Genomic DNA, 55,844 nt, shown 5'->3' on the forward strand with positions numbered 1-55,844 from the left:
GATCTGCAGTTCAAGCTGCAGATCTCGGGCCCGAACTGCGACACACACCAGCGACACACCCGGCGGAGCCCGCACCCACCTCCCGGACGAACCGGGCATTACGCTCGCGGCATGGCGAGAGGTGAGAGGTTCCTGGGGGACCCGGCCGCGGCGGGCTTTCGGGAGGCACGCAAGGTCGGCCGGCGGGGTTTCGGCAGCCTGTTCCTCGCGTTGGTGGTCGTCGGGATCGGGTCGCTCGTCGTGTACGGCCAGACCGACGGCTTCGCGCGCGGCACCACGTTCGCCGTCGTCTGGACCGTCGTCGCGGGTGCGATCGTCCTCGTCCGGGTCGTCGCCCTCGCGCGGTCGTGGAGCCTGTGGGCCCGCGCCGAGCGCGGCGAGCCGGCCCTCAGCTTCGAGGGGCAGGCCGTGGCGCATCAGCGCACGGTGTCGGGTCGTCTGATGCGGACGGTCGTGGTGCGGCAGCACGGGATCGCGCGTTACGTGCACCTGCTGTTCGCCGAGGACGCGGCGGCGGTCCGGATCCGCGCCGGCCGCGTGACGCTCGACCTCTTCGGCGGGGCGCAGATCCAGGGTCCGGCGCGGCTGACCGCTCCGGGCGGCGTCGCCGTGTGGGCATTCACCTCCAAGGCGGGGAAGACCGTGGACCTGCCGGCGCTCGCTCCGCGTGCGCCGCGGGCCACCGACGGCGACCCGAGCGCCGCGGCGGGCGTCACCACGTGGGTGCCGGCGGGCCTGGCGCTCCACGACGACCGACGGGACGACGACGGCTGGTCCGGCGGCGACTCGTCGACGAGCGACCTCGGCGACGGTTGGTCCGGCGGCAGCTCGTGGGGCAGCGACCCCAGCTGGTCGGGGTCGTCCGGGTCATCGGGTTCGTCTGGCTCGGACGGTGGCAGCTCCTCGGGCGGCGACGGCTGGAGCGGGGACTCGAGCAGCGGTGGCGGTGGTGGTGGCGACTGACGCGTCGTCGGCCGTAGGGGAGCCCGCGGTCAGGTCCAGAGCCCGCGCTCGAGCAGCACCTCGCGCAGGAGGTCCGCCCGGTCGGTCACGATCCCGTCGACGCCGACGTCGATCAGCCGGCGCATCTCGCCGGGGTCGTTGATCGTCCACACGTGCACCTTCTTCCCGGCGCGGTGCGCCTGGGCGACCGTGACGTCGTCGACCACCACGAGGCGGCCGAGCCCTGCCGGGAGCACCTGCGCGACGGGGACCTGCAGCGCGTCGACGCGGCGCAGCGCCCAGCGTGCCGCGGGCGCGAGCCGGGCGCGGGCGGCCGCGAGGAAGAGCGCGACCTCGGAGGAACCCGCCGACGTGGCGACCGGCCGGGACAGGCGCGCCAGCGTGGCGACCCGGCGCGCGGGCGAGAACGACGTGATGCACACCCGGTCCCAGGACGCGGTGCGCTCGACGGCGTCGGCGACGGGGGCGATGCCCGAGCGCGCCTTGACGTCGATGTTGACGTTGATGCCGGGCCAGTTGCCGAGCACGTCCTCGAGCAGCGGGACGGGCTCGGTGCCGCCGATCCGGGCCTGGCGGACGACGGACCACGGCAGCTCGGACACCAGCCCGGACGCGTCGGTCGTGCGGTCGAGGGACTCGTCGTGGAGGGCGACCGCGACGCCGTCGGACGTGCCGTGCGCGTCCGTCTCGACGTACTGGTAGCCCAGCTCGACGGCGGCCGCGAAAGCCGCGAGCGAGTTCTCCAGGTTCTCGTTGCCGTGCGAGAACCCGCGGTGGGCGAGCGCCGCGAAGCGGTCGTCGAAGTAGGTCACAGCTTCTCGTCCAGCCAGCCGAGCACGCCGTCCAGGTACGCGGTGCGCGGTCCGTCAGCGGACAGGGCGAGGTCGTGCACGCCGCCGTCGACGGACAGGAGGGTGACGTCACGCCCGAGGCCGGGCGCGCGGGCCGCGATCTGGACGACGTCCAGGATCGTGTCCTGCGTGTCCAGGTCCGGGTTCGCCGGGTTGTCGGGGCCTGACCGAGCCGAGTACGCCACGAGCACCGGACGGGCGATCGCGAGCCCGCGCCGGACCTCTGCGTGCGCCCGGCGCGCGGCCCGCATCCAGCCGAGCCGCGCGGGGACACCACCGGGGCGCTTGAGCGTGGTGTCGAACTCCCAGCGCCCGCCGTTGGCCTTGAGCTGCCCGGTCGCGTAGTAGGACGGCGAGTGCGACATGATGCCGAGGGGCCAGACCCGGCCCAGCACCTCCACCAGCCATGTCCCGATGGTCCGCTGCCAGGCAGGGGCGGCCAGCTCGAGGAACGGCCCGTCGAGGACCAGGGCGTCGGGACCGTCGCCGTCGGCGCGATGGTCGTGGGCCCAGAGGGACGAGGTGAGCCCGCCCGTCGAGTGCGCGTGCACGACCAGCGGCAGGCCGGGCTCCAGCCGGCGGACCGCGCGGGCCGCGGCGTCGACGTCCTCGGCTTGCTGCCGCAGGTTGGTCACGAAGTGGGGCGTCTGGCCCTCGCGGAGGGACCGGCCGGCGTTGCGGAGGTCCACCGCGTAGAAGGCGTACCCGGCGTCGGCGAAGGCGCGCGCGAGGTGGTCGTGGAAGAAGTAGTCGTTGTACCCGTGGACGTGGAGCACGGCTCCCTTGGTCACGGACGCGTTGCCCGACGGCGGTCGCTCGCCTCCCTGCGCCGCCTCGCCCGGGCGGTAGCGCACCAGGGTGGCGGGGCCGAGGTCGGCCTCCTCGAACGGGTCCCCGAGCAGGTGATCGGTGTACCAGACGAGGTCACCGGGGGAGGTGCCCGGTCCGGCGCCGGGCACGGGCGAGGGCGTGGAGCTCACCTGCGGATCGTAGACGGTCCGGTGCCGGATGGGCCGGGTTGGCGCGTCGCCGGGGTCTTCGGGGCTGGATCAACCCGGCCTGAGCAGGTCGCGGCGAAGGCGGCCTACGGGTTGTGGGGAACCCTCCGCCTTCGCCAGCAGGCGCAAGACACGCCTCTCCCCGCCAATCCGGTGACTGCGCAAGAGCCGCGGGGCTTCGAAGGCAGCGATGCGCTGCCCCGCATCCCAGGGGCGTCTGTCGCACGCGTAGGCAAGCGGGAGAAGGACGCCGCAAGTGGCGAAACCTCCCGCAACGAAGAACGGCGTGGACGGGTCAGCCGCAGCGAACTCGATGCTGAGCAGGATCGTGAGAGTCCAGGTTCCAAGGAAGGCGGCCAGAAATAGCGCATGAGTGAGCAGGGACCACCGATATCTGCGCTGGGCGTCCTGAACGAGGGGCTCGATCCGCGACGCGACGTCGTTGGCCTGAGGCTCACTCGCCGCTGGGTCGAGCACAAGCACGAAGCGGCGGACCGGCCGCGGGTCCGGCGCATAGCCGAGCGCCGCCAGCGTGCCGAGCGACAAGAACCATGCCCACGCGAGCAACCGGCCTGGGTGCGGGGCACACCAGACGCTTTGCACGTGGTGAGGGTGATCGACGCTGATCTGCGGCAGGGCGCGCTTCACAAGCCAGCAGCGAGCGACGCCAAGAAGGGCAGTGCGAACGGACCGATCATCGCGAGCACGATGAGCGCGGCGACCGTGCCAATGACCCACCGGTCTCGTAGCCGGGCACTGACCGAGCGCTTCGCTGCCATGCCGCGAGTGTAGGGCGCTCCGGGCCGCCCTCGTCGGCGCCTCCGCCTACGAGCGCATCCCGGGCGAGAACGCCGCACCCCTCACGGCGACAGCCGGGCCGCCACGTCGGGGGAGTGGATCCCGGCCGGGCGGTATCCGACCAGGTCGGCCAGGCCGGCGAGGTCGGCCAGCAGCCAGACGATGGCGAGCCACATCTCGGTGCCCTGGAGGCCGGGCTCGGCGTCGGGCAGCGCGGACGCGGACGGGTGCGGAGCGCGGAAGCCGAGCCCCTGGCCGTCGACCCAGCGGCCGAGCGCGTCGGACAGGAGCCGGTGGGCGAGCCGGGTGACCTCCTCGCCGCGGTGGCCGGTCTGCTTCCGGCACAGCCACAGCGGGTGCGCGACGTCGAGGACGTTGCAGGCGTTCTGCCGGTCGGGGGCGAAGTACCGGAGGTCGGCCGCGTGCGCGAGCACCGTGTCGATCGTGCGCTCCGGGTACGGCACGGGCAGGCCGAACTGCGCGTACGTGCCGCGTGTGAGCCGGTAGAAGCCGTTGACCGGCTGAAGCCAGCCGTCAGCAGGGCTGGGCCTGCCCCATACGCCGGTCGCCGGGTCGTGCTGTGTGGCGAGCCAGCCGAGGAGCGCCTCGGTAGCCCCGGGCTGCCCTCGGCGCCCCTGCCGAAGGTTCCACAGGACCGCGGTGCCCAGCATGTCGACGTCGCTGCCGGCCGGCCATGCCTCGGTCGCCCACGGCAACGACTCGAGCAGCCCGACCACGGTCGCCGCGTCCGCCTCCTCGACCACCCGGACCGGGGCCGGGAACCTGCTGCCCAGCAGGTCGAGCGCGTACCCGACGCAGAGCACGTGGTAGGAGGACTCCCCCCACAGGATCCGGTCGAAGGTGCTCGGAGGCCCGTCGATGTCGTCGTACACGGGGCGTTGGCTGCCGTCGGCACGGAGGGGAGCCACGAGGCCCGTCTCCGGGTCCTGCCAGCCGCGCAGCCGCTCGACCTGCTCGGCGGCGGGCAGCTGAGTGGGCGCGGTCCCGGTGAGGTAGTGGGCGATCTCGACAGCATCGCACTGCGCGCGCACCGTGACGGGCCGGCCCGGGCGATCCGTGAACAGGCCCAGGTCAGGGTCGAAGCTGCGCTCGAGGACCTCGCCGGCCTGCTCGCGCGCCCGGTCCACGAACGCGACAAGCCGGTCGCCCAGGTCGCGCTTGTCCGCCGAGCTCGCGACAGACGCCGGGTCGGCGCCCGGCGCAAGCCACGGGACCCGCCACTTGATCACCCTCGCCGGGTTCCCGCCGACGACGGCGCCGGCCGGCACGTCCTTCGTGACCACGGCGCCGGCCGCGAGGACCGCCTTGTTGCCCACCGTCACGCCGTCGAGCACCACGACGTGCGAGCCGACCCACACGTCGTCGCCGATCGTGATGCCGCGGCTCGTCTGCGGCTGGCGGAACACCTCGACGTCGGGCGCGATGCTGTGGTTGAAACCGAGGATCGAGGTGTGTGCCCCGATGCGCACCGAGTCCCCGAGCGTCACCCGGCCCCGCACGACGGTGAACGCGTTGACCGTGCAGTCCCGGCCTGCACGCAGCTCGCCTGACGTGTACACGTGCGCGGCGAGGTAGGTGCGGTCGCCGAGCTCCAGGACGTCGTTCTGCACGGCGGCGAGCTCGGAGACGAAACAGTCCTCGCCGAGGGTCGACGCCGCGAGCGAGGCGCGCAGCGAGGCCTGTCGCGCGCGCTGCCGGTCGTGCGCCGCGGCGTCTGCGGCACGCCAGAAGTCCCAGGGCGAGTAGTCGAAGCGGTGGCTGTCGGCGGTGACGGCCGATGATGTCATGCGAAGCTCCCCTCGGTCGGCCGTCGCAGCGTAACAACGTCACCCGTCGGTCACGCCCGGCGGGATGTCCTTCGACGTGGAGGCCGCGCGAGCCCTCTTCGTCCGCCTGGCTCCAGGAGTCCAAGGGCGATGAGTTTCGCAGTGGTTCCCGGTCTGTCCAGCACGCGATCGATCACTCGAGGAGCGCATCGTGACCGCTACCTACACATTCGATGTCTTTTCCAGCCTCGACGGCTTTGGTTCCCACAGCGGCAACTGGGGCGGCTACTGGGGTAAGCAAGGCCCCGAGCTCCTCGACCACCGCCTCGCTCAGTACGGCGCGGCGCAGCGGATGGTCTTCGGGGCCAACACGTATCGGGCGTTCGCGCGGATGCTGGCCTCGAGCACCGAGGAGTCCGAGGTGCGCGACCCATGGGTCACCCGGATGAGGAACCTGCCGGCAACGGTGGTGTCGGCCACGCTCGAAGGACCCCTCGACTGGCCGGACGCGACCCTCGTGAGCGGCGACGCCGTCGATGTCGTCGGGCGGCTCAAGGAGGAGTCCGAGGTGCCGTTGCGCTCGCACGGCAGCCTGTCGACGAACCGGGCGCTGATGGCCGCCGGTCTGGTCGACCGCGTCCAGGTGACGATCTTCCCGGTGATCACCGGTCAGACCGGGGAGGACCCGATCTTCCACGGTGCGGCCGACTTCGACCTCGAGCTGATCGAGCACCGGACGCTCGACGGCCACACCCAAGAGCTCGTCTACCGGCCCACGCTCCATGCCGGGACCAGCAAGACCTACCCTGGCGTCCTGGGCCTCGCCCCGTGAGGATGGGGGCCATGAATCCGCCCCTGCCTGACCATCTCGTCCGCGTCCTCGAGCAGCCGAGTCCGGCGGTCATGGCGACCGTCACGCCGGATGGAACGCCCGTGTCCGTGGCCACCTGGTACCTGTGGGACTCGGGAAGGATCCTGCTCAACCTCGACGGATCCCGCGCACGGCTGCGTCACCTGCGCGAGGACCCGCGCGTCTCGCTCACAGTGCTCGACGGCGACTCCTGGTACCGCCACATCAGCCTGCAGGGCACCGTGACGGTCACACCCGACGAGGGCCTTGCCGGGATCGACCGGTTGTCGCGCCACTACACCGGTGGTCCTTACCGGAACCGCGAGCGTGAGCGATTCGACGCGTGGATGGAGGTCACGGCGTACCACGCCTGGGGGTACTGACCTCGCCGGTGTCGGTGCGCGGTCCCAGAAGGTCGCCTTCGAGCACGTGGTTGCGCATCATGCGGTTGCTCCAACGGTGCGTAACCGCGTGATCGAAGCGGACTCACCGCCTGAGGGGCCACTGAATCCACGACCGGGACCGGTGCACACCCGGACCCGGGCCCGCCGGCCGACCTCGACACACGTCCGCGACGCCGGAAGACTGCTGGGCGACGTCGCCCGCGCACCAAGGAGGCCGCTGTGCCGATCCACCCCGACCTCGCCCGCCGCTTCGCGCCCCTGCACGCGATCGACCCGGACGCCGCCGACGACCCCGTCGCGCTCGCGCTCCTCGACGAGTACAAGGCGTCGCTCGCCGCGCCGTGGGAGCCGCCCGCCGTCGACGTCCGGGACGAGACGGTGCCGGGACCGCACGGCGACGTGCCGGTGCGGGTCTACCGCCCGAGCGGTGCGACGGGTCCGCTGCCCGGACTGGTGTGGCTGCACGGCGGCGCGTGGGTGGCGGGCGACCTTGACATGCCCGAGGCGCACGTCGTCGCCGCGGAGATCGCAGCCGCGGCGTCGGCCGTCGTCGTCTCCGTCGACTACCGCCTGGCGAGCGCCACGGTGAAGTACCCCGTGCCCGTCGACGACACCTGCGCCGTGTGGGACCACGTCGCCGCGGGGCGGGTCGCCGGACTGGACACGGCCCGCGTCGCCCTGGGCGGGGCGAGCGCGGGCGGGAACATCGCGCTCGGCGCGACCATGCGGCTCCGCGGGGCCGGCGGCGCCGGGCCGGCTGCGCTGCTGCTGGCCTACCCCGTGGCTCACGTCCCGCTGCCCGCCCCCGACGACGCGCTCGCGGAGGTGCTGCGGCAGGTCCCGGAGGTGCTCCGCTTCACGCAGGCGAGGTCGCTGCGCGTGCTGCAGGCGTACCTCGGCCGGATCGACGACATCCCGGTCGAGGTGTCGCCGGGTCACGGGCGGCTGGCCGGTCTGCCGCCCACCTGGCTGGGGCTGAGCGAGATCGACACGCTGCGTCCCTCGGGCGACCTGTTCGCCGACCAGCTGCGAGCCGTGGGAGTGCCCGTCGAGGTGTACACGGCGGCGGGCATGCTCCACGGGCACCTCAACCTGGTGCCACGCCCTGAGCTCCCGGAGGTGCGGCGCACGCTCGACTTCCTGATCGACGGCCTCCGTGCGGCGGTCGGCGAGCCGGTCGCGGCAGAAGCGGGGTGAGGCGGTCGGCGCGCCGCTGCCCCTACAGCACCGGGTCGGTCGGCTGGACGAGGCAGAAGACGTGGCCGGCGGGGTCGGCGTACACACGGAACCGGTCGTCCGGGTGGCCCTCGTCCTCGGGGGTTCCGGTCACCGGCGTCGCACCCTGCGCGAGAGCGTGGTCGTGGGCCGCGGCGAGGTCCTCGACGGCGACGTCGACGTGGGCGCGCGAATCTTCGCGCCACGGGGTGACCGGCGCGGTGGAGCGCTGGAACGCGAGCTTCGGCCCCCCGTGCGGGGCGAGCAGGCGCAGCCAGTCGTCACCTTCCGGGTCGTCGACCTCGTGGCCTGCCTCGTACTCCCAGCCGAGCAGACGCCGGTAGAACTCGGCCAGGACGCGCGGCTCGGGACAGTCCAGAACTACCTCGTAGAACCGCAGCGACGCCATGCCCGAGATCGTACGACGTCGGCCGCTTGCTGATCGGCGCGTGAGGTCGCCCCGGCCGGAGGCTCCACTCCGGCCGGGGCGACACCCCGTCCCAGCTCACGGGTGCAGCCGCGCCCCCTTGGTCACCTTGTCGACGATCCGGCGCTCGCCGGCGATCCCCAGGCCGACCAGGTCGAGCTTCTCGGTGGCGACGGAGGCCACGGCGGCCCGGTTGTCGACGTCGTTCCCCGTCGCGAACAGGTCGGCCGTGTAGAGGCCGATACGCAGGCCACGGTCGGCGGCCCGACGTCGTACCGTCGCGAGCTGCTCGCCCGACGCGACCATCACCATGACGGGCGTGCCGAGCATCGGCAGGTACACGGCGCCGTCGCCGTCCTCGTAGGGCTCGCCCACGAGCTCCGGGTAGGCGGCGGTGATGCCGCTGACCACGAACGCCGTGACGTTGTTCTCCTGCCAGGCGAGCAGGTCGTCACGCAGCAGGACGACGATCTTGGGCTGTTCGATCTCCATGCCCCGAGCCTCGCGGGTTGCCGTGCCCCCGGTCTTGTACGTTCTTGACATGCCGACGGGATCCAGCGCGCAGGCGGGAGACGTCGCCACGCCCGCGGACGAGGTGCGCGCCTGGCGCCCGGCCGTCCCGGGCGTGGCCGAGGTGCTGCACGCCCGCTGGCACGAGCACTCCTACCCGCTGCACACGCACGACACGTGGACCGTCCTCGTGCTCGACGAGGGCATGGTCGGCTACGCCCTGGACCGGCACGAGCACGCGGCGCTCACGTCGGGCGTGACGGTGCTGCCCCCGCACGTCGCCCACGACGGCCGGTCGGTGACGCACGGCGGCTTCCGCAAGCGCGTCGTCTACCTGGAGGCCGGCGTGCTGGGGGAGTGGCTCGTGGGCCGGGCCGTCGACGGCCCGTTGCTGCGCGACCCGGGCCTCCGGTCGGGCGTCCAGCGGCTGGACCGCGCGCTCGTCGCGGGGGAGCAGCTCGCCGCCGAGTCCGGCCTGGCCCTGGTCGCAGAACGGATCGCCTGGCACCTGACCGGCCGCCCGGAGATGGACGACGGCGGGCGCGGGCCCACCGTGGCGCGACGGGCGCGCGACCTGCTCGACGCCGACCCCACCGCGGAGGTCCGCCTCGCCGACGTGGCCGGCGTGCTCGGCGTGACGACGGCGCACCTCGTGCGTGCGTTCACGCGGGAGTTCGGTCTCCCGCCGCACCGCTACCTCGTGGGGCGTCGGCTCGACCTCGCCCGGCGTCGGCTCCTCGCCGGAGAGCCTGCCGGCCAGGTCGCCGCGGCGACCGGGTTCCACGACCAGTCGCACCTGACCCGGCACTTCCGCCGCCTCCTGCGCACGACGCCGGGCCGGTACCAGGGCGCAGCCGGGCGCCGTAACCCGTCCTGACCCCTTGAGGTCGCAGTTCGGACATGTGTACGATGTCGGATGTGGGGGCCGGTCAGGTCGCCCGAAAGGGTCCGCGACCGGAGGGGGCGGGGACTGGACGGTCCCGAGGTCACCTCGGGGCAAGAAGTGGATACCCAGCCCGCCGCCCCCTCAACACACTCGATGCGCCCAGAGCGCGCCAAGAGTCACGACGGCACCGGAGCCGGGCCCGCCGGGTCGGCGGTGACCTCCCGCACCCAGCTCGCCCCGTCCCGCCGGAAGCCGACGCGCTCCAGGTACGCGGACTCGCCCCGAGCCGCCCGCGGCACCACGATCCGGTCGAAGCCCTTCGCGGCGAAGACCCCGCTGCGGCGGTGCACGAACTCGCCCGGCGTGAAGTCCCGGAACCGCTTCGTCACCCAGTCGAGCAGGACGACGCCGAGACCGCCGCCGGCGTCACCGATCTCGACGACACCGACGGTCTCGTCGCCGCGCTGCACGAGGAACGCCGACCGGCGCTCGCGGGGCGGCGGCTGGGCAACGAACCCGGGGGCGAAGCGCTCGATGTCCGCGGCGTGCGTGCGCAGCACGTGGAGCAGGTACGCGTCGTCGGGTGCGACCTCGACCACCTCGTAGACGGCGGCGTCGTGACGCTCGCGCTGGAGCCGCCACAACCAGTAGACGTTGATGACCGCGATCGCCGCGTTCATCGCGACGAACGGCCAGATGCCCACGATCGCGTTGTAGGCGGTCGCGATGATCGACCCGGCCAGGTTGAGCCAGCGGAAGCGCAGGACGCGCGCCTGCGTGAGGGAGAAAACGACCAGGGCGGAGCCGACCCAGCCGATGATCTCGAGCCATGGAACCATGGCCCGACCTTAGCCACGTCAGGCGGGGTCTTGCTGCGCCGAGGCCCTGTCCTGGCGCCAGGCGTGCACCCCGGCGACCACCGACGCGGCGATCACCACCGCGGCCACCCCGTACGCGACCGGCCGGACGGCCGGGTTCGAGGCGGCGAGGTAGCCGATCACCGTGATGAGGACGCCCCAGCTCAGGGCGCCGAACACGTTCGCCGTGAGGAACCGCAGGTACGCCATCCCGGCGATCCCGGCGACCGGCGGGACGAACACCCTGGCCCACGGCACGTACCGCCCGATGACGACCGACCACCACCCGAACAGCTCGTAGAACCGCTCCGTGCGCACGACGGCGGACTGCACCCACCGGCCGCCCCGGCGCGTCAGGTACGGCCTGCCGTACCGGCGGCCCAGCACGAAGCCGACCTGGTCGCCCGCCACGGCGGCCAGACCCACCCCGATCGCCAGCACCCAGATGTTGATCTGGTCGGTCGTCCCCGCGACGAGCCCGGCGCCGAACAGCAGCGAGTCTCCGGTGAGGAACGGGACGACCACGCCGACGAACAGGGCCGTCCCGGCGAAGACCAGACCCCAGACGACCAGGTAGAACGCGACGGGTCCGAGGACGTCGAGCCAACCGACGACGTCGTCGCTCACCGAGGCCGGGACAGGGGACAGATGGGTCACCCCGCAATCCTCGCAGGCGGCCGCGGGTGGTCCGTGCCGCGCAAGCGGATCTGCTGATCTCGAAGGGCGTCGCGGCTTCCAGGAGGGTGTCGTCAGGCGTCGGCACGTCTCACAGGTCCGTCGCTCCGTCGAGCGACTCGCGGAGCAGGTCGGCGTGCCCGGCGTGCCGCGAGTACTCCTCGACCATGTGCACGAGGATCCACCGCACCGACACCGGCTCGCCGTGCCGCTCGCGCACCGCTGTCGTGTCCAGCCCGCCGTCGGCCAGCGCCGCGTCGAGGTTCCGGTCGGCCGCGGTGACGGACGCGACGAACAGGGCGTCGAGGTCCTCGGGTGCGTCGTGCTGGGCGCTGGTCCACTCCCAGTCGCCGTCGGTGTCCCACGGGGCGCTCGCCCAGGGCTCCGCAGGGTCCTGGCCGTGGAGGATCTCCCCGAACCAGAACTGCTCGACCCACGCCAGGTGCTTGAGCAGCCCGCCGAGCGTCATGGTGGACGGCGGCAGCGTCGTCCGCAGCTCCTCAGCGGTGAGGCCGGCGCACTGGCGGCGCAGCGTCGCGCGGTAGAAGTCGACGAAGGACCGCAGCGTCGTGACCTCGTCGGCGGTGTACGGCGGGTCGGTGCGCGCGATCGTGTCCATGGCCGCCACCGTACCCAGCGGCGAGTGGCCGGAGCACCGGAATTAGCCCGGGGCGGTCGATCCACGGATTGCTGAGTTCATCAGAACATGTATCGTCCCGTACGTGCCCCAGACCGTCACCCTCACCCACGCCGAGGCGCTCGCCCGGCTGGGTCACGCCCTGTCGGACCAGACCCGCACGCGGATCCTGCTGGCGCTGCGCGAGGCGCCGGCACACCCCTCGGACCTGGCCGACGCCGTCGGCGTCTCCCGGCAGGTGATGTCGAACCAGCTCGCGTGCCTGCGGGGCTGCGGCCTGGTCGAGTCCGTGCCGGACGGACGGCGGGTGTGGTACCGGCTGGCCGACCCGCGGCTGGCCTCCGCGCTCGGTGACCTGCTCGGGCTCGTCCTGGCCGTCGACCCGGGATGCTGCGGTCCGGACTGCACGTGCGCCGGCCCCGTCCAGGGGCAGGCGGCATGAGCACCGCGAGCCCCCTCCCGATGGAGGTCGACGCGCTGACCCGCCGCGGGTTGCGCCTCGCCCGGTTCACCGTGGCCTACAACGTCGTCGAGGGCGCGGTCGCGATCGGCGCCGGCCTGGCGGCGGGGCTGGTGTCGGTGGTCGGCTTCGGCGTCGACTCGGCGATCGAGTCCGTCTCGGCCGTGCTCGTCGGGGCGCGCCTGGCCGCGCGCCTCCGGAACGGCGAGCCGGACGCGGTCAGGGAACGGCGGGCGCTGCGGTTCGTCGCGCTCACCTTCTTCGCGCTCGCGGCGTACGTCACCGTGGAAGGCGTGTGGTCGCTGGTCACGGGCGACGTGGCCGACTCCTCACCCCTGAGCATCGCCGTGCTGGCTACCTCGCTCGTCGTGATGCCGCTGCTCGCCGCGGCCAAGCAGCGGGTCGGGCGAGCGCTCGGGAACGACCCGCTGATCCTGGCCGACGCCGCCGAGACCCGCATCTGCGTGCTCCTGTCGGTATCGACGCTCCTCGGCGTCGGACTGTTCCAGCTCACCGGCGCGGCCTGGCTCGATCCCCTTGCGGGGTTCGTCATCGCGGCCTTCGCGATCCACGAGGGCCGCGAGGCGTGGGAGGGCGAGCTCGTCGAGGAGGGGTGAGCACGGACCCCTCGCCAGGGGCCCCGGGCTCCGAAAGACTGGGGCGGTGAACTCTGCGAGTGCACGCAAGCACGAGGACCCCACCGCCAGGCAGCGGCGGGTCTGGGACAAGGCCGCCCCCACCTACGACAAGCAGATGACCTGGTTCGAGAGGACACAGCTCGGCGACGGGCGCGAGTGGCTCGGCGCCCGCGCCCGCGGGCGGGTCCTGGAGGTCGCGATCGGGACCGGCCGGAGCCTGCCGCACTACCCGGGCGACGTCACGATCACAGGGATCGAGCTGAGCCCGGAGATGCTCGCCAGGGCGCGGCGGACCGCCGCCGACCTCGGCCGCACCGCCGACCTGCGCGAGGGGGACGCCGAGCACCTGCCGTTCCCCGACGCCTCGTTCGACACGGTCGTGTGTTCACTGGCGCTGTGCAGCATCCCGGACCCGGCTGCGGCCGTCGCGGAGATGCGGCGCGTCCTCGTCCCGGGTGGCAGGCTCCTGCTCCTCGACCACGTCGCGAGCACCTGGCCGCCCGTCCTCGCCGTGCAGTGGCTGGTCGAGCAGGTGACGGGCCGGCTCGCCGGGGAGTACTTCACGCGGCGCCAGCTGCCGTTGGTCACGGCGGCGGGGTTCGAGGTCGTCGAGAGCCAGCGGTTCAGGGCCGGCGCCGTGGAGCGCCTCCACGCGGTGAAGCCGGCCTGACGGCGGACCCGCCCCGGCCGCCGTCGGGCGACGTCAGACCGCCGCGACCGCCAGGTCACGGCGGCCGTCCACGCCGCTGCCGCGCGGGAACCGCACGAGCAGCATGAGCACCAGCCCGAGCACGATGACCAGCATGATCCCGAGGATGCCCCAGTACTGGGCGCCCATGACCGAGATGAACACCGCGAACGCCGCCTGGGCGAGGAAGCTGGCCGCCCGCCCGGTCGTGGCGTAGAGGCCGAAGGCCTCCGTCTCGTGGCCGGGGTCGGTGATGCGGGCCAGGAGCGCGCGGCTCGCCGACTGGGCGGGACCCACGAACAGCGTGAGCGCGAGGCCCCACACCCAGAACGTCTGAGCGCCGCCGTCGTGCTGGAGGAACAGTGCCAGGCCGGCGACCACGAGACCTACGAGCGAGCCGATCACCACCAGGCGCGGACCGATCAGGTCGTCCAGCCAGCCTGCGGCGATCGTCGCGAGGCCGGCCACGACGTTGGCGACGATCGCGAAGACGATGACCTGGTCGGCCTCGAACCCGAACGTGCCGACCGCGAGGATGCCGCCGAACGTGAAGACGCCAGCCAGCCCGTCGCGGTACACCGCGCTCGCGAGCAGGTACCAGAGCGTGGACCGTCGCCCGCGCCACAGCACCGCGATGTCGCGGCCCAGCTTGCCGTAGGCGCCGATGAGGTTGACCCGGTCGCCCGCGGGCCGGCGGGGTGCGTCGGGCACGAACAGCAGGACAGGCAGGGCGAAGAGGAAGTACCAGACAGCCGACAGGAGCACGGACACGCGGATGTCCATGCCCATCTCGCCCGTGACGCCGAACCAGCCCACCTCTGGGCTGATGAACCCGACGAACAGGATGACCAGCAGCACGATCCCGCCCACGTAGCCCGCACCCCAGCCCAGGCCGGACACACGGCCGATGGTCCGGGGCGTCGAGATCTGGAGCAGCAGCGCGTTGTACGCCACGCTCGCCAGCTCGAAGAACACGTTGCCCACGGCGAGCAGCACGACGCCGAGGATCACGGCGTCGGCCTTGGAGCCCGGCGTCGGCTCGATCCAGAACATCGCCACCATGGCACCCACCACGGCGATCGTGTTGACCGCCAGCCACGGCTTGCGGCGACCCTGGGAGTCGGCGAGCGCCCCGAGCGCGGGGGCGAGCAGCGCGACGAGGATGCCGGCCACCGCCAGGCCCACGCCGATCCACGACGAGTTGCGCGCGACGATGTCCGTCGCGTTCTCGCCCTCCTCGACGAACGCGCCGCTCGTCAGCCACGTGGTGAACACGAACGTCGTCACGACGGCGTTGAACGCCGCCGAGCCCCAGTCCCACAGGGACCACGCGACGACCTGGCCGGGTGTGCCCCGGCGGACCGCCTGCGTGGAGGCGGCGGCGACCACTCCGAGCGCGGCGTTGAGCGCCGGCTCGGGAGTCGGCGTGGCAGGCAGGGGTGACGTGGGCTCCGTGGTCGGCTCGGTCGCGTCGTCGGGGCCGGTCGGCGTCTGTGCAGGCACGTCGGGATCGTAGACCCGCGGTGCCCTCCCGTGCCGGATGCCGGGCGAACAACAGATGAACTGTGACCTTGGTGCTCAGGGGGTGGTGGCAGTGGCGGTCGGGACCCAGTACCGGCGTCCGCGCCGGCCCTCGGCGATGACGACCGCCTCGAGCACGCCGCCGCAGCGCTCGATCGCGCGGGCCGACGGCACGTTGTCGTCGTCGCACGTCAGCAGTGCGCGCCGGATCCCCTGCGCGGCGGCGACCGCCAGCCCCGCGCGCAGGAGCGCCGTCGCGTGGCCGCGGCCCCGGAACGCGGGACGCACGCCGTAGCCGATGTGCCCCCCGACGGTCCGCAGGCCGCCGTTCAGCGCATGCCGCACGGACAACCTGCCCACCAGCTCGCCGTCGGCCTCGCCGACCAGGAACGTGTGCGGCACGCGCGAGCTCAGCACGTCCAGGCCGCGGCGCTCGCGGGCCAGGCGCGCGACGTGGTCGGGCCAGGCCTCGCCGTCGTGCGTGAAGAGGAAGCTCCAGCCGTCGAACTCGGCCTGCGCCGCCCGGGCCTGCGCCTCGTCGGCGAGGGTGAGCTCACGCACGACCATCCCGTTCTGGTCGGGGCGCGCGGCGAGCCCCGGAACCGGGAGGTCGAGCGCCAGGAGCCGGTCGAGCCAGCGGCGGGCGGTCGGGCCGTCGAACGGGGCCTCGCGCTCGCGCACCTGCTCGAGCAGCGAGTCGGCGTCCCGCCGCACGGTGGCCACCAGGTCGGCCGGGTAGCCGTAGCGGACCTGGTGCTCGGCGAACTCGTCCTCGTCGTCGATGAACGCCGGCCGGGACGCCCGCTCGATCACGTCGAGGTCCAGGTCCGCCATCGTGACCTCGTGGCCGACGGCGGTGGCGGACCACCGCGGGACGTCCGTGAGGTCCACGTAGATCCGGGTGGCCTTCGGGTGCCACGCGTTGAAGGTCGCGGTCCAGCCTGCCTCCGGGAACAGGGTGACGCTGTCCCACACGCCGGTGAACGCCGCCCCGGGCCGGGCGGCGCGAGTCCCTGCCGGCATGCCGACCCAGGCGCCGTGCTCGTCCGTGCCGAGGAAGACGGCGTCGTTCTCCCAGTGCGGCGTCCCGTCCCACTTCGTGTACCGGACTCGGACCGGGGACCCAGTGATGGAGGGAAAGGCCATGGTCAGGACCTTATCCGGCGGATCGGGTCGCTGGAGCGCGGCTCTCCGGGCGCCGTGGGGCGCCGAGGACCACCATGGACCCATGGGTGAGTTCTCCGACTACATCGCGAGCCTCGACGGGCCCGAGCGTGACGCCGTCGAGCACGTCCGTGCGCGGGCGCTCGAGCTCGTGCCCGACGCCGAGGAGGGCGTGAGCTACGGCATGGCCGCGCTCCGCTACCGCGGCAGCCCGCTGGTCTCGGCCCGCGTCTCGGCGAAGCACATCGGGCTGTACCCGTTCAGCCCGGTGGCGATCGAGGTGGTCGCGCCGGACCTGGCGGGGTACTCGCTGGCGAAGGGGACGGTGCGGTACACGCCGGACAACCCGCTGCCCGACGACGTTCTCGACCGCCTCGTCCTGCTGCGTCGCGACGAGATCGACGCGATGCGCTCGCGCTGAGCCATGGCCCGCCAGAGTTGCGTCGCGTCGATCTCGTCGTCCTGCCCGGTCAGTGCTGCGGCGCCCAGCCGTCGTCGCCGGCGAGGTAGTCGGCGACCTCGTGGTCCGCGGCCTCTTCGCGGGTGAGCTGCGGGCGGTCGGCGTTCACGAACGCCCCCGGCCCCCAGTTCCGGTACTCCGCGTTGCTGCCCGCGATCCAGTCGTAGCCCGACATGGTGGTCCACGGGTCGGCCTTGAGATGGTCGCCGATCCAGGAGCCCCGGATGACGACGCGCGGGTCGTTGTCGGGAGCGCTGCTCGGGTGCCACGGGCGGCCCAGGTAGTAGCTGCCCGGTCCCGCGTTCGAGATCAGGCGCGACCCCGTCACCAGGAACCCGCGGGAGAACGACGACGACGTGCTCGGTGCGAACACGTACCCGCTCGGGTCGCTCTCCCGGCGCAGCGCCTTGATCGTCGAGTTCTCGATCACGGCCGTGCCCCGGCCGAAGATGAAGTCCACGTCGCCCTGGATCCAGCTGTTGCGCACGTAGACGCGGCCAGGCACGGCAACGTTGGGCGAGTCGAGGTAGAGCGTGTCCTGGTTGCCGAGGAAGCGGACCTTGTCGAACACCACGCGGTCCGCGGCGGTCTTCACCGCAACGGCCTGGTGGCCTGAGATCTCGGGGTGCGCAGCCTCGTCGAACGCGTTCTCGAACGTGACCGCACGGGCGGTGAAGCCGGCCCCCGCCACCGTGACGCTCGCGCTGCCCGTGGTGCCCCACGTCCCGCCGCCGGGCTTCGGCGTGCCGGCCGCGCGGTCGTCGGTGATGACGACGTCCGCGGGGTCACCCGTGGCACCGAGGAACGACAGCAGAGTGCGCTTCGGGTCGACCACGACCCGCCCGGCGTACGTCCCGGGCCGGAACACGATCTCTACCCGGTCGACCGCACCGGTCGGCGCGAGGTCGACGGCCCCCTGCGCCGTCGTCGCGTCACCGGACCCGTCGGTGGCGACGACGATGCGCTCGCGTGCCCCGAGGCCCTGCGGCCCGGCCAGCTGCCCGACGACGCGCGGCACCGCCTGCACCGGGTGCACCGTGCGGCGCACCACGCCGTCCCACGCGGGCACCTCGGCGATGTCGGGGTCGTGCGTGGCGTTGTATGCGGCGAGCAGGTCCACGGGCGCTCCGTTGACCGTGTTGCCGTCCTCGGTCATGGCGGTGCCGCTCAGGCGCCCCACCACGGTGTCGAGCGGGAAGCCGTCCGGCACCGTGATCGCGTTGGCCTGCGCCAGCAGGTGCGACTCCTTGCCGACGCCCCACGAGTACGCGTAGGGGATGTCGGTGCTCGCGTCCTGCACGTAGTGGTTGTTGTACACGTCGACCTGCCCGAACCGGACCCGCGCCACACGCTGGCCCAGGTTCTGGAACAGGTTGTGGTGCAGGGTGATCCGCAGCTTCCCGCGGTCCGCGATCCGCGAGTCGCTCGACCCGACCAGCATCGTCTTGTCGTGGTCGTGGAGGCGGTTGTACGAGACGGTCACCAGGTCGGACGCGTTCGTGATGTCCAGCAGGCCGTCGTGCACCTGGTAGGGGCGGCCGAAGTACTCCGGCTGGGCGGAGTCCAGGTTGGTGCCGTCGCCGAGGTCGTTGTGGTCGATCCACAGGTTGGTGCTCTCGCGGACCGTCACCAGGTCGTACTCGGAGTTCCAGGACCCCTCGGCGCCGTCCGTCGGATCCCACGCGGGGAAGCAGTCGTGCGCGTCCACGAGCGTGAGGCCGCGGACGATGACGTTCTGCACGCCGATGATCTGCAGCGCGGCCCCGGTGAGCTGGGCGCCCGGGGCGCCGATCAGCGTCGTGTTGGAGCCGATGCGCGCCGTGACGTGCGCCGCGTGCGCCTGCTGCGAAGCACGACGCGCGTCCTCGACAGGCCCGCTCGGCTTCGTGGCCCGGCCCCACACGGCCGGGTCGTACGTCGCCAGGTACTGCTCGAGCGTGTAGCCGCCCTGCGCGAACGCCTCGCACGGGAGCGGGGCGCCGTCCGGGCCGGTATTGGCGTCGATCTGGGCGTCGACCACGACGATCTTCGGGGCGTCGCCCGCCACCGCGGCGTCGAGCTCGGCCCAGGTCCGGACGGTGATGATCTCGGTGGCCGCCGCGCCGCCCGTGGTGCCGGCGCCCGCGGAGCCCCAGCCGTCGCCGGCGGCCAGGGTCTGCCGCGCGAGGCGCTCGGCGCTCGCGGCGGGCGGGGTCCCGCCTGCCGTCTCGGCACCGGCGGGTGCCGTCGTGAGCAGGAGCGCGGGTGCCGCGAGCAGCGCGGCCGCCGCGAGGCAGGCGGTTGCCCGGCCCGCACGGGCAGGGAGTAGAGCGGGTCTCGTCATCGTGACCTCCGGGTCTGTCGGTTCTCGGCTGTGAGAAACCGGTTTCTCAGAGCGAAGCACAGAACGCCGTCGGCGCACAAGACCCGGGCGGGGTCCGCCGCCGGGACCGGCGCCGGGGTCGGCCCGGGGCCCCGCCGGCGAGCCCGCGAGCCGGTCTCGCCGGTCGACCCGAGGCGATACCTGATCGCGTTCTCGAGGCGGACAACGGTCGTCGCGGACAACGGTCGTCGCGGACAACGGTCGTCGCGGACAACGCCGACGCGTCGGCGCCGCGGCGCGGGCAGCACCCCCAGCTCGGGTAGCAGCTCGACTCAGCCGGCAGCTCGGGCTTACGCCCCCCGCCGGCTCACGCAGCAGCCACGCTCCGCGTCCGCCCCGCCAGCGCCACCACCCCCGCCGCGAGCGCCGCCGTCAGCCCGAAGCACGCCGCGTAGGCGGGCAGCCCCACGAGATCGTGCAGGGACCAGAGCAGCGCCCCGGTCGCAGCGGACGCGGCTGCCCCGGCGAGCGCGTCGGCGACCTGGAGCGCCGAGGACGCGGCCCCCTGCTCGTGCGTCTCCGCGAGCTCCAGGGTCAGGATGGACAGAGTGGGGAACACGAGCCCCATGCCGAGTCCGGACAGTACCCACGAAGCCATGCCGAACGCGACCGGCATACCCGGGAGCGCGAGCACCCCGGCGCCGAGCATGCCGGCGGCGAGCAGCCCGCCGCCGACCCGGACGTATCCGGCGTGGCTGAGGTGCAGCAGGTCGCGCCCGCGGGCCCAGGACGCGGTGGACCAGCCGAGCGCGCCGACGGTGAGCACCACGCCGGCCAGGCCGGAGGTGAGCCCCCGCTCGTGGACGAGCACCAGAGGAAGGAGCACCTCGGCACCCACGAACGCCGCGGAGATCAGCGCCCGCACCGTGATGACGGCGGGCAGCCCCCGCCTGGCCCGGACCACGGCCAGGGCGAGGCGCAGCGCCCGGGCCCGGCCACCGGCGTCGTCCTCGCGAGGGTCGCTCCCGGTTGTTTGCCCGACGCCGGACGGGGCGCCCCCGTCACCGCGGGCGGCGGCGAGCCCCGGTCGCAGCAGCAGCACCGCCGGGACGGCGAGGGCGGGCACCGCGAGGAAGACCCACCGCCAGCCCAGGTTCTCGACCACGAGCCCGGCCAGCGCCGGCCCGACGATCGCGGGCAGCACCCACGCCGCGGCGAACGCCGAGAAGACGCGCGGGTGCCGCTCGGCCGGGAAGACCCGCGCGACGAGGACGTACGTCGCGACCGAGTAGAGCCCGCTGCCGACGCCCATCAGCGCCCGCCCGGCGATGAGAACCCCCATCCCCGGAGCGAGGCCCGCCACGACGAGCCCGCCGACGAACAGCGCGACGCCCGTCCACATCGCCGGCGTGGGACCGCTCCGGTCGCACCAGCGCCCGGCGGCCAGCAGCCCCACGATGCTCGCGCCGAACGTCACGGAGAAGGCGAGCGTGTAGTGGCGCAGCCCGCCGAGGTCCACGGCGACGGTCGGCATCGCGGTCGACACCGCGAGCGCCTCGAACGCGCCCAGCGCGCAGAGCGCCACCATGCCGATCAGCACGATCCGCTGCGCGCCCTCCCCGAGGCGGACGACGCGGCCGGGCTCGCGGGACGCGTCGACGTCGGCGCTCGCGCCGGACGGTGCCGTCATACCAGGACCACCTTCCCCGTGGTGCGGCGTTCCTCCAGCTCGCGGTGCGCCCGCGCCGCCTGCGCGAACGGCACGCGGTGGGTCAGCACGCGCCATGTGCCCGCGGCGGCGAGGGCCAGCGCCCGCTCCTGGAAGCGTCGCATGTCGCCCGGGGCAGGCGCGCCCGGTCCGACGGCGGTGCGCACCTCGAGCGGACGCGGCGCCTCGTCGGTGGCGTACCGGTTGGCGGAGCCCGACGACCACCCGTTCACGACGAGTCGCCCGCCGTCGAGCAGGAGGTCGGCAGCGGCGGTCCCCGCGTCGCCGCCCACGCCGTCGAGCACCACGGTGGCGCCGTCGGCCCCGCTCCTGCCCTCGACACCAAGCGCGGCGAGCGCCGCCCTCGCCCGACCGGTCCAGCCGGGCGCGGCGTAGTCGACGACGGCGAGGCGCCCGCCCGAGCCGTCGGGGGCGAGGGCGCTGATCACGGCGGTCTTGGGCCCGCTCGCCAGCGCGACGACGCGAGCCCCGGCGTGCAGCGCCGCCTGGACGAAGAGGGTGCCGAGCCCGCCGGCCGCCGCGGTGACGACCACGACGTCGTCGGACGAGATGCCCGCGATGTCGAGCGTGTACGCCGCCATGCGGCCCGTGCCGATCATGGCGATGGCCCCGGCCTCGTCGAGCCCGGCGGGTATCCGATGGAGCGCGGCGACCGGGGCGACGGCGAGGCGGGCGTACCCGCCGCCGTCGGGCGTAGCACCCAGGTGGGCGGCGACGCGCCGTCCCGTCCAGGAGGGGTCCACGCCGTCGCCGACCGCCGCCACGGTGCCGGCGACCTCGCGACCCGGGATCGTCGGGAGCTCGGGGAGGGGGAGGGGACCGCCCCGCTCGCCGCGGCGGAGGGTGGTGTCGAGCAGGTGCACGCCGTGCGCGGTGGCGGCGACCAGCACCTGCCCGGGGCCGGGCTCCGGGTCGGGGACCTGGTCGAGCACGAGGTTCTCGGGCGGGCCGAAGGAGTGGAGTCGGATGGCGTCCATGACGGCTATCCTCAGACCTCGACCAATGTTGAGGTCAAGGCGGTTCTCCGGAGAGGTGCTCGATGCCCGACGACGTGCCCTGGGACCACGACGAGCTGACCGTGGGGGAGCTTGCAGCCCGCAGCGGCGTGCCGGTCTCCGCCCTGCACTTCTACGAGCGGCAGGGCCTCGTCACCAGCCGCCGCACCGCGGGCAACCAGCGCCGGTTCCGGCGCGAGACGCTGCGCCGGGTCGCGTTCATCCGCGTCTCCCAGCGGGTCGGCATCCCCCTGGCCGAGATCGGCGCGGCGCTCGCGACCCTGCCGGGGGACCGGACGCCGACGGCGAAGGACTGGCGGCGCATCTCCCGCGCGTGGCAGGCGGACCTCGACGCGCGGATCGACCAGCTCGAGCGGCTGCGCGACCACCTCACCGACTGCATCGGCTGCGGCTGCCTCTCGCTGCGCAAGTGCGGCCTGTCCAACCCGCACGACGCCCTGCGCGCGACGGGGTCCGGACCGCGCACGCTCCTGGTCGAGGGGCCCCAGTAGGCTCGGCCCCATGACCAGCGTCACGCCTCGCGTCCTCGTGCTCAACGGTCCCAACCTCGGCCGGCTCGGCGTCCGTGAGCCGGAGGTCTACGGCCACGCCACCATGGCCGACCTCGCGGTTGCGGCGGGCAAGTGGGGCGCCGAGCTGGGCCTGGACGTCGCGGTTCGGCAGACCGACGACGAGTCCGAGCTGGTCGGCTGGCTGCACGAGGCGGTCGACGCAGGCGCGCACGTGGTGCTCAACCCGGCCGCCTTCACGCACTACAGCTACGCGCTGCGCGACGCCGCGGCCCAGGTCACGACGGCGGGCCTGCTGCTGGTCGAGGTGCACCTGTCGAACCCGGCGAGCCGGGAGTCGTTCCGGCACCTGTCGGTCGTCGCGGGCATCGCGACGGGCACGATCGCCGGCTTCGGCTTCGACTCGTACCGCCTCGCGCTGAGCGCGGTGGCCGCTCGGCTGAACCCTTAAGGCCTCATCCTTGGGCCATGGTTCTCAAGGTTGGGACCTTGAGGATGGAGACTCAAGGGTCTATCCTTGAACCATCGTGATAGTGCTCACCGTCGACCAGCGCGGCAGCACCCGGTCCCCGGACCGGGTGCCCGAGGTGCTGGAGCACCTGGCCGACGCCGCCGGCGGGCGTCGAGGTCTCGTGGTGGCGTTCGAGCGCACGGTCGGGGACGAGGTGCAGGGCGTCCTCGACGACGCCGGCCTCGCCACCGACCTCGTCCTGGACCTCCTGCGTGACGGCGGCTGGAGCGTCGGGGTCGGCGTCGGCCCGGTGGAGGAGCCGCTGCCCGCGGTCTCCCGCGAGGCGCGCGGCCCCGCGTTCGTCCGGGCGCGCGAGGCCGTCGAGCGGGCCAAGACCCGGTCCGCCGGCACCAACGTCGCGGTCGATGGTCCCGACGCGGACCGGGCGGCCGAGGTCGAGGCGCTGCTGCGCCTGCTCGGCGCGGTCCGGGCGCGCCGTTCCACCGCGGGGTGGGAGGTCGTCGATACGCTCGCCTCGCTGCCCGACGGCGTCCGGGCCGGCCGGCAGAGGCAGGCCGCCGCAGTCCTCGGCATCACCGAGCAGGCGGTGAGCCAGCGGGTCCGTGCGGCCCTCTGGCAGGAGGAGGAGGCGGCACGGCCCGTCGCCGCCCGCCTGCTCGCCGAGCTGGACGACCAGCGAGTACAGGACGGGTGACCGGCGACGTGGCGGCCGGCACCATCGGCAGGGCCGGCGAGCCGTCGGCGACACAGTGGGTCAACGAGACAGTGACGAGGGGGGAACAGGTGACCTGGGAGATCGCGGGGGACCTGACGTTGGGTCAGTGGTTCTCGATCGCGGGCGTGTGGGTGGCCACGCTCGTGGTGAGCGTGGTGGCCGGCTCGTGGGTGGTGCCGTGGATCCTGCGCAAGGCGTCCGACGGCGACCTGCCGTGGCTGCCGTACACGCCGCCGGCGGTGCCGCCCGCGACGCCGCAGGCCGCGGCCGACCCGGGCGCCCCGGTGCCCGACCCCGCCGCCGTCCAGGCCGCCGAGGCGGGAGAGGAGCCGCCGTCGGGCACCATGAACGCCCAGGCGATGGCCGTGCTTCGCGGCGGGGCGTGGCTCGGGGTGCTGGAGCGCCTCGCGATCACCGCGTCGCTCCTGGCGGGCTATCCGTACGGCATCGCGATCATCGTGGCGATCAAGGGCCTGGGTCGTTATCCCGAGCTGCGCGAGTTCCCGGTGGCGTCCGAGCGGTTCGTGGTGGGGACGCTCGCGTCGCTCATCTGGGCGGTGGGTTCGGGTCTGGCCGGGCTGATCGCCATCACGGCGATCCTCTGATCCCTCCGGTAGACTGAGTCGCTGCTCCTTGACATCCCCTGGCCCCCGACGTCCCGTCGGCATGCCCGAACGACACACAGGAAGACGAACGTGGCTACCTCCAACGACATCAAGAACGGCACCGTGCTCCGCATCGACGGTCAGCTCTGGGCGATCATCGAGTTCCAGCACGTCAAGCCGGGCAAGGGTGGCGCGTTCGTCCGCACCAAGATGAAGAACGTGCTCTCCGGCAAGGTCGTCGAAAAGACGTTCAACGCGGGTATCAAGGTCGAGACGGCCAACGTCGACCGCCGCGACTTCCAGTACCTGTACATGGACGGTTCCGACTACGTGTTCATGGACAACGCCACGTACGACCAGATCACGGTCGCCCCGGAGACCGTGGGCGACACCAAGGACTACCTGCTCGAGGGCATGAACGTCATGGTCGCCTCGAACGACGGCACGCCGCTGTACGTCGAGCTTCCGGCCTCCGTGATCCTCGAGATCACCTACACCGAGCCGGGCCTGCAGGGCGACCGCTCCACGGGTGGCACCAAGCCGGCGACCCTCGAGACCGGCGCGCAGATCCAGGTTCCGCTCTTCCTCGAGCAGGGCACGAAGGTCAAGGTCGACACCCGCGACGGGTCGTACCTCGGCCGCGCGAACGACTGACGTGGGCGCTCGCACAAAGGCGCGCAAGCGCGCCGTCGACATCCTCTTCGAGGCGGAGCAGCGGGCCGTCGACCCGCTGCGGCTCCTGAGCGACCGGGTCGCGAACCCGCGCACCGAGGCCGCGGTGCCGCAGTACACCGTGGAGGTCGTCGAGGGCGTGATCGCCGAGCGGGACCGCATCGACGAGCTGCTCGAGACCTACTCGCACGGCTGGACGCTGGAGCGCATGCCCGCGGTGGACCGGGCGGTGCTGCGCGTCGGCGCCTGGGAGGTGCTGTACAACGACGACGTCCCGGACGCGGTCGCGGTGGACGAGGCCGTGAGCCTCGCCGGTGACCTGTCGACGGACGACTCGCCGTCGTTCGTCAACGGCCTCCTCGGCCGGATCGTCGAGCTGAAGCCGTCGCTCCTCGCGTGAGGACCTGACCCGGTCAGGTCTCGGCGTCGAGCGGTTCCGTCTCGCAAGTGGCGTGCATCCTCCCGGATGCACGCCACTTGCATCTCCCCAGCCAGAGCTCGGTGCAACCCAGGGGTTGCGCATCACGCCGACCGGGCGCATGCTGGTGCTGCAACCGAACGGTTGCGCGGAGGTTGCCATAGACGGCGGCTCCCGCCGGCACCCAGGAGGACCCATGACCACGCAGACCCTCTCGTCCGTCGACCTCGACGCCCGCACCGTCACCCGGACGGTCCGCATCGCGGCCGGGCCCGACGCCGTCTGGCGCGCCCTCACCGAGCCCGAGCACGTCGCCGGCTGGTTCGGCGACACGTGCGAGACCGACGACGGCGGCCCGTTCACGCTGGGCGGTCGCGGCCGGTTCCACTTCGGCAGCCACGGCTGGTCCGCGTTCCAGGTCACGCGCCTCGACGCCCCCCGCGTGCTCGCCTTCACGTGGGCCGCGCCCGAGGTCGCAGACGGCACCGAGGCCGTCTTCACGCTCGCGCCCGACGGCGAGGGCACGCGCCTCACCGTCGTCGAGACCGGCTTCGACCGTGCGGACGACGCGACCGCGCGGTCCGCGCTGGAGGACCACCGCCAGGGCTGGAACAGCGAGCTCGACGAGCTGGTCGCGTACGTCGAGTCGCGGCAGTGGTGACGAGCCCTGGCGCCCCGAGCGCCGTCGTGGCCTTCGCCGCTCTCGCCGACGAGACCCGGTGGGCGGTGCTGCAGGCCCTCTCCGAGGGGGACCTGTCGGCGACCGCGCTCGCGGACCGGCTGCCCGTGACGCGGCAGGCGGTCGCCAAGCACCTCGCGGTGCTCGAGGCGGCGGGCCTGGTCGAGTCGTACAACGCCGGCCGCGAGCGCCGGTACCGGGCGCTCGGCGCGGAGCTGACGGCGCTCGGCCGCCGTCTGGAGAGCATCGGCCAGGCCTGGGACGCCCGCCTGTCGCGCCTGGCGGCGATCGCGGAGGACCTGGAGCGCGGCTCGGAGTAGCAGCTGTTGTCGTTCACCTGAGCCTGCGGTTCCGCTTCAGGCGGGTGCCTCGTACCTCGGCCCCCACCCTGCGCTGCACCTCCGGCTCAGGCGAGCCAGGACAGGGCGCCGACGTTCGCGGTCGGCGCCCTGTCCATCTGCCGCGCATGTGACCAACGCCGCTGTCCGCGGCGTGCCCACCCGGGCCGGGGCGAGGGCCCGGCGGGTTAGGGTGGGGACTGTCAGACTCCCTTTAAAGCCCGTCCAGTGAGGCGGGGAAGGAGGTCGCCAGATGACCCCTGGCACCGCCGTGCCCGGATCCGGCCCAGGATCCACCACCGCACCCGCACCGGACGTCCCGACGGGCGTGATCGTCCTCGGTGAGGCGGACATCGCCCGCGCGCTGACCCGGATCGCGCACGAGATCACCGAGCGTAACCGCGGCGCCGCCGACGTGGTCCTGCTCGGCATCCCGACCCGGGGCGTGACCCTCGCCCGACGCCTGGCCGAGCGCCTCGCCGACGTCGAGCCCACATTCTCCCGCGACCGTGTCGGCGAGCTCGACGTCACGATGTACCGGGACGACCTGCACCGTCAGCCGACGCGCGCCGTCGGCGTGACGCGCGTGCCCGTGAGCCTCGATGACCGGACGGTCGTGCTCGTCGACGACGTGCTCTTCTCGGGCCGCACGATCCGCGCCGCCCTGGACGCGCTGAGCGACCTGGGCCGCCCCCGCGTGGTCCAGCTCGCCGCCCTGGTCGACCGGGGCCATCGCGAGCTGCCGATCCGCGCCGACTACGTCGGCAAGAACCTGCCCACCTCCCGCGCGGAGCGCGTCAGGGTGCGGCTGCGCGAGGTCGACGGCGTCGAGGACGCGGTGCTGATCAGCGGTCGCGGGGGCGACGAGCCGGCGCAGGCCGGCCGGGACCAGGGAGTGACACCGTGAAGCACCTGCTCTCGACCGCCGACCTGTCGAAGGACGACGCGATCCTCCTGCTCGACACCGCGGCGCAGATGGCCGCGACGCAGTCGCGCGAGATCAAGAAGCTGCCGACGCTGCGCGGGCGCACGGTCGTGAACCTGTTCTTCGAGGACTCGACGCGCACCCGGATCTCGTTCGAGACAGCCGCCAAGCGGCTCAGCGCGGACGTGATCAACTTCTCGGCCAAGGGCTCGAGCGTGTCGAAGGGCGAGTCGCTCAAGGACACCGCGCTGACCCTGCACGCGATGGGCGCGGACGCCGTCGTCGTGCGCCACCACGCCTCGGGGGCGCCGCACATGCTCGCGAACGCCGGGTGGCTCGACGCCGCCGTGCTCAACGCGGGCGACGGCATGCACCAGCACCCCACGCAGGCGCTGCTGGACGCGTTCACGATCCGCCGCCACCTCGTGGGCGAGCGGTCCGGCGCCGACCCGGTCGGCGCGGACCTCGCCGGCCTGCGCGTCGCGATCGTGGGCGACGTGCTGCACTCGCGGGTCGCGCGGTCGAACGTGCACCTGCTGCACACGCTCGGCGCCGAGGTCACGCTCGTGGCCCCGCCGACCCTGCTGCCGGTCGGGGTGGAGTCGTGGCCGAGCCGCGTGTCGTACCACCTGGACGAGACGCTCGAGCAGTGGCAGCCGGACGCCGTCATGATGCTGCGGGTGCAGCGCGAGCGGATGTCCGGCGGGGCGGGGGCATTCTTCCCCAGCCCTCAGGAGTACTCCCGGACGTTCGGGCTCAACGCCCGCCGCCTGGCGCTCGCTCCGGACCACGCGCTCGTCATGCACCCCGGGCCGATGAACCGCGGGCTCGAGATCTCCGCGGACGCGGCCGACCACGCGCGGTCCGTGATCGTGGAGCAGGTCGCGAACGGCGTCGCGGTCCGCATGGCCGCCCTGTACCTGCTGCTGGCCGGCGGCGACGACTCCGAGAGGAACACCCAGTGAGCACCACGTACATCCTCCGCGGGGTCCGGCCCCTGGGCGGCGACCCGGTGGACGTCGTCCTGGCCGACGGCGTGATCAGCGAGATCACCGCCGCGGGTGAGGCGACGGTCCCGGACGCTTCCCACGGAGTCACAGCCCCTGGTGAGGCGACGGTCCCGGACGGGGACGTCGTCGTGCTCGACGCGCGCGCCTCCGACGGCTCCGGTCTGGTCCTCCTGCCCGGCCTGGTCGACCTGCACACCCACCTGCGCGAGCCGGGCCGCGAGGACGCCGAGACCGTGTGGTCCGGCACGCGCGCCGCAGCCGCGGGCGGCTTCACCGCGGTGCACGCGATGGCGAACACCACGCCGGTCGCGGACACGGCGGGCGTCGTCGAGCAGGTGCGGCGCCTCGGCGAGGAGGCCGGCTGGGCCGACGTGCACCCCGTCGGCGCGGTCACGGTGGGCCTGGCGGGGGAGCGCCTCGCCGAGCTCGGCGCGATGGCCGACTCCGCCGCCCGGGTCCGCGTCTTCTCCGACGACGGCAGGTGCGTCCACGACCCGATCCTGATGCGGCGCGCGCTGGAGTACGTCAAGGCGTTCGACGGCGTCGTGGCGCAGCACGCCCAGGAGCCGCGCCTGACCGAGGGCGCCCAGATGAACGAGGGCGTCGTCTCGGGGGAGATCGGCCTGACCGGCTGGCCGGCCGTCGCGGAGGAGGCGATCATCGCGCGCGACGTGCTGCTCGCCGAGCACGTCGGCTCACGCCTGCACGTGTGCCACCTGTCGACGGCGCGGTCGGTGGAGATCATCCGCTGGGCGAAGTCCCGTGGGGTGAACGTGACCGCCGAGGTCACGCCGCACCACCTGATCCTCACCGACGAGCTCGCCCGCGACTACGACCCGGTGTTCAAGGTCAACCCGCCGCTGCGCACCGCCGAGGACGTCGAGGCGGTCCGCCAGGGCCTCGCCGACGGCACGATCGACATCGTGGCGACCGACCACGCCCCGCACCCGGTCGAGGACAAGGACTGCGAGTGGTCCGCCGCCGCGTTCGGCATGACGGGCCTGGAGACCGCCCTGTCCGTCGTGCAGGCGACCATGGTCGACACGGGCCGGCTCACCTGGGCCGACGTCGCCCGCGTGCTGTCGACGGCCCCGGCACGGATCGGCCGGATCGACGACCGCCAGGGCCGCCCCCTGGCGGCCGGCGAGCCGGCCAACCTCGTCCTCGTGGACCCGGCCGCGCACCGCATGATCGACGGGTCCGCCCAGGTCACCGCAAGCGCCAACACGCCGTTCCGGGGCATGGAGCTGCCCGGCCGCGTCGTCGCCACCTTCCTGCGGGGGCGCGCGACCGTGCTGGACGGCGTGCCCGTCGACGCCCTCGAAGGAGCCGCACGATGAACGGTCACCAGTGTCTGCTCGACGCTCCGGCCCCCGGCGCCCCGGCTCTCGACATCTCGGTCCAGTCTCCCGAAGGAGCCGCACGATGAACCTGCCCCTGCCGCTCGCCGTCGGGATCTGGGTCGTCCTGGGGCTCGCCCTGCTCCTCCTGGTCCTCACGGGCCGACGACGTCTCGCGCAGCGCACGCGCGCGGTCGTCCCCGTCCCGCCGGCCGCTCCCGCGCCCGAGGCGCTGGGCGCCCTGCGCGCCGGCCCCGTCGAGGCCGTGTACGTGTCCAGCACGCTCGCGGGCGACTGGCTCGCCCGCGTGGGCGCCCACGGGCTCGGCGACCGCGCCGCCGCCCGCGTGACCGTCCACGACGCCGGGGTGCTCGTCGAACGCGAGGGCGCCGACGACGTGTTCGCGCCCGTCGCCACCCTGCGCGGCGCGGGCCTCGCGCCCGGCATGGCCGGCAAGTACGTCGGGGCTGACGGCCTCGTCGTCATCACGTGGGAGGTCCCGGCCGCCGACGGCGTCGAGGCCGCCCTGCTCGACACCGGCCTGCGCACCCGCCGCGCCACCGACCGCGGCACGCTCGTGGACGCCGTGCGCCACCTCGTCGCCGCCCAGACCCTGTACCCGCCGGCGTCCACGACGCCGTCTTCCCCGCCGACCGCCACGCCGACCCCCCAGGACGCCCGATGAGCACCACCCTCGCCAGCAGCACCCCAGCGACCCTCGTCCTCGAGGACGGCAGCACCTACTCCGGCCGCGCGTACGGGGCCACCGGCACCACCTTCGGCGAGATCGTCTTCTCGACCGGCATGACGGGCTACCAGGAGACCCTCACCGACCCGTCGTACCACCGCCAGATCGTCGTCATGACGGCCCCCCACATCGGGAACACGGGCGTCAACGACGAGGACCCGGAGTCCGGGAAGATCTGGGTCAGCGGGTACGTCGTGCGCGACCCCGCGCGCCGCGTGTCCTCCTGGCGCGCCGAGCGCTCCCTCGGCGAGGAGCTCGCCGCCCAGAGCATCGTCGGAATCTCCGACCTCGACACCCGCGCGCTGACCCGCCACCTGCGCGAGACCGGCGTGATGCGCGCCGGCATCTTCTCCGGCGACGCCCTCACCCGCGACGGCTACCCCCGCCACGTCGAGGAGCTCGTCGCGCAGGTGCAGGCGTCCCCCCAGATGAAGGGCGCGAACCTCGCGGGCGAGGTCACGACCACCGAGGCGTACGTCGTCGAACCGCGCGGCGAGCACGAGGGTCACCAGCCCGTCGCGACCGTCGTCGCCGTCGACCTCGGCATCAAGACCATGACGCCCGTGCGCCTCGCCGAGCGCGGCGTGCGCGTCCACGTCGTGCCGCAGTCCACGACGATCGAGGAGATCGAGGCCCTGCTGCCCGCCGGTGCGCCCCGCGGGGTCTTCTTCTCCAACGGCCCCGGTGACCCCGGCGCCGCAACGCACGAGGTCGACGTGCTCCGCCAGGTCCTCGACCGCCGCCTGCCGTTCTTCGGCATCTGCTTCGGCAACCAGCTCCTCGGCCGCGCCCTCGGGTACGGCACCTACAAGCTGGGCTACGGCCATCGCGGCATCAACCAGCCCGTCCTGGACCGCACCACCGGCAAGGTGGAGGTCACCGCGCACAACCACGGCTTCGCGGTCGACGCCCCCGTCGACGCCGAGTCCGCCGCACCGCACGACGGCGGCCGCTACGGCCGCGTCGTCGTCTCCCACGTCGGCCTCAACGACCGTGTCGTCGAAGGCCTGACCTGCCTGGACCTGCCGGCCTTCTCCGTGCAGTACCACCCCGAGGCCGCGGCCGGCCCCCACGACGCCGCCTACCTCTTCGACCGGTTCGTCGACCTCATGACGGACCCGGCCGCCTGGCCGCCAGTCGTCAAGGACCAGCTCAAGGAGAGCCGCTGACATGCCCCGCCGTACCGACATCTCCTCGGTCCTCGTCATCGGGTCCGGCCCCATCGTCATCGGCCAGGCCTGCGAGTTCGACTACTCCGGCACCCAGGCCTGCCGCGTGCTCAAGGAGGAGGGCCTGCGCGTCGTCCTCGTGAACTCCAACCCGGCGACGATCATGACCGACCCCGAGTTCGCCGACGCCACCTACGTCGAGCCGATCACCACCGAGGTCCTGACCACCATCATCGCCAAGGAGCGGCCGGACGCGCTCCTGCCGACCCTCGGCGGGCAGACCGCCCTCAACGCCGCCATCGCCCTGCACGAGGCCGGCGTGCTCGAGAAGTACGGCGTCGAGCTCATCGGCGCCGACATCGCCGCGATCCAGAAGGGCGAGGACCGCGAGCAGTTCAAGCAGGTCGTCGAGGTCTGCGGCGGCGAGTCCGCCCGCTCCCTCATCGTGCACACGATCGACGAGGCGCTCGCGGCCGTGGACGTCCTGGGCTACCCGATGGTGGTCCGCCCGTCGTTCACCATGGGCGGCCTGGGCTCGGGCATCGCGTACGACGAGGCGGACCTGCGCCGCATCGCCGGCCAGGGCCTGCACTACTCGCCCACCACGGAGGTGCTCCTCGAGGAGTCCATCCTGGGGTGGAAGGAGTACGAGCTCGAGCTGATGCGCGACAAGAACGACAACGTCGTGGTCGTGTGCTCCATCGAGAACGTGGACCCGGTGGGCGTGCACACGGGCGACAGCGTCACCGTCGCCCCGGCGATGACCCTCACCGACCGCGAGTACCAGCGCCTGCGCGACATCGGCATCGCCGTCATCCGCGAGGTCGGGGTCGACACCGGCGGCTGCAACATCCAGTACGCGGTGCACCCGGAGACGGGCCGCATCATCGTCATCGAGATGAACCCGCGCGTCTCCCGGTCCTCGGCGCTCGCGTCGAAGGCGACGGGCTTCCCGATCGCGAAGATCGCGGCGAAGCTCGCCGTCGGCTACACGCTCGACGAGATCCCGAACGACATCACGAAGGTCACGCCGGCGAGCTTCGAGCCCACGCTCGACTACGTCGTGGTGAAGGTCCCGCGCTTCGCCTTCGAGAAGTTCCCGGCCGCCGACGACACCCTCACCACCACCATGAAGTCGGTGGGCGAGGCCATGGCGATGGGCCGCAACTTCACCGAGGCGCTCGGCAAGGCCCTGCGGTCGATCGACAAGGGCGGCGTCACGTTCCACTGGGACGGCGACGCCCCGAGCGGCGAGGCCCTGGCCCTGCTCCTGAAGGACATCGAGCGCCCGACCGAGCACCGTCTGGTGGGGGTCCAGCAGGCCCTGCGTGCCGTGAGCACCGGCGAGACCACCCTCGAGGAGGTCTTCGAGGCCACCAAGATCGACCCCTGGTTCCTCGACCAGATCCAGCTCGTCAACGAGATCGCCGCGGCGACGACCTCCGCCCCGACGCTCACCGAGGACGTGCTCCGCGAGGCCAAGCGCCACGGCCTGTCGGACGTCCAGGTAGCGCGCCTGCGCGGCATGGGCCCCGGCGGCGAGGCCACGGTGCGGGAGATCCGCTACGCCCTCGGCGTGCGCCCGGTCTACAAGACGGTCGACACGTGCGCGGCCGAGTTCCGGGCCACCACGCCGTACCACTACTCGAGCTACGACCAGGAGACCGAGGTCCAGCCGCGCGAGCGCGAGGCCGTCATCATCCTCGGCTCCGGCCCGAACCGCATCGGCCAGGGCATCGAGTTCGACTACTCGTGCGTGCACGCGACCCTGGCGCTGCGGGACACGTACGAGACCGTCATGGTCAACTGCAACCCGGAGACCGTCTCGACGGACTACGACACGTCCGACCGGCTCTACTTCGAGCCCCTGACCTTCGAGGACGTCCTAGAGGTCTACCACGCCGAGGCTGCGGCCGGGCCGGTCAAGGGCATCATCGTGCAGCTCGGCGGCCAGACGCCGCTGAGCCTCGCCCAGCGCCTCGCCGACGCCGGCCTGCCGATCCTGGGTACCAGCCCCGCCGCCATCGACGCGGCCGAGGACCGGGGCCTGTTCGGCCAGGTCCTGGTCGACGCCGGCCTGCCCGCCCCCGCGTTCGGCGTCGCCCGCTCGTTGTCGCAGGCCCGCGAGATCGCGGCCCGCATCGGGTACCCCGTGCTCGTGCGCCCGTCGTACGTGCTCGGCGGCCGCGGCATGGAGATCGTCTACAGCGAGGACCAGCTCACGGGCTACGTCGAGCGCGCCCTCGAGGCCGCCGCGGCGGCCAGCGCCCACGGGACCCTCCCCGCGCCGCTGCTCATCGACCGCTTCCTCGACGACGCGATGGAGATCGACGTCGACGCCCTGTACGACGGCGAGGACCTGTTCCTCGGCGGCGTGATGGAGCACATCGAGGAGGCCGGCATCCACTCCGGCGACTCCGCCTGCGTGCTGCCGCCCGTGTCCCTGTCGGAGGCCGAGATCGAGCGCATCCGCCGCTCCACCGAGGCCATCGCGAAGGGCGTGGGCGTGCGCGGGCTCCTCAACGTCCAGTACGCGCTCGTGTCGGACATCCTGTACGTCCTCGAGGCCAACCCTCGCGCGTCCCGTACGGTGCCGTTCGTCTCCAAGGCGACCGGCGTGTCCCTCGCGAAGGCAGCCGCCCGCGTCATGGTGGGGGAGACCATCGCGGACCTGCGCAAGGCCGGCGTGCTGCCTGCCGAGGGTGACGGCGGCACCATCGACCTCGGCGCCCCGCTGGCGGTCAAGGAGGCCGTGCTGCCCTTCAAGCGGTTCCGCACCCGGGAGGGCCTCGTCGTCGACTCGGTCCTCGGCCCGGAGATGCGCTCCACGGGTGAGGTCATGGGCTTCGACAAGGACTTCCCGCACGCCTTCGCCAAGTCGCAGGCCGCCGCGTTCGGCGGGCTGCCGACCTCCGGGACCGTGTTCGTGTCCGTCGCGGACCGTGACAAGCGCTCGATCGTGTTCCCGGTCAAGCGCCTCGCAGAGCTCGGCTTCCAGGTCCTTGCCACGGCGGGCACCGCGACGGTGCTGCGCCGCAACGGCATCGCCGCGACCGTGGTCCGCAAGTACTCCGCCGGCCGCGGCGAGGCCGGCGAGCCCACGATCGTGGACCTCATCACCGAGGGCAAGGTCGACCTCGTCGTCAACTCGCCCTCCGGCCAGGGCGCCCGCGCCGACGGCTACGAGATCCGCGCTGCCACGACCGCCGCCGACAAGCCGATCGTCACGACGGTCGACCAGCTCGCCGCGGCCGTGCAGGGCATCGAGGCGGTCCTCGCCGGGCCCTTCGCCGTCGCCAGCCTGCAGGAGCACACGGCCGCCACCGTGGCCCGCCGTGCGGAGCCGTTGCCGGCGCCGGAGCTCGCGGGGACGACGGCGTGACAGGGCCGGACAGCCTGGGGTCGGGCGCGCCGCCGTCGGGCCTCAGCGCCGGAGCTCGCGGGGACGACGGCGTGACGGCTGCCCTTCGTCCCTCCTTCGGCGCCCGCCTGGCCGCCGCCATGGACGAGCACGGTCCCCTCTGCGTCGGGATCGACCCCCACGCCTCCCTCCTGGAGGCGTGGGGCCTGCCCGACACGGCGGCCGGCGTGCGCGACTTCGGCCTGCGCGTGGTCGAGGCGCTCGGCGGGAAGGTCGCGGCGGTCAAGCCGCAGGCAGCCTTCTTCGAGCGGCACGGCTCGCGCGGGCTCGCCGCCCTGGAGGACGTCCTCGCGGCGTCGGCCGCGGCGGGCACGCTGACGATCGTCGACGCCAAGCGCGGCGACATCGGCTCCACGATGGGCGCCTACGCGGACGCCTACCTGCGTGACGGCTCGCCGCTCGCCGGTGACGCCCTGACCGTCTCGCCGTACCTGGGCTTCGGCTCGCTCGCGCCTGCGGTGGAGCTGGCCGCGGCCACGGGCCGCGGCCTGTTCGTGCTGTGCCTCACGTCCAACAAGGAAGGTGCGGAGGTCCAGCACGCCCGCAGCCTGCCCGACGCCGGAGGCCACCTGGGCGCGTCCGTCGCCTCGGTCATGGCCGCCCACGCGGCGGTGCTGAACGCGGGGGCGGAGCCGATGGGCTCCGTGGGCCTCGTCGTGGGTGCCACGGTGGGCGACGCCGCGCGCGCGACCGGGACGGATCTCGTGGCCGTCAACGGACCGCTGCTGGCACCGGGTGTGGGCGCCCAGGGGGCGGGGGCACGTGAGTTGTCGACCGCATTCGGCGACGCCCGGCGTACCGTGCTGGCGTCGTCGTCGCGGGGCGTGCTCGCGGCCGGACCGGACGCGGAGTCGCTGGTGAGGGCGGCGCGGGCGGCGGCCACCGAGGCGACGGCGGCGCTCCGCAGCTGAAGAGTTAACGGGATTCATTATGTGTAAACGCCCTAAATGGTGCATTTACAGGTGATGAAGTGCCAGGCAAAGGCGCGCCTGCGATTGCCGACGGGTTGGGTCGTGGCTACTTTCGATGCAGCAGTCCACATCCAGACCGGCGACAGTGCTGACAGAGGCCGGTCGAGACACGAGTAGGTGACTTGCGTGGCACTTCCCCCCCTCACTCCCGAGCAGCGTGCAGCAGCTCTCGAGAAGGCCGCCGAGGCTCGGCGCGCCCGGGCAGAGATCAAGAACCGGCTGAAGTACTCCCAGGGCTCCCTGAAAGAGGTCATCGAGCGCGGCCAGACAGACGACGTCGTCGGAAAGCTCAAGGTGGTCTCGCTGCTGGAGTCCCTCCCCGGCGTGGGTAAGGTGAAGGCCAAGGCGATCATGGAGGAGATCGGGATCGCCGAGACTCGCCGCGTCCGTGGTCTTGGGCCGCACCAGACGAAGGCGCTCATCGAGAGGTTCGGCTGACATTTCCAGTTCTACTGCTCCCGCACGACTGACCGTCCTTGCGGGCCCGACCGCCGTCGGCAAGGGCACCGTCTCGGCCGACGTGCGGGACCGCTATCCGCAGGTGTGGCTCTCCGTGTCGGCGACCACCCGGTCGCCTCGCCCGGGCGAGGAGGACGGCGTCCACTACCTGTTCGTAGGTCCCGAGGAGTTCGACCGCATGGTCGCGGCGGGGGAGATGCTCGAGTGGGCCGTCGTGCACGGCCGCAACCGCTACGGCACCCCCCGCCGGCCCGTCGAGGAGCGGCTCGCCGCGGGCGTGCCGGTCCTGCTGGAGATCGACCTTCAGGGCGCCCGGCAGGTCCGCGGGTCCATGCCCGACGCGCGGTTCGTGTTCCTCGCGCCGCCGAGCTACGACGAGCTGGTACGCCGGCTCGTCGGGCGTGGCACGGAGGACGAGGAGGAGCGGACTCGGCGCCTGGAGACGGCGCGCGTGGAGCTCGCCGCCGAGAGCGAGTTCGACGTGACCATCGTCAACGACGACGTCCACCGGGCGACCGACGAGCTCGTCAGCGTGATGGGCGTCTCGTCGGTCGGTGCGGGCTCGGCGCACGTGGCGGGCTGAGCTCGCCGATCGTGCACCGTCGCCGGACGGGTCGACATAGCTCGGCGCACGTGGCGGGCTGAGCCTGCCCGCTGCGGACGTTCCCGGCGGGTAGACTGTGCCCTCGGACTTTCCTCTTCCCCTCTAGCCTCGGGAGCATCACCATGGCCGGAACCGTCGCCGCTCCGATCGGCATCACCGACCCGCCGATCGACGAGCTGCTCGAGCGCACTGACTCCAAGTACGGGCTCGTCCTGTACGCGGCCATGCGCGCCCGTCAGATCAACGCGTACTACTCCCAGCTCAACGAGGGCCTGCTGGAGAACGTGGGCCCGCTCGTCGAGACCCGCAACCAGGAGAAGCCGCTCTCGATCGCCATGCGCGAGATCAACCGTGGCCTCCTGACGATCGAGGCCGTCGAGCCGGTCGAGCCCGGCGAGGGCGAAGCCACGCCGGAGTTCCCCGCCTGACCCGGACGCGAGTCGTCCTGCGATGAGGATCCTGCTGGGTGTCAGCGGGGGTATCGCCGCATACAAGGCCGTGCTCCTGCTGCGGCTGCTGCGCGAGCAGGGGCACGCCGTGCGCGTGATCCCGACCGCCTCTGCCCTCCGGTTCGTAGGGGCGCCGACCTTCGAGGCACTGTCCGGCGAGCCGGTCACCACCGAGGTGTTCGAGGACGTGGAGCACGTGCCCCACGTCGCCCTGGGCCAGGGTGCCGACCTGGTGATCGTGGCGCCTGCGACGGCCGACCTGCTGTCACGGGCCGCGACGGGCCGGGCCGACGACCTGCTGACGTCCACTCTCCTCACCGCCCGCTGCCCGGTCGTCATGGCGCCCGCCATGCACACCGAGATGTGGGAGCACCCCGCCACGCGCGCCAACGTTGCGACCCTTCGCGAGCGGGGCGTGCACGTCCTGGAGCCGGCGTCCGGCCGCCTGACCGGCGCGGACACGGGCCGCGGCCGGCTGCCTGAGCCGGAGGAGATCGCCGAGTACGCGCTGTCGGTGGTCGTTGCCGGGCCCGCGCCCGGCGGGCCGTCAGGCTCGCGCGACCTCGTAGCGCGTCGTGTCGTGGTGTCCGCGGGCGGGACGCGTGAGCCCATCGACCCCGTCCGGTTCATCGGGAACCGGTCCAGCGGCCTGCAGGGCGTCGCCCTGGCCCGTGCCGCGGCCGAGCGGGGGGCCCACGTGACGTTGGTGGCAGCCAACATCGCCCTCGAGGTCCTGGCGGGGGCGTCTTCAGCCGGGCAGGGCCAAGGTGCTGGAACGGTCGACGTCGTGCGCGTCGAGAGCACCGCCGACCTGCGCGACGCGGTCCGCGGAGCGGCCGCAGAGGCCGACGTCGTCGTGATGGCCGCAGCCGTCGCCGACTTCCGGCCCGCGCGGACGCCCGACGCCAAGATCAAGAAGGTGCCCGGCCGGCCGCCCGCGCCGATCGAGCTGGTGCTCAATCCCGACATCCTGGCTGAGCTTGCGCACGAGCGCCTGCGACCCGGGCAGGTCGTCGTCGGGTTCGCCGCCGAGACCGGGGACGAGACGGGCGACGTGCTCGACCTGGGCCGCGCCAAGGCGCGCCGCAAGGGTGCGGACCTGTTGGTGCTCAACGCCGTCGGCGGGGGCCGGGGGTTCGGCACGGTGACCAACGAGGTGACCTTGCTCGACGGCACGGGCGAGGTTCTCGGTCAGGTGGCCGGGACCAAGCCCGAGGTCGCCGACGCGGTCTGGGACGCTGTGGTGAAGCTGCTCGTGCCGCGGGCCTGAGCTTGTCGGCCGCGGGCCTGAACCCCCGTCCGGAATTATGTCCACATACTGAGATCCTTCTCGCCATGTGAGCCATCTTTCGCCCGACCTGCGCGCCGACCCGGCACCGGGCCCGTAGCATGTCCGGCATGGCTGATGCGCTGCGCCTCTTCACCTCCGAGTCTGTGACCGAGGGACACCCCGACAAGGTCTGCGACCAGATCTCGGACTCGATCCTGGATGCGTTGCTGGAACAGGACCCGACGTCGCGCGTCGCTGTCGAGACGATGGTGACGACCGGTCTGGTCCACGTCGCGGGCGAGGTCACGACCAACGCCTACGTGGAGATCCCGCAGATCGTCCGCCAGGTCGTGCGGAACATCGGGTACACCTCGTCCGCGATCGGGTTCGACGGCGACTCGTGCGGTGTCTCGGTGTCGATCGGCCAGCAGTCGCCCGACATCGCGCAGGGCGTCGACAAGGCGCTCGAGCAGCGCGAGGACTCCGCCGACCTCGACCCGCTCGACGCGCAGGGCGCGGGCGACCAGGGCCTGATGTTCGGCTACGCGTCCGACGAGACCCCCACGCTCATGCCGCTGCCCATCTGGCTGGCGCACCGCCTCGCCGAGCGGCTCGCGGAGGTGCGCAAGACGGGCGAGCTCGTCGGGCTGCGCCCCGACGGCAAGACGCAGGTCACGATCGGGTACGACGGCGACCGTGCCCTGCGCCTCGACACCGTCGTGCTGTCCACCCAGCACGACGAGGACGTGGTGCAGGAGAAGCTGCAGCGCGAGGTCGCGGACCACGTGATCGCGCCCGTCGTCGGAAACCTCGCAGACACGATGGGCCTCGACGTCGCCGACTTCCGGTTGTTCGTCAACCCGACGGGCAAGTTCGTCGTCGGCGGCCCGCAGGGCGACGCGGGCCTCACCGGCCGCAAGATCATCGTCGACACGTACGGCGGCATGGCCCGCCACGGCGGTGGCGCGTTCTCCGGCAAGGACCCGTCGAAGGTCGACCGTTCCGCCGCCTACGCCATGCGGTGGGTCGCGAAGAACGTCGTCGCCGCCGGCCTCGCCCGCCGCTGCGAGGTCCAGGTCGCGTACGCGATCGGCAAGGCGCAGCCCGTCGGCCTGTACGTCGAGACGTTCGGCACCGAGCAGGTCCCCGTCGAGCGGATCACCGCCGCGATCCGTGAGGTCTTCGACCTTCGCCCCGCCGCGATCATCCGCGACCTCGACCTGCTGCGCCCCATCTACCGCGCCACCGCCGCCTACGGCCACTTCGGCCGCGAGCTGCCCGACTTCACGTGGGAGCGCACCGACCGCGTCGAGGCACTGCGGTCGCTGTTCTGACGTCGAGGACCGCCGCTGTTCCCAGGTGCGGCGTCCGGTTCGAGAACACCATGTGGCACCGCTCGACCCGGGATGGTGATACCTGATGGTGTTCTCGAACCGACCGCCTCCGGGCTGTGACGGGCACCCGCGCCGCGTGTCGGTGGCGGGTGATGGGATAGGACCGTGAGCGCGACCCGGCCGACGTCAGCCGAGCCCCAGCAGGACACCCTGCTGGGGCTCGACGACGTCGCGCCCGCCCGCCGCCGCGGGCCGCGGGCCAAGGCCCAGGTCGAGACGAACGGCGTCCCGATCGCGACGACGCTGCCGGTGGCGCGCGTCGTGCTCGACCTGCAGCCGGCGCACCTCGACCAGCCCTACGACTACCTCGTCCCCGCCACGATGACGGACGACGCGCAGCCTGGCGTGCGGGTCAAGGTGCGCTTCGGACGGCAGGACGTCGACGGGTACGTCGTGGCGCGTCAGGAGACGTCGGACCACGACGGTCGGCTGGTGCCGCTGCGCCGTGTGGTGTCCGCCGAGCCCGTGCTGACGCCCGCCGTGCTGGCGCTGGCCCGTGCGGTCGCGGACCGGTACGCGGGGACGCTCGCCGACGTGCTGCGGCTGGCGGTGCCGCCTCGGCACGCGAAGGTCGAGAAGGAGGCTGTGCCAGCCGACGACCCGACCTTGGCTGGGTCCGACGGCGCTGCCGGGTCTTCCGCCTTGCCCGGGTCCGGGCTGCCCGCCCTGGCCGGGTCCGACGCTGCTGCCGGGGATGTCGTGCGCCGGCAACCATCCGCACCTCGTTCCTCGGCGCTCCCGCCAGGCCCGTCCACGCCGGCGCACGACATCCCCGGCACCACCGTCTTGTCTGTCGTGTCGCCTTCCATTCCCGGCACCAGCACCTCCGTCGTCTCGCCGTCCGAGCCACCGCCCGACGTGCCCGGCAGCACTCCCTCGTCCGATGCTCCGGCTTCCGCGGTGGGGGATGCCTCCTCGGTCTGGGCTTCCTATCGCGGCGGGCAGGCCTTTCTTCGGCGCGTGCTTGCTCGCGAGGCTCCTCGTGCCGTGTGGTCGGCGTTGCCCGGGGTCGACGACGTCCTGCCGCACTGGGCGCTGGCCGTAGGCGAGGCCGTGCGTGCCTGTGTCGCCGGCGGGCGGGGGGCGCTTGTCGTCGTGCCCGACGCGCGGGACGTCGCCCGCGTGAGGTCGGCCCTCGATCGTGCCGGGCTTCCTGACCATGTCCAGCTCCTGGCCGACGACGGGCCCGCTCCCCGGTACCGGGCCTTCCTGTCCGTGCTGCGTGGTTCCGTCCCCGTCGCTGTGGGGACGCGGGCCGCGATGTTCGCTCCCGTGCGCGACCTCGGGCTCGTCGTCCTGTGGGGCGACGGGGAGGACACGCTGGCCGAGCCGCACGCGCCCTACCCGCACGCGCGAGACGTGCTGGCACTGCGGGCCGAGCTGGAGGGGGCCGCGTACCTGCTCGGGTCTCCCGGGCGAACCGTCCAGGCGCAGGCACTGCTCGCCTCCGGGTGGGCCCGGGAGCTGGCCGCACCGCGCGACGTCGTGCGCGCGCGGGCGCCGCGGGTGCGGGCTCTGACGTCCGTGGAGCTGGCCCGCGAAGGCGCGGCCGCCGCCGCTCGCCTGCCCTCGGCGGCATGGCGGGCGGCGCGCGACGCGCTGGGGCTGGGACCGGTGCTCGTGCAGGTCCCGCGCGCGGGCTACCTGCCGGTCGTGGCGTGCGCCCGGTGCCGCACCGCCGCCCGCTGCTCCGCGTGCCACGGGCCGCTGGGGCTGTCGTCCGCCGACGGCGCGCCCCAGTGCACGTGGTGCGGGCGCCTCGCCGGGCACTGGTCGTGCGACGAGTGCGGCTTCACCGGCCTGCGGTCGGTGCGGGTCGGGTCGGAGCGCACCGCCGAGGAGCTCGGCCGCGCGTTCCCGGGCGTGCCCGTGCGTCTCTCGGCGGCGAGCGCCCCCGGCGGAGTGCTCGACACCGTGGGGACGCAGGGCGGGCGGCACCCGCTCATCGTCGCCACCCCCGGCGCCGAGCCCGTCGCCCCCGGCGGGTACGCCGCCGCCCTGCTGCTCGACGCGGCGGTCCTGACCGCCGGGACCGGCCTGGCCGTCGCCACCGAAGCACTGCACCGCTGGCTCGCCGCCGCGTCCCTCGTCCGGTCCGACGGGCAGGTGCTCCTCGTCGGCGACGCCGCCCCCGCGCCCACCCAGGCCCTGGTCCGGTTCGACCCCGCGGGCCTCGCCGACCGCGAGCTCGCCGAGCGGGCCCAGCTCGACCTGCCGCCCGCCGTCCGCGTCGCCGCCGTCACGGGCGACCGGTTCGCCGTCGACGCCCTCGTGTCCCGCGTCGACCTCGCCGACCTCCAGGGCGTCCTCCTGGGCCCCGTGGAGGTGCCGGACGCACCCGACAGGCCCGGAGCCGTCGGCCGGAGCGAGCCTGCCGGCGCAGGGCAGAGGCGGCCACAGGGCTCGCCCGCCGGCCGTGCCGCCACGCTCGACGCTCCCGTCCGCGCCGTGCTGCGCGTACCCCTCGCGCGGGGCGGCGAGCTCGCCCGCCGGCTGCACGCCTCCCTCGCCGTACGATCCGCCCGGCGCGAGGGCGGGACCGCCCGCGTACAGCTCGACCCGAAGGAGATGCTGTGACCGACACGCCACCCATCGACACCGTCGTGCTCGACTTCGGGAACGTCCTGGTCGGATGGGACCCGTACGCCGCCTACGACGGGTACCTGGACCCCGCCGAGGTCGACGCCCTCTTCGACGAGATCGGCTTCCACGACCTCAACCGCCGGCAGGACGGCGGGCGACCCTGGGCGGAGGCGCTCGCGGCCCTGGGCACGACGCACCCCCACCGCGTCGACGACCTGCGCTGGTACGTCGAGAACTACCACGCGTCGCTCACCGGGCCCGTCGAGGGCACCGAGGAGCTCGTGCACGAGCTCAAGGGCCTCGGTCTGCGGCTCTACGGCCTGACGAACTGGTCCGCGGAGTCGTTCCATCTTGCAGAACCGGCCGCACCGGCGATCGGTCTCATGGACGACGTGGTCGTCTCCGGCCGCGTCGGCCTCACGAAGCCCGACCCGCGCATCTTCGAGATCGTCGTCGAACGGTTCGGCGTCGATCCCTCCCGGGCCGTGTTCGTCGACGACAGCCCGGCGAACGTCACCGCCGCCCGCGCGGTCGGCTTCCACGGCCTCCTGTTCACCGGCACGCCGGCCCTGCGCCGAGACCTCCGTGCGCTCGGCGTCCCCGTGGCCGGCCCGCCCGGCGACCCGTCCGACACGTAGAGCCGCTGGCTGTGTGCGCCCGGCGTTCCGGTCGCCCGCCCGCAAGCGCTGGGCGCGACACCTGGTCCCGCTCGCTGCGCGCGCTCGGTACCCCGGTCGCCCCGCCCGCCGGGGCCCGGCCCGACACCTAGACTTGCCGGGTGCGCCTCCTCTTTGCCGGAACCCCCGACCCCGCCGTCCCGTCCCTGGAAGCGCTGCTCGCGTCCCGCCACGAGGTCGTCGCCGTCCTGACCCGCGCCGACGCCCCGGCCGGCCGCGGCCGACGCCTCACCCCGAGCCCGGTGCGGGCCCGCGCCGAGGAGGCCGGGATCCCGGTCATCACCGACATGCCGCGCGGCGACGAGTTCCTCGCACGCCTGCGCGACCTCGACGTCGACGCGGCGCCCGTCGTCGCCTACGGGCACCTTCTGCGTCCCGCCGTGCTCGCCGTGCCCCGCCTCGGCTGGATCAACCTCCACTTCTCCGTCCTGCCTGCCTGGCGCGGCGCCGCGCCCGTCCAGCGCGCCGTCATCGCCGGCGACGAGGTCACGGGAGCCACCACGTTCCTCCTCGACGAGGGCATGGACACCGGACCCGTGCTCGGAACCGCTACGGAGACCATCCGCCCCCGCGACACCGCGGGCGACCTCCTCGACCGCCTCGCCGTCTCCGGCTCCGAGCTCCTCGTCGCCACGCTCGACGCCCTCGAGGAGGGCAGCCTGCGGCCCCAGCCGCAGCCCGCCGACGGCGCCTCCGTCGCCCCCAAGCTCACCCCCGACGACGCGCAGGTCCGCTGGGACGTCCCCGCCCTCGCCGTCGACCGCCTCGTCCGCGGCTGCACGCCCGCACCGGGGGCGTGGACCACGCTGCCCGACGGCGCTCGGCTCGGTCTCGCCCCCGTCGCACCACGGGCGGACGTCACCGACCTGGCGCCCGGCGAGGTCCGGGCCCTCAAGAAGGAGGTTCTCGTGGGGACCGCCACGCATGCCGTCCAGCTCGGCGACGTCACGCCCGTCGGGAAGCGGCCGATGCCCGCCGCCGACTGGGCCCGCGGCGCCCGCGGCCTGTTCGACGCCGGCCAGGTCCTGCTCGGTGCGGCGGTGTCGGCATGACCGGCGACCACCTGGCCGGGGGCCGCGGACAGGGCCGCCGCGACGACCGCGGCCGCGGCACGTCCGACCCCCGCCGCGACTCCCAGGGCCGCCAGCGCGGCGCCGCGCGCTCCCGGGGCGACAGCGGGCAGACCGCGCTCGCGCCGTCGGAGCGCCGCAAGAGCACCGACCCGGCCCGCCAGGCCGCCTACGACGTCCTGCGCGAGGTCGACGGGTCGGACGCGTACGCCAACCTCGTCCTGCCGCCGCTCCTGCGCGAGCGCGGCCTGCGAGGCCGCGACGCCGCCTTCGCCACGGAGCTCGCCTACGGCACGCTGCGCCTGCGCGGCCGGTACGACGCCGTCCTGTCGCGCTGTGTCGACCGTCCGCTCGACCGGCTCGACCCCGCCGTGCTCGACGTGCTCCGGCTCGGCACGCACCAGCTCCTCGGGATGCGGGTGCCGCAGCACGCCGCCGTGTCGGAGACCGTGGGTCTCGCACGGTCCCGGGTCGGGGCGGGTGCGGCGCAGCTGGTGAACGCCGTGCTTCGTGCCGTGGGGCGCACGACGCTCGACGAGTGGCTCGAGCGCATCGCCGCCGAGGCTCCCGACCCGCTCACGGGCCTCGCCGCCACGGGTTCGCACCCGCTGTGGATCACGCGCGCCCTGCGCGAGTCCCTCGCGGGGAACGGCCGGCCCGCCGACGAGATCGCCGACCTGCTCGACGCCGACAACGCCGCACCCCGCGTGACGCTCGTCGCGCGGCCCGGGTTGGCCGACGTCGATGACGACACCGCGTGGGGCGACGCCGACCTCGTCCCGGGCCGCTGGGCGCCCACCGCGCTCGTGCTCAGCGGGAGCGACCCCTCGGGCGTCCCGGCGGTGCGCTCCGGTCTGGCCGGCGTGCAGGACGAGGGCTCCCAGCTCGTCACGCTCGCCCTCGCAGCGGCGGAGGTCCTGCCGGCCGGGGCTTCGCCGTCGGACCGCGTGCCGGCCGGCGATGACCTGGCCGGGGCATCGCCGTCGGGCAGCGAACGCTGGCTCGACCTCTGTGCCGGGCCCGGCGGGAAGGCCGCCCTGCTGGCCGCGCTGGCCGCGCAGCGCGGTGCGACCCTCGTGGCGAACGAGGTGCAGCCGCACCGGGTTCGTCTCGTGGAGAAGGCGCTGCGTGCGGTGCCGGAGGGTGTCGTGGAGCGGGTGCGCACCGGCGACGGGCGCGACGTCGGCGAGCAGGAGCCGGGGGCGTACGACCGTGTGCTCGTCGACGCGCCCTGTACCGGCCTGGGGGCGCTACGGCGCCGCCCGGAGTCGCGCTGGCGGCGGACCCCGGCGGACCTCGCCGTCCTCACGGGGCTGCAGCGGGAGCTGCTGCTGTCGGCCCTGGACGCGGTGCGTCCTGGGGGAGTGGTGGGGTACGTGACGTGCTCGCCGCACCTGGCCGAGACGCACATGGTGGTCGCGGACGTCCTGCGGCGGCGGTCCGACGTCGAACGGCTCGACACTCCCGCGGTCGTGCGGTCCGTGCTGCGCCCCGGGGCCGTCATCCCCCTGGCCGACCGTCACGACGTCCAGCTCTGGCCGCACGTCCACGGCACGGACGCGATGCACCTGACGCTGCTGCGCCGGCGGTTGTAGGCCTGGTGCGCCAGGTCAGACGCCCGTCGGCGGCCACAGGCCCAGGACTACGGCCATGACCAGGACTGTCACGAGCTCGTGCGCCGCGTTGAGCGTGGTGAGGGCTGGCGGACGCCCTTCGAAAGCGTCGTGGGTGACGAACCGCGCGGCCGTGAAGCCGGCCCACAGCGCCAGCGCGGTGACCAGGGCGGAAGAGAGGAAGGCGCCCTCGTAGAACGTCCACGCGATGTAGGTCGCGCCGGCCAGCACCCACGCCGACACGAAGCTGACGATCACCGTGATGACGATCGGCCACGGCCCGGCGGCGGCCGCCTTCTCCGGGTCGACGCGGGCGAGCCGCATCCACGCCTTGCCGAACACGCGCGGCGTGTACCAGACGGAGCCCACGAGCATCGTGGACGCCGTCGCGACAAGGACCGCCCAGTAATTGATCTCTGGCACCATGAGGGGATCATGGCAGGCCGTGCCGCGCTGGGCACCCCGGACGGGGTCGTGCGTCGGGCGCACCAGCGCCGGCGCTGGACCGGGATTGGCGGATGCACGCGGCTTCACCGCCCTAGGCTGGGCGCATGGCAGCCCTCATCGCCCCGAGCATCCTGTCGGCCGACTTCGCGAACCTCGAGCGCGACCTGCACGCGATCGGCGACGCGGACTACGCGCACGTCGACGTCATGGACTACCACTTCGTGCCGAACCTGACGCTCGGGCTGCCGGTGTTCGAGCGGCTCGCGAAGGTCTCGCCGATCCCGCTCGACGCCCACCTCATGATCGACGAGCCGGACCGCTGGGCCCCCACCTACGCCGAGGCCGGCGCTGCGTCCGTCACGTTCCACGCGGAGGCCGCGACGGCGCCGGTGCGCCTGGCCCGCGAGCTGCGGCGCCTCGGGTCGCGGGCGGGCCTGGCCCTGCGCCCGGCGACGCCGGTCGAGCCGTTCATCGACCTGCTCGCCGAGATCGACATGCTGCTCGTCATGACGGTAGAGCCCGGGTTCGGCGGCCAGTCCTTCATCGACGGCACGCTGCCCAAGATCCGTCGGGCCCGCCAAGCGGTGAGCGAGGCCGGCCTCGACGTGTGGATCCAGGTGGACGGGGGAGTGTCCCGGGAGACCATCGAGCGCGCCGCTGACGCGGGCGCGAACGTCTTCGTCGCCGGCTCCGCGGTCTACGGTGCCGAGGACATCCCGGCGGAGATCGCAGCCCTGCGCGACCTCGCCTCGGGGCACATCCACTGAGGCCGGGCGTGGCCGGGTAGCGCCGGCTGCCCGACGCCGGCCCGGGCTGCGGCGTGAGGTCAGAGGCGTGAGGTCAGAGGCGTGAGGTCAGAAGGGCGGTGGTCCGTCCGGCTCGTCGAGGTCGAGGTCGGTGCCCGGAACCAGGGAGGCAATCGTGGCGGGGGTGAGACGGCCGGTCGTGATCGCGTTCTCGGACGACGACGCGTACCGGCGGCCCGCGGGGGAGGTCCAGGTGAGGGCGCCGTCGCCGGGAGCGCCGGGAGCGCTTGCGGCGCTGCCCGTGGCGCGCACGCCCTGGCCGGTGGTGTTGCCGGTGGTGTCGCCCGTCTGCAGCGTCCACGCGGTCTGGTGCTTGAGGGTGTGGTGCGCGCGGCAGAGGTGTGCGAGGTTGTCGGCGGACGTGCCGCCGCCCGCGCCCCAGTCGGTGGTGTGGTCGAGGTCCGTGCGCAGAGCGGGTCGGCCGCAGCCGGGGAAGCGGCAGGTTACGTCGCGCACGAGCAGCCAGTCGCGCAGGTCGGCGGGGACGGTATAGCTGTCCCGGCCCACAGACAGGACGGCGCCGGTCTCGGGGTGGGTCAGGACGCGCTTGAAGCTGGGGGCGTGGGCGACGAGCGCGCGGGCGGTGTCGGGGTCGAGGGGGATGTGCCCGTCCAGGGTTGCTGGCGCTGACCCGCCCAGGAGGGTCTGGACGGGGACCGTGACATGGACCTTTGGGATGATCCGCCGTGCGATGCGGGCCAAGACCCCCGGCTCGCGGGGATCGGGCGGGCAATCCAGAGCCGGAGGGCCCGCCATGCCCGCGCCGGTGGCGCCACCCGCCGCAGGGTTTGCCGGACGGGTGTCCGAGTCGTCTCCCGTCGCACCGCCCGTTCCGGCAGTGTTCGGCACGCCGACCTGCGTGCCCGTCGTGGACAAGGCTCCGGCCTCGGCCGCGCGGGTGAGCCCGAGGTCGGTGGTGCCGTCGTCGAGGAGCAGGTCTGCCAGGACGTCGGCGCGCAGCTGCGCCAGGGTCCGGGAACCGTCGCCGATCCCGGCGGCCCTGGCCGTCTGGGTGAGGCGGTCGTGGGCGGCGTGCGCGACCTCGGCGGGCAGGAGCGCCGTGAGGGTGGCCATGCCGTCTGGTGCCGGGTCGACCCAGACGCCGCGCTGCTCGACGGCGTCCGCGTGGCGCACCTCGAGGGGCACCGGGTGGGCCAGGTCACGGGCACGCCGCAGACGGCGGGCGAACGTCTCCGGACCCGGCACGGGGGAGGTGGGGGTCGGTGCCAGGACGGTGGCTTCCACCGAGGCGGCGGTCTCCGGCTCCAGGCCCCCAACGACACCGGCCATGAGGTGGGCGTGGCGCGCCGTCACCGTGCCGGCGCACAGCGTGGCCAGGGTGCGCGGCGCGACGTCGGTCAGGACGACGGCGGTGTCCAGGAGCTGCGCGGACGACCGGGGACCGATCGTCAAGGCCTTGGCGATCTCGGTGGTCACGGCTCGGCGAGCCAGCTCCGCGGCGCGGTCGGGGTCCAGCTCACGTACGCGCGGGGTGTCCGTCGCCAGGATCTGGTCCTCCAGGGCGGTGGCCAGGCGGCTCGCCCGGGCGACGGCGAGCATCTGCCGGCCCGCGAGAGCGTTCATCTGCTCCTGCAGCTCGACCGCCTCGGCCACGGCCTCCTGGTAGTCCTCCATGCTCGGCCGGGCCGGGATCGACAGCGCCTCGGCGAAGTATGCCGGGACCACCGCGCGCACCGATTCCGGCCCGAGCCCCGTGGGCTGGGCCGGAGGCGTGGTGTCCGGCGAGGTGGTCATGACACCTATTCTCGCATCCGCCACTGACATCCGATCGAACTGGCGTACGTAATCTGCCGTGAGCGGAGGGGGTGGGCAGCGGCGACGGTCGAGAGGCGGTGCGCCGAAACGACCGACCGACCGTCCGGGCTGGTGGGCAACGGTCTCGGGCGGGTGTGCCGGGATCCTGGAAATAAAATAGTGTGCCAAGCGTCGAGAACGCACCCAAACCGGGCGCGGAACGGCACCACCCAGCAAAGGAAACCAGCCCGACGCCGCCAGGTATCCGGGGGCGGTCCGGCCGTGCCGAGCTCCGATCAGCCCAGGGTGACCTGTGAGACTCGCCACGGTCTTGCCGCAGCGCACCCGCGCTGTGGCATGCTGACGGCCAGCAGTACGCACACACGTGCTCCGGGGTCGGTGTAATTCCGAACCGGCGGTGACAGCCCGCGACCCGCGTCCCTCCTCGGAGGGCCGGTTGATCTGGTGGAACTCCAGAGCCGACGGTGAAAGTCCGGATGGGAGGCAGCACGTGCGGCGTCGGCACCCTTCGGGGTGCGTGACGCCGTTGCGTCGTGTGCGCGGCCGGGCCATTCGTGGACCCGGCTCGCATGACGTCGTCGACCCCCGGAGCACCGACGCTCGGGGAGGACGGCATGACCCAGGCACGGCCCCTGGAGGAAAGCGCCCGCAGCCGCATTCTTGCGGCCGCGATGCGTCGCGCCCTCGTGCTCGCCGCGCAGGGTCCGCCCCACGGCCCGAACCCCCGCGTGGGCTGCGTGATCCTGGCCCCGGACGGCTCGGTCGTCGCCGAGGGCTTCCACCGCGGTGCCGGCACCCTGCACGCGGAGGCCGCGGCTCTTGCGAACGCCCGCGACGTGGACCTTCGCGGCACGACGGCGGTCGTCACCCTGGAGCCGTGCGCTCACCACGGCCGCACCCCGCCGTGCGCGGACGCGCTCCTCGAGGCCGGCGTCGCGGAGGTGCACGTCGCTGTCGTCGACCCGAACCCCACGGCCGCGGGCGGGGCGGCTCGCCTGCGCGACGCCGGGGTCCGCGTCGAGACCGGCCTCCTCGCCGACGCGGGGGAGGAGCTGCTCCGTCCGTGGCTGCACGCCGTCCGTACGGGCCGCCCGTACGTGACGCTCAAGCTCGCGACGAGCCTCGACGGGCGCGTCGCAGCCCCCGACGGCACGAGCCGCTGGATCACCGGTCCGCAGGCGCGGGCCCATGCGCACACCGTGCGCGCGCAGGTCGACGCGATCGCCGTCGGCACGGGGACGGCCCTCGCGGACGACCCCAGCTTGACGGCCCGGGTCCCCGAGGTGGCAGAGGGGCACGACGGCGGAGACGCACACCAGCCGCTCCGGGTCGTCGTCGGCCACCGTGCGCTGCCCGACGACGCCCGCCTGCGCGGCCCCGGCGGCGAGCTGCTGCACCTGGCCACGCACGACCCCGCGGAGGTGCTCGCCGCTCTCGCGGCCCGCGACGTGCGGCACCTGCTCGTCGAGGGCGGTCCGGTGCTGGCCACGGCGTTCCTCACGGCCGGGCTGGTCGACGAGCTCCACGCGTACGTCGCGCCCGTGCTGCTGGGTGCGGGCGCGACCGCCGTCGGCGATCTCGGCATCACGACCATCGGCGACGCAGCACGGTTCGAGACGCACGAGGTCCGCCGGCTGGGCGACGACGTGCTGGTGGTCGCCAGGGCAGCACGCAGGGCGGCTGCCGACGGCACGACGGCGGACGGTGCGGCGGACAATGCGGCGGACAGTGCGGCCCACGCACCTGCGACACGACGGACGAACGAACCCGACGGGATGCCGCACGCGCACCCGACCAAGGAGGATCACTGATGTTCACGGGAATCGTGGAGGAGCTCGGCACGGTCCGGGCGATCGACTTCCCCGACGCCGATGCCGACGGTGCCGACGCCGTCCTGACGGTCGCGGGCCCGCTCGCGACGTCGGACGCCCGGGCGGGAGACTCGATCGCCGTCGACGGCGTGTGCCTCACGGTGACGACCGTCGCGGACGGCGCGTTCACCGCGGAGGTCATGCCGGAGACGCTGCGTCGCACCACGCTCGGCGGTCTTGCGGCCGGTGACTGGGTCAACCTCGAGCGGGCCCTGCCTGTCCACGGCCGCCTCGGCGGGCACGTTGTGCAGGGGCATGTCGACGGCGTCGCGACGCTCGTGCGCCGCACGCCCGGACCGCGCTGGGACGACCTCGATTTCGCCGCACCCGCCGCGCTGACGCGGTATGTCGCGGAGAAGGGCTCGATCGCGCTGAGCGGCGTCTCGCTCACCGTGACGTGGGTCGCGGACGAGGGTTTCGGCGTCTCGCTCATCCCGACGACGCTCGCCGCGACGACCCTCGGCGGCCTCGCGCCGGGCGGAGCCGTCAATGTCGAGGTCGACGTGCTCGCGAAGTACGTGGAGCGGCTGCTGGCGACGAGCAAGGTCGAGACGACGGAGGCCCGGTCGTGACGCGCCCCGGCGAAGGCGCGGTGATGCTGGCCGGCGGAGCCGCGGTCGTGAACGGCGGGTTCGAGGCTCGCCTCGCGACCGTCCCCGAGGCCCTGCTGGAGCTCGCCGCGGGCCGTCCGGTCCTCGTCGCCGACGACGCCGGCCGCGAGGACGAGGTCGACGTGATCCTCGCCGCGAGCGCCGCGACGGCGGAGTGGGTGGCCTGGACGGTGCGGCACACGTCTGGCTACCTGTGCGCACCGTTGCCCGCGGCGCGGGCGGACGCGCTGGGGCTGCCCCTCATGGTGGCGCGCAGCGAGGACCCGCGGGGGACGGCGTACACGGTGTCGGTGGACGCGGCGGTCGGAGTGACGACGGGCATCTCGGCGTCGGACCGGGCGCGGACGCTGCGGGTGCTGGCCGACCCGGCGTCGGGCCCGGAGGACCTGATCCGGCCGGGGCACGTGCTGCCGCTGCGGGCGGTGCCGGGGGGCGTCCTGGAGCGTCCGGGGCACACGGAGGCGGCGGTGGACCTGGTGCGCCTGGCGGGCCTGGGCGAGGTGGGCGCGATCGCGGAGCTGGTCCACGACGACGGCGAGATGGTCCGCCTCCCTGCGGCGCGCGCTCTGGCAGCACGCGAGGGCCTGGTCGTGCTGACGGTGGCGGAGCTCGTCGCCTGGCGTCGGGAGCATGACAACGCCGTCGGCGGGGCAGGGCAGGGCGGAGAGCCTGCGCTGGAGGGCATGGGGGACGAAGGCCCGGTCGCCCGGGTGCAGAGGGTCGCCGAGGCGGCGCTTCCGACGGCGTACGGGGACTTCCGTGCGATCGCGTACCGCGACCTGCGCACCGGGGCCGAGCATCTGGCTCTGGTGCCCCAGGGACCGGCGTCGGATCTGTGGGCCGACCGGACGAGCACCATGGTGCGGGTGCACTCGGAGTGCCTGACGGGCGATGCCTTCGGCTCCCTGCGGTGCGACTGCGGTCCGCAGCTCCAGGCCTCGCTCGCGGCCGTGGCGCAGGACGGCGGCGCGGTGGTGTACCTCCGGGGGCACGAGGGCCGGGGGATCGGGCTGGCGGCGAAGATCGCGGCGTACACCCTGCAGGACGCGGGCCTGGACACGGTCGAGGCGAACGTGGAGCTGGGGCTGCCGGTGGACGCCCGGGAGTACGGCGCCGCCGCGGCGATCCTGGCGGACCTCGGGATCGACCGGGTGACGCTCCTGACGAACAACCCGGCGAAGGTGAGCGGGCTGCGGGAGGCGGCGACGGACGTCGTCGGCGCCGTGCCGCTGCAGGTGGGGTACGGGGTGCACAACCACCGGTACCTGGAGACGAAGCGGACGGTCCTGGGGCACTCCCTGAGCCTTGAGAAGTGGCCTGGCGAAGGCACGAAGAACGACGGCATCTACGAGGAGGCACGAGCATGAGCGGGGCAGGCGCACCGGACATCACGGTGGACGGGACGGGGCTGCGCGTGACGGTGGTCGCGGCGAGCTGGCACGAGCAGGTCATGGACGGTCTGCTGGCCGGGGCGCGGCGGGCGCTGGCGGATTCCGGGGCGCAGTGGACGGAGGTGCGGGTGCCGGGTTCGTTCGAGCTGCCGGTCGCCGCGGCCCGGGCGGTCACCGCGGGGGCCGACGCCGTCGTGGCGCTGGGCGTGGTGATCCGCGGCGGGACGCCGCACTTCGACTATGTCTGCTCGGCTGCGACGACCGGTCTGACGGACGTGAGCGTCCGTACCGGTGTCCCCGTCGGGTTCGGGGTGCTGACGTGCGACGACGAGCAGCAGGCCCTCGACCGGGCCGGGCTCGAGGGCTCGCACGAGGACAAGGGCGCGGAGGCGGTGCAGGCCGCCGTCGCGACGGCGGTCGCCCTGCGGGAGGCCGGGCTGTGACCGACGGCGCGGCGGACAGCGCAGGCGTTACAGCAGGCGCCACAGCCCGCGCCACAGCGGTGGCCCGCCCGTGAGTGCTCGCACAGCGGACACCGGCCGCGCCCGCAGCGTGCCCGACTACCCTGGTGGGGTGAAGACCTTCGACTCCCTGTTCGCCGAGCTGTCCGAGAAGGCCGCGACCCGTCCCGAGGGTTCGGGCACGGTGGCGCAGCTGGACGCGGGGGTCCATGCGATCGGGAAGAAGGTCGTCGAGGAGGCCGCCGAGGTGTGGATGGCCGCCGAGTACCAGAGCGACACGGACACAGCCGAGGAGATCTCCCAGCTCCTCTACCACCTGCAGGTCCTGATGCTGGCGAAGGGCCTGGCCCTCGAGGACGTGTACAAGCATCTGTGAGCGCCGGTGCCGTCCCCGCCCGTGAGGGCGGGGCGGGCACGCTGAGCGCGCTCCGCCGATCGCGTACACCCATCCCGAAGGAGGCACCCAGAGTGCTGCGAATCGCCGTCCCCAACAAGGGCTCTCTGTCGGAGCCCGCCTCCGCGATGCTCCGTGAGGCGGGCTACCGCCAGCGTCGCGACACCCGCGAGCTCGTGCTCGCCGACCCCGAGAACGACGCCGAGTTCTTCTTCCTGCGCCCGCGTGACGTGGCCGTCTACGTCGGCACAGGCACGGTCGACGTGGGCATCACCGGCCGTGACCTGATGCTCGACTCCGGCGCCGCCGCCATGGAGCACCTCTCCCTCGGCTTCGCGCGCTCCACGTTCCGGTTCGCGGCGCCCACCGGCAGCGTCACCGAGGTGGGACAGATCGCCGGGCTGCGCGTCGCGTCGTCGTACACCACGCTCGTGGCCGAGCACCTTGCGAAGCAGGGCGTCGAGCCCGCCGCCATCGTGCACCTCGACGGGGCCGTGGAGTCGTCCGTGCAGCTCGGCGTCGCCGACGTCATCGCGGACGTGGTGGAGACCGGAACGACGCTGCGTGCGGCGGGCCTGGAGGTGTTCGGCGACCCGATCCTGCGGTCCGAGGCCGTGCTGATCCGCCGCGGGGACGCGGAGCCGCCGGCCGGCCTGGAGATCCTGACCCGCCGCCTGCAGGGCGTGAAGACCGCGCGCGAGTACGTGCTCATGGACTACGACGTGCCCGTGGCGCTGGTGGACGCGGCCGTCGCCGTGACGCCCGGGCTCGAGTCCCCGACGGTCTCGCCGCTGCACGACAGGGAGTGGGCGGCCGTGCGCGTCATGGTGCCGCGCAGCCAGACCAACCGCGTCATGGACGCGCTGTACGACGTCGGCGCGCGGGCGATCATCGTGACCTCCATCCACGCGTCACGGATCTGAGGACCTACGCTCCGAAGCAGCAGCGCTGACGCGGCAGACCAGCTGGCGTAGCAGACCAGGAGGGCGCGATGACCGGCCAGGCGGACCGCTCGGAGGTCCCGGCGGAGGACCTCACCCGCTTCCGGACGTTCCGCGGCCGCTGGGCCACGCCCATCGCCTACGGTCTCGCGCTGCTCCTCGCCGGCGGGTCCGCGTTCATCGCGCTGACGGCGCAGGGGCCCGGGTCCGCGAGCGCCGCGAACCGGGTGTCGATCATCGTGTTCGGCCTGCTGTGCGCAGTGATCGCGTGGCGGTTCGGCGCGGTCCGCGCCGTCCCGGACGTCGCAGGCCTGACGGTCGTCAACTATGTCCGACGCCGGAAGCTCGCCTGGGCGGAGATCGTCGCGGTCCGCTTCGGGTACGGCGACCCGTGGGTGCGCCTCGACCTGGCGGACGGTGACGTCCTGGCGGTGATGGGCATCCAGCGGGCCGACGGGGAGCACGGCATGGAAGAGGCCCGGCGCCTCGCCCGGCTCGTGAAGGAGCTGGGCGAGGCGCCGGACCATGAGCTGAGCTAGAGGCTCAGAGGGCCGAGGCTCAGCGTGGCATGACTCAGCGGTGGCGGGCCGTGCGGTCGGCCGAGCGGGCCTCCCAGTGCGCCGGGCCGCGGGCCGAGCGCGGACGCTCGCTGTCGCGGTACCCGCCGCGGTCACCGCGGTCGCCGCGGTCCCCACGAGGGGCACGGTCGGGGGCGCCGCCGTCGACGGCGATGCGCAGGGCGCGGCCGGAGACCCGGGCGCGGGACAGGCGGTCGAGCGTCGCGGCGTCGAGCGGGGCGCTGATGTCGACGAGGGAGAACGTGGCGAAGATGTCGATCTTGCCGACGTCGGACCCGTTCAGGCCGCCCTCGTTCGTCAGGGCGCCGACGATACCGCCGGGGTTGACGCCGTCCGTGTGGCCGACGCTGACCCGGTAGCGGGTGCCCGACGCGGGGCGGCGGATGCCACGTGCCTCACCGTCGCGCGGGGCGCGGTGGGGACGGTCGCCGTACTCGGGACGCTCGCCCCGGCCCGCGACGCGGGTCTCGCGGCGGGCGGTGGCGGCGCGGGCCTCGGCCCGCTCGCGCTCGTACTCCTCCTGCTCCTCGCGCAGGCGAGGGCCGTCGTCGCCGACGAACAGTGCGGCGAGGGCCGCGCCGATGCCGACGGCGTCCTCGACCGTGGGCTCCCCGTCGGTGG

At 73.6% G+C, this 55,844-nt stretch carries 59 protein-coding genes and 1 riboswitch (1 of these 60 running past the window's edge); of the genes, 41 read left to right on the forward strand and 18 right to left on the reverse strand.

Translation table 11 applies throughout. The features are described from left to right. The first annotated feature begins 111 nt into the window (after positions 1-111). A complete protein-coding gene (locus L1785_RS06980; protein WP_236088492.1) occupies positions 112-963 on the forward strand; it encodes a hypothetical protein in 852 nt (283 codons plus the stop codon). Between the two features lie 29 nt (positions 964-992). Here the strand turns inward: L1785_RS06980 and L1785_RS06985 are convergent, their stop codons facing one another. The 5 genes from L1785_RS06985 to L1785_RS07000 form a co-directional block, all read right to left on the reverse strand. Further along, positions 993-1,775, reverse strand: coding sequence for a glycerophosphodiester phosphodiesterase family protein (locus L1785_RS06985; RefSeq protein WP_236088493.1), 783 nt, complete (start codon positions 1,773-1,775; stop codon positions 993-995). Further along, positions 1,772-2,794: an alpha/beta fold hydrolase gene (locus L1785_RS06990; protein WP_236088494.1), complete on the reverse strand. Its 1,023-nt coding sequence runs from the start codon at positions 2,792-2,794 to the stop codon at positions 1,772-1,774. Before L1785_RS06990 ends, L1785_RS06985 begins: the two co-directional genes overlap by 4 nt. Positions 2,795-2,863: 69 nt before the next feature. Further along, positions 2,864-3,460 carry a hypothetical protein gene (locus L1785_RS06995; protein ID WP_236088495.1) on the reverse strand — a complete coding sequence of 199 codons (597 nt, stop codon included), beginning with the start codon at positions 3,458-3,460 and terminating at the stop codon, positions 2,864-2,866. Further along, entirely contained in the window at positions 3,457-3,591 is a 135-nt protein-coding gene (locus tag L1785_RS22755; RefSeq protein ID WP_268914966.1) for a hypothetical protein, read from the reverse strand. The genes L1785_RS06995 and L1785_RS22755 overlap by 4 nt, the downstream gene beginning before the upstream one ends. Positions 3,592-3,672: 81 nt before the next feature. Further along, positions 3,673-5,418 (reverse strand): acyltransferase, encoded by a 1,746-nt coding sequence (locus L1785_RS07000; protein ID WP_236088496.1) that lies wholly within the window; start codon positions 5,416-5,418, stop codon positions 3,673-3,675. Positions 5,419-5,608: 190 nt separating this feature from the next. Here L1785_RS07000 and L1785_RS07005 point away from each other — a divergent pair, with 190 nt between their 5' ends. The 3 genes from L1785_RS07005 to L1785_RS07015 all read left to right on the forward strand — a co-directional run bounded on the left by L1785_RS07005 (position 5,609) and on the right by L1785_RS07015 (position 7,848). Next, on the forward strand, positions 5,609-6,229 hold the full coding sequence (locus tag L1785_RS07005) for a dihydrofolate reductase family protein (protein ID WP_236088497.1): 621 nt from the start codon (positions 5,609-5,611) through the stop codon (positions 6,227-6,229). Positions 6,230-6,240: 11 nt separating this feature from the next. After that, positions 6,241-6,630, forward strand: coding sequence for a PPOX class F420-dependent oxidoreductase (locus L1785_RS07010; protein WP_236088498.1), 390 nt, complete (start codon positions 6,241-6,243; stop codon positions 6,628-6,630). 240 nt (positions 6,631-6,870) lie between these two features. Further along, positions 6,871-7,848 (forward strand): alpha/beta hydrolase, encoded by a 978-nt coding sequence (locus L1785_RS07015; RefSeq protein WP_236088499.1) that lies wholly within the window; start codon positions 6,871-6,873, stop codon positions 7,846-7,848. A 22-nt stretch (positions 7,849-7,870) separates the two neighbouring features. Here L1785_RS07015 and L1785_RS07020 read toward each other — a convergent pair whose 3' ends face one another. After that, a complete protein-coding gene (locus L1785_RS07020; RefSeq protein ID WP_236088500.1) occupies positions 7,871-8,275 on the reverse strand; it encodes a VOC family protein in 405 nt (134 codons plus the stop codon). A gap of 96 nt (positions 8,276-8,371) precedes the next feature. Further along, complete coding sequence (locus L1785_RS07025; protein WP_236088501.1) at positions 8,372-8,785, reverse strand: DUF2000 family protein; 414 nt, start codon at positions 8,783-8,785, stop codon at positions 8,372-8,374. A gap of 49 nt (positions 8,786-8,834) precedes the next feature. Between L1785_RS07025 and L1785_RS07030 the strand changes: the two genes are divergently transcribed. Next, positions 8,835-9,680, forward strand: a complete 846-nt coding sequence (locus L1785_RS07030) for a helix-turn-helix domain-containing protein (protein ID WP_236088502.1) — start codon at positions 8,835-8,837, stop codon at positions 9,678-9,680. Positions 9,681-9,865: 185 nt separating this feature from the next. On the opposite strand, the gene L1785_RS07035 is transcribed toward L1785_RS07030, so the two are convergent. From L1785_RS07035 to L1785_RS07045, 3 genes are all read right to left on the reverse strand, one after another. Continuing rightward, a complete protein-coding gene (locus tag L1785_RS07035; RefSeq protein WP_236088503.1) occupies positions 9,866-10,528 on the reverse strand; it encodes a YgjV family protein in 663 nt (220 codons plus the stop codon). A gap of 18 nt (positions 10,529-10,546) precedes the next feature. Further along, positions 10,547-11,203 (reverse strand): DedA family protein, encoded by a 657-nt coding sequence (locus L1785_RS07040; RefSeq protein ID WP_236088504.1) that lies wholly within the window; start codon positions 11,201-11,203, stop codon positions 10,547-10,549. 109 nt (positions 11,204-11,312) lie between these two features. Further along, a complete protein-coding gene (locus L1785_RS07045; protein ID WP_236088505.1) occupies positions 11,313-11,840 on the reverse strand; it encodes a DinB family protein in 528 nt (175 codons plus the stop codon). A 103-nt stretch (positions 11,841-11,943) separates the two neighbouring features. Here L1785_RS07045 and L1785_RS07050 point away from each other — a divergent pair, with 103 nt between their 5' ends. Genes L1785_RS07050 through L1785_RS07060 form a run of 3 tightly spaced genes read left to right on the forward strand, consistent with a single transcriptional unit; the run spans position 11,944 to position 13,626 of the window. Then, complete coding sequence (locus tag L1785_RS07050) at positions 11,944-12,300, forward strand: ArsR/SmtB family transcription factor (RefSeq protein WP_236088506.1); 357 nt, start codon at positions 11,944-11,946, stop codon at positions 12,298-12,300. Further along, positions 12,297-12,935, forward strand: a complete 639-nt coding sequence (locus L1785_RS07055; protein ID WP_236088507.1) for a cation efflux transmembrane domain-containing protein — start codon at positions 12,297-12,299, stop codon at positions 12,933-12,935. The genes L1785_RS07050 and L1785_RS07055 overlap by 4 nt, the downstream gene beginning before the upstream one ends. A 46-nt stretch (positions 12,936-12,981) precedes the next feature. Beyond that, positions 12,982-13,626, forward strand: a complete 645-nt coding sequence (locus L1785_RS07060; protein WP_236088508.1) for a class I SAM-dependent methyltransferase — start codon at positions 12,982-12,984, stop codon at positions 13,624-13,626. A 33-nt stretch (positions 13,627-13,659) separates the two neighbouring features. Here L1785_RS07060 and L1785_RS07065 read toward each other — a convergent pair whose 3' ends face one another. Then, positions 13,660-15,147 carry an MFS transporter gene (locus L1785_RS07065; RefSeq protein WP_236088509.1) on the reverse strand — a complete coding sequence of 496 codons (1,488 nt, stop codon included), beginning with the start codon at positions 15,145-15,147 and terminating at the stop codon, positions 13,660-13,662. 75 nt (positions 15,148-15,222) lie between these two features. Then, the gene (locus L1785_RS07070) at positions 15,223-16,311 is read right to left on the reverse strand and encodes a GNAT family N-acetyltransferase (RefSeq protein ID WP_236088510.1); all 1,089 of its coding nucleotides are present in this window, start codon (positions 16,309-16,311) and stop codon (positions 15,223-15,225) included. 82 nt (positions 16,312-16,393) lie between these two features. Between L1785_RS07070 and L1785_RS07075 the strand changes: the two genes are divergently transcribed. Continuing rightward, entirely contained in the window at positions 16,394-16,750 is a 357-nt protein-coding gene (locus L1785_RS07075; RefSeq protein ID WP_236088511.1) for an iron chaperone, read from the forward strand. Between the two features lie 49 nt (positions 16,751-16,799). Here the strand turns inward: L1785_RS07075 and L1785_RS07080 are convergent, their stop codons facing one another. The 3 genes from L1785_RS07080 to L1785_RS07090 all read right to left on the reverse strand — a co-directional run bounded on the left by L1785_RS07080 (position 16,800) and on the right by L1785_RS07090 (position 21,797). Continuing rightward, positions 16,800-19,112 (reverse strand): pectinesterase family protein, encoded by a 2,313-nt coding sequence (locus L1785_RS07080; protein ID WP_236088512.1) that lies wholly within the window; start codon positions 19,110-19,112, stop codon positions 16,800-16,802. A 346-nt stretch (positions 19,113-19,458) separates the two neighbouring features. Further along, positions 19,459-20,781 carry an MFS transporter gene (locus tag L1785_RS07085; protein ID WP_236088513.1) on the reverse strand — a complete coding sequence of 441 codons (1,323 nt, stop codon included), beginning with the start codon at positions 20,779-20,781 and terminating at the stop codon, positions 19,459-19,461. After that, a complete protein-coding gene (locus tag L1785_RS07090; protein ID WP_236088514.1) occupies positions 20,778-21,797 on the reverse strand; it encodes a zinc-binding dehydrogenase in 1,020 nt (339 codons plus the stop codon). The genes L1785_RS07085 and L1785_RS07090 overlap by 4 nt, the downstream gene beginning before the upstream one ends. Positions 21,798-21,859: 62 nt before the next feature. On the opposite strand from L1785_RS07090, the gene soxR reads away from it, so the two are divergent. From soxR to L1785_RS07210, 24 genes are all read left to right on the forward strand, one after another. Beyond that, a complete protein-coding gene (soxR, locus tag L1785_RS07095; protein WP_236088515.1) occupies positions 21,860-22,327 on the forward strand; it encodes a redox-sensitive transcriptional activator SoxR in 468 nt (155 codons plus the stop codon). A 10-nt stretch (positions 22,328-22,337) separates the two neighbouring features. Next, positions 22,338-22,796 carry a type II 3-dehydroquinate dehydratase gene (locus L1785_RS07100; protein ID WP_236088516.1) on the forward strand — a complete coding sequence of 153 codons (459 nt, stop codon included), beginning with the start codon at positions 22,338-22,340 and terminating at the stop codon, positions 22,794-22,796. Positions 22,797-22,872: 76 nt separating this feature from the next. After that, positions 22,873-23,511: a SatD family protein gene (locus L1785_RS07105; protein WP_236088517.1), complete on the forward strand. Its 639-nt coding sequence runs from the start codon at positions 22,873-22,875 to the stop codon at positions 23,509-23,511. Beyond that, a complete protein-coding gene (locus L1785_RS07110; RefSeq protein ID WP_308113283.1) occupies positions 23,508-24,137 on the forward strand; it encodes a hypothetical protein in 630 nt (209 codons plus the stop codon). Before L1785_RS07105 ends, L1785_RS07110 begins: the two co-directional genes overlap by 4 nt. Before the next feature lie 90 nt (positions 24,138-24,227). Continuing rightward, positions 24,228-24,791, forward strand: a complete 564-nt coding sequence (gene efp, locus L1785_RS07115) for an elongation factor P (protein ID WP_236088518.1) — start codon at positions 24,228-24,230, stop codon at positions 24,789-24,791. Between the two features lies 1 nt (position 24,792). Further along, the gene (gene nusB / locus L1785_RS07120) at positions 24,793-25,209 is read left to right on the forward strand and encodes a transcription antitermination factor NusB (RefSeq protein ID WP_236088519.1); all 417 of its coding nucleotides are present in this window, start codon (positions 24,793-24,795) and stop codon (positions 25,207-25,209) included. 214 nt (positions 25,210-25,423) lie between these two features. Then, positions 25,424-25,888: an SRPBCC domain-containing protein gene (locus tag L1785_RS07125; RefSeq protein WP_236088520.1), complete on the forward strand. Its 465-nt coding sequence runs from the start codon at positions 25,424-25,426 to the stop codon at positions 25,886-25,888. Then, the gene (locus L1785_RS07130; protein ID WP_308113284.1) at positions 25,882-26,226 is read left to right on the forward strand and encodes an ArsR/SmtB family transcription factor; all 345 of its coding nucleotides are present in this window, start codon (positions 25,882-25,884) and stop codon (positions 26,224-26,226) included. The genes L1785_RS07125 and L1785_RS07130 overlap by 7 nt, the downstream gene beginning before the upstream one ends. Before the next feature lie 271 nt (positions 26,227-26,497). After that, positions 26,498-27,151: a bifunctional pyr operon transcriptional regulator/uracil phosphoribosyltransferase PyrR gene (pyrR, locus tag L1785_RS07135; RefSeq protein ID WP_236088521.1), complete on the forward strand. Its 654-nt coding sequence runs from the start codon at positions 26,498-26,500 to the stop codon at positions 27,149-27,151. Beyond that, complete coding sequence (locus L1785_RS07140; protein ID WP_236088522.1) at positions 27,148-28,134, forward strand: aspartate carbamoyltransferase catalytic subunit; 987 nt, start codon at positions 27,148-27,150, stop codon at positions 28,132-28,134. Before pyrR ends, L1785_RS07140 begins: the two co-directional genes overlap by 4 nt. Beyond that, on the forward strand, positions 28,131-29,519 hold the full coding sequence (locus L1785_RS07145) for a dihydroorotase (protein ID WP_236088523.1): 1,389 nt from the start codon (positions 28,131-28,133) through the stop codon (positions 29,517-29,519). The genes L1785_RS07140 and L1785_RS07145 overlap by 4 nt, the downstream gene beginning before the upstream one ends. 85 nt (positions 29,520-29,604) lie before the next feature. Further along, on the forward strand, positions 29,605-30,204 hold the full coding sequence (locus L1785_RS07150; RefSeq protein WP_236088524.1) for a PH-like domain-containing protein: 600 nt from the start codon (positions 29,605-29,607) through the stop codon (positions 30,202-30,204). After that, on the forward strand, positions 30,201-31,436 hold the full coding sequence (gene carA / locus L1785_RS07155; RefSeq protein ID WP_236088525.1) for a glutamine-hydrolyzing carbamoyl-phosphate synthase small subunit: 1,236 nt from the start codon (positions 30,201-30,203) through the stop codon (positions 31,434-31,436). Before L1785_RS07150 ends, carA begins: the two co-directional genes overlap by 4 nt. 1 nt (position 31,437) lies before the next feature. Next, complete coding sequence (gene carB / locus L1785_RS07160) at positions 31,438-34,818, forward strand: carbamoyl-phosphate synthase large subunit (protein ID WP_236088526.1); 3,381 nt, start codon at positions 31,438-31,440, stop codon at positions 34,816-34,818. 71 nt (positions 34,819-34,889) lie between these two features. Continuing rightward, positions 34,890-35,768, forward strand: a complete 879-nt coding sequence (gene pyrF, locus L1785_RS07165; RefSeq protein WP_308113287.1) for an orotidine-5'-phosphate decarboxylase — start codon at positions 34,890-34,892, stop codon at positions 35,766-35,768. A gap of 186 nt (positions 35,769-35,954) precedes the next feature. Then, entirely contained in the window at positions 35,955-36,266 is a 312-nt protein-coding gene (gene mihF, locus L1785_RS07170) for an integration host factor, actinobacterial type (RefSeq protein ID WP_236088527.1), read from the forward strand. Position 36,267: 1 nt separating this feature from the next. Further along, complete coding sequence (gmk, locus tag L1785_RS07175) at positions 36,268-36,870, forward strand: guanylate kinase (protein ID WP_236088555.1); 603 nt, start codon at positions 36,268-36,270, stop codon at positions 36,868-36,870. Between the two features lie 143 nt (positions 36,871-37,013). Continuing rightward, positions 37,014-37,319, forward strand: a complete 306-nt coding sequence (rpoZ, locus tag L1785_RS07180) for a DNA-directed RNA polymerase subunit omega (protein WP_236088528.1) — start codon at positions 37,014-37,016, stop codon at positions 37,317-37,319. A gap of 22 nt (positions 37,320-37,341) precedes the next feature. Then, positions 37,342-38,610 (forward strand): bifunctional phosphopantothenoylcysteine decarboxylase/phosphopantothenate--cysteine ligase CoaBC, encoded by a 1,269-nt coding sequence (coaBC, locus tag L1785_RS07185; protein WP_236088529.1) that lies wholly within the window; start codon positions 37,342-37,344, stop codon positions 38,608-38,610. A 128-nt stretch (positions 38,611-38,738) separates the two neighbouring features. Then, on the forward strand, positions 38,739-39,944 hold the full coding sequence (metK, locus tag L1785_RS07190; RefSeq protein ID WP_236088530.1) for a methionine adenosyltransferase: 1,206 nt from the start codon (positions 38,739-38,741) through the stop codon (positions 39,942-39,944). A gap of 165 nt (positions 39,945-40,109) precedes the next feature. After that, a complete protein-coding gene (locus L1785_RS07195; RefSeq protein ID WP_236088531.1) occupies positions 40,110-42,581 on the forward strand; it encodes a primosomal protein N' family DNA-binding protein in 2,472 nt (823 codons plus the stop codon). Then, a complete protein-coding gene (locus L1785_RS07200) occupies positions 42,578-43,225 on the forward strand; it encodes an HAD family hydrolase (protein ID WP_236088532.1) in 648 nt (215 codons plus the stop codon). The genes L1785_RS07195 and L1785_RS07200 overlap by 4 nt, the downstream gene beginning before the upstream one ends. A gap of 140 nt (positions 43,226-43,365) precedes the next feature. Continuing rightward, entirely contained in the window at positions 43,366-44,316 is a 951-nt protein-coding gene (gene fmt, locus L1785_RS07205) for a methionyl-tRNA formyltransferase (protein ID WP_236088533.1), read from the forward strand. Next, entirely contained in the window at positions 44,313-45,929 is a 1,617-nt protein-coding gene (locus L1785_RS07210; RefSeq protein ID WP_236088534.1) for an RsmB/NOP family class I SAM-dependent RNA methyltransferase, read from the forward strand. Before fmt ends, L1785_RS07210 begins: the two co-directional genes overlap by 4 nt. A 15-nt stretch (positions 45,930-45,944) precedes the next feature. Here L1785_RS07210 and L1785_RS07215 read toward each other — a convergent pair whose 3' ends face one another. Continuing rightward, entirely contained in the window at positions 45,945-46,373 is a 429-nt protein-coding gene (locus L1785_RS07215; protein ID WP_236088535.1) for a DUF1761 domain-containing protein, read from the reverse strand. 125 nt (positions 46,374-46,498) lie between these two features. Between L1785_RS07215 and rpe the strand changes: the two genes are divergently transcribed. Continuing rightward, positions 46,499-47,161 (forward strand): ribulose-phosphate 3-epimerase, encoded by a 663-nt coding sequence (rpe, locus tag L1785_RS07220; protein ID WP_236088536.1) that lies wholly within the window; start codon positions 46,499-46,501, stop codon positions 47,159-47,161. 87 nt (positions 47,162-47,248) lie between these two features. Here rpe and L1785_RS07225 read toward each other — a convergent pair whose 3' ends face one another. Beyond that, the gene (locus L1785_RS07225; RefSeq protein WP_236088537.1) at positions 47,249-48,955 is read right to left on the reverse strand and encodes an HNH endonuclease signature motif containing protein; all 1,707 of its coding nucleotides are present in this window, start codon (positions 48,953-48,955) and stop codon (positions 47,249-47,251) included. Between the two features lie 381 nt (positions 48,956-49,336). Continuing rightward, a riboswitch (FMN riboswitch) is annotated at positions 49,337-49,470 on the forward strand. A gap of 120 nt (positions 49,471-49,590) precedes the next feature. Between L1785_RS07225 and ribD the strand changes: the two genes are divergently transcribed. The 7 genes from ribD (at position 49,591) to L1785_RS07260 (ending at position 55,184) form a co-directional block, all read left to right on the forward strand. After that, positions 49,591-50,787 carry a bifunctional diaminohydroxyphosphoribosylaminopyrimidine deaminase/5-amino-6-(5-phosphoribosylamino)uracil reductase RibD gene (gene ribD / locus L1785_RS07230; protein ID WP_236088538.1) on the forward strand — a complete coding sequence of 399 codons (1,197 nt, stop codon included), beginning with the start codon at positions 49,591-49,593 and terminating at the stop codon, positions 50,785-50,787. Beyond that, positions 50,787-51,419: a riboflavin synthase gene (locus L1785_RS07235; RefSeq protein ID WP_236088539.1), complete on the forward strand. Its 633-nt coding sequence runs from the start codon at positions 50,787-50,789 to the stop codon at positions 51,417-51,419. Before ribD ends, L1785_RS07235 begins: the two co-directional genes overlap by 1 nt. A gap of 23 nt (positions 51,420-51,442) precedes the next feature. Continuing rightward, positions 51,443-52,825 carry a GTP cyclohydrolase II gene (gene ribA, locus L1785_RS07240; protein WP_236088556.1) on the forward strand — a complete coding sequence of 461 codons (1,383 nt, stop codon included), beginning with the start codon at positions 51,443-51,445 and terminating at the stop codon, positions 52,823-52,825. Continuing rightward, positions 52,822-53,292, forward strand: coding sequence for a 6,7-dimethyl-8-ribityllumazine synthase (gene ribH, locus L1785_RS07245; protein ID WP_236088540.1), 471 nt, complete (start codon positions 52,822-52,824; stop codon positions 53,290-53,292). Before ribA ends, ribH begins: the two co-directional genes overlap by 4 nt. Positions 53,293-53,422: 130 nt before the next feature. Next, complete coding sequence (locus tag L1785_RS07250) at positions 53,423-53,686, forward strand: phosphoribosyl-ATP diphosphatase (RefSeq protein ID WP_236088541.1); 264 nt, start codon at positions 53,423-53,425, stop codon at positions 53,684-53,686. A 92-nt stretch (positions 53,687-53,778) separates the two neighbouring features. Beyond that, a complete protein-coding gene (gene hisG, locus L1785_RS07255) occupies positions 53,779-54,627 on the forward strand; it encodes an ATP phosphoribosyltransferase (RefSeq protein ID WP_236088542.1) in 849 nt (282 codons plus the stop codon). A 68-nt stretch (positions 54,628-54,695) separates the two neighbouring features. Further along, on the forward strand, positions 54,696-55,184 hold the full coding sequence (locus L1785_RS07260; RefSeq protein ID WP_236088543.1) for a PH domain-containing protein: 489 nt from the start codon (positions 54,696-54,698) through the stop codon (positions 55,182-55,184). A gap of 34 nt (positions 55,185-55,218) precedes the next feature. Here the strand turns inward: L1785_RS07260 and L1785_RS07265 are convergent, their stop codons facing one another. Further along, positions 55,219-55,844, reverse strand: partial view of a DEAD/DEAH box helicase gene (locus tag L1785_RS07265; RefSeq protein ID WP_236088544.1) — the final stretch only. 1,264 nt of this gene lie beyond the right edge of the window; the window shows 626 of its 1,890 coding nt (coding positions 1,265-1,890); its start codon lies beyond the right edge, outside the window; the stop codon is at positions 55,219-55,221.

Source organism: Antribacter soli, assembly GCF_021568775.1.
Taxonomy (GTDB): domain Bacteria; phylum Actinomycetota; class Actinomycetes; order Actinomycetales; family Cellulomonadaceae; genus Antribacter; species Antribacter soli.

Coding starts and splice junctions, on each gene's coding strand:
- L1785_RS07010 (WP_236088498.1), top strand. CDS start 6,241: ATGAATCCGCCCCTGCCTGACCATCTCGTCCGCGTCCTCGAGCAGCCG.
- L1785_RS07210 (WP_236088534.1), top strand. CDS start 44,313: ATGACCGGCGACCACCTGGCCGGGGGCCGCGGACAGGGCCGCCGCGAC.
- L1785_RS07030 (WP_236088502.1), top strand. CDS start 8,835: ATGCCGACGGGATCCAGCGCGCAGGCGGGAGACGTCGCCACGCCCGCG.
- L1785_RS07090 (WP_236088514.1), bottom strand. CDS start 21,797: ATGGACGCCATCCGACTCCACTCCTTCGGCCCGCCCGAGAACCTCGTG.
- L1785_RS07150 (WP_236088524.1), top strand. CDS start 29,605: ATGAACCTGCCCCTGCCGCTCGCCGTCGGGATCTGGGTCGTCCTGGGG.
- rpe (WP_236088536.1), top strand. CDS start 46,499: ATGGCAGCCCTCATCGCCCCGAGCATCCTGTCGGCCGACTTCGCGAAC.
- L1785_RS07225 (WP_236088537.1), bottom strand. CDS start 48,955: ATGACCACCTCGCCGGACACCACGCCTCCGGCCCAGCCCACGGGGCTC.
- ribD (WP_236088538.1), top strand. CDS start 49,591: ATGACCCAGGCACGGCCCCTGGAGGAAAGCGCCCGCAGCCGCATTCTT.
- L1785_RS07075 (WP_236088511.1), top strand. CDS start 16,394: ATGGGTGAGTTCTCCGACTACATCGCGAGCCTCGACGGGCCCGAGCGT.
- ribA (WP_236088556.1), top strand. CDS start 51,443: ATGCTGGCCGGCGGAGCCGCGGTCGTGAACGGCGGGTTCGAGGCTCGC.
- L1785_RS07025 (WP_236088501.1), bottom strand. CDS start 8,785: ATGGAGATCGAACAGCCCAAGATCGTCGTCCTGCTGCGTGACGACCTG.
- L1785_RS07020 (WP_236088500.1), bottom strand. CDS start 8,275: ATGGCGTCGCTGCGGTTCTACGAGGTAGTTCTGGACTGTCCCGAGCCG.
- L1785_RS07000 (WP_236088496.1), bottom strand. CDS start 5,418: ATGACATCATCGGCCGTCACCGCCGACAGCCACCGCTTCGACTACTCG.
- rpoZ (WP_236088528.1), top strand. CDS start 37,014: ATGGCCGGAACCGTCGCCGCTCCGATCGGCATCACCGACCCGCCGATC.
- ribH (WP_236088540.1), top strand. CDS start 52,822: ATGAGCGGGGCAGGCGCACCGGACATCACGGTGGACGGGACGGGGCTG.
- L1785_RS07235 (WP_236088539.1), top strand. CDS start 50,787: ATGTTCACGGGAATCGTGGAGGAGCTCGGCACGGTCCGGGCGATCGAC.
- L1785_RS07125 (WP_236088520.1), top strand. CDS start 25,424: ATGACCACGCAGACCCTCTCGTCCGTCGACCTCGACGCCCGCACCGTC.
- carB (WP_236088526.1), top strand. CDS start 31,438: ATGCCCCGCCGTACCGACATCTCCTCGGTCCTCGTCATCGGGTCCGGC.
- metK (WP_236088530.1), top strand. CDS start 38,739: ATGGCTGATGCGCTGCGCCTCTTCACCTCCGAGTCTGTGACCGAGGGA.
- carA (WP_236088525.1), top strand. CDS start 30,201: ATGAGCACCACCCTCGCCAGCAGCACCCCAGCGACCCTCGTCCTCGAG.
- L1785_RS07260 (WP_236088543.1), top strand. CDS start 54,696: ATGACCGGCCAGGCGGACCGCTCGGAGGTCCCGGCGGAGGACCTCACC.
- L1785_RS07045 (WP_236088505.1), bottom strand. CDS start 11,840: ATGGACACGATCGCGCGCACCGACCCGCCGTACACCGCCGACGAGGTC.
- pyrR (WP_236088521.1), top strand. CDS start 26,498: ATGACCCCTGGCACCGCCGTGCCCGGATCCGGCCCAGGATCCACCACC.
- L1785_RS07070 (WP_236088510.1), bottom strand. CDS start 16,311: ATGGCCTTTCCCTCCATCACTGGGTCCCCGGTCCGAGTCCGGTACACG.
- coaBC (WP_236088529.1), top strand. CDS start 37,342: ATGAGGATCCTGCTGGGTGTCAGCGGGGGTATCGCCGCATACAAGGCC.
- soxR (WP_236088515.1), top strand. CDS start 21,860: ATGCCCGACGACGTGCCCTGGGACCACGACGAGCTGACCGTGGGGGAG.
- L1785_RS07100 (WP_236088516.1), top strand. CDS start 22,338: ATGACCAGCGTCACGCCTCGCGTCCTCGTGCTCAACGGTCCCAACCTC.
- L1785_RS07035 (WP_236088503.1), bottom strand. CDS start 10,528: ATGGTTCCATGGCTCGAGATCATCGGCTGGGTCGGCTCCGCCCTGGTC.
- L1785_RS07080 (WP_236088512.1), bottom strand. CDS start 19,112: ATGACGAGACCCGCTCTACTCCCTGCCCGTGCGGGCCGGGCAACCGCC.
- L1785_RS07055 (WP_236088507.1), top strand. CDS start 12,297: ATGAGCACCGCGAGCCCCCTCCCGATGGAGGTCGACGCGCTGACCCGC.
- L1785_RS07085 (WP_236088513.1), bottom strand. CDS start 20,781: ATGACGGCACCGTCCGGCGCGAGCGCCGACGTCGACGCGTCCCGCGAG.
- L1785_RS22755 (WP_268914966.1), bottom strand. CDS start 3,591: ATGGCAGCGAAGCGCTCGGTCAGTGCCCGGCTACGAGACCGGTGGGTC.
- L1785_RS07215 (WP_236088535.1), bottom strand. CDS start 46,373: ATGGTGCCAGAGATCAATTACTGGGCGGTCCTTGTCGCGACGGCGTCC.
- L1785_RS06980 (WP_236088492.1), top strand. CDS start 112: ATGGCGAGAGGTGAGAGGTTCCTGGGGGACCCGGCCGCGGCGGGCTTT.